The 52,046-nt window shown below is 71.7% G+C and carries 65 protein-coding genes (1 of these 65 running past the window's edge); 47 read left to right on the forward strand and 18 right to left on the reverse strand.

Going from position 1 to position 52,046, the window contains the following annotated elements:
• The 5 genes from AB0G56_RS30965 to AB0G56_RS30985 form a co-directional block, all read left to right on the forward strand.
• Positions 1–270, forward strand: the 3' portion of a protein-coding gene (locus AB0G56_RS30965) for a hypothetical protein (RefSeq protein ID WP_360975730.1). The gene continues 366 nt to the left of window position 1, outside the view; the window shows 270 of its 636 coding nt (coding positions 367–636); its start codon lies beyond the left edge, outside the window; the stop codon is at positions 268–270.
• Positions 270–890 (forward strand): hypothetical protein, encoded by a 621-nt coding sequence (locus AB0G56_RS30970; RefSeq protein WP_360975733.1) that lies wholly within the window; start codon positions 270–272, stop codon positions 888–890. The genes AB0G56_RS30965 and AB0G56_RS30970 overlap by 1 nt, the downstream gene beginning before the upstream one ends.
• 33 nt (positions 891–923) lie before the next feature.
• Positions 924–1,088 carry a hypothetical protein gene (locus AB0G56_RS30975; protein ID WP_266361575.1) on the forward strand — a complete coding sequence of 55 codons (165 nt, stop codon included), beginning with the start codon at positions 924–926 and terminating at the stop codon, positions 1,086–1,088.
• Between the two features lie 100 nt (positions 1,089–1,188).
• Positions 1,189–2,361: a YcaO-like family protein gene (locus AB0G56_RS30980; RefSeq protein WP_360975736.1), complete on the forward strand. Its 1,173-nt coding sequence runs from the start codon at positions 1,189–1,191 to the stop codon at positions 2,359–2,361.
• The gene (locus AB0G56_RS30985; protein WP_360975739.1) at positions 2,358–3,761 is read left to right on the forward strand and encodes a TfuA-like protein; all 1,404 of its coding nucleotides are present in this window, start codon (positions 2,358–2,360) and stop codon (positions 3,759–3,761) included. The genes AB0G56_RS30980 and AB0G56_RS30985 overlap by 4 nt, the downstream gene beginning before the upstream one ends.
• Here AB0G56_RS30985 and AB0G56_RS30990 read toward each other — a convergent pair.
• Positions 3,680–5,008 (reverse strand): MFS transporter, encoded by a 1,329-nt coding sequence (locus AB0G56_RS30990; RefSeq protein ID WP_360975742.1) that lies wholly within the window; start codon positions 5,006–5,008, stop codon positions 3,680–3,682. The genes AB0G56_RS30985 and AB0G56_RS30990 overlap by 82 nt on opposite strands.
• Before the next feature lie 182 nt (positions 5,009–5,190).
• Between AB0G56_RS30990 and AB0G56_RS30995 the strand changes: the two genes are divergently transcribed.
• From AB0G56_RS30995 to AB0G56_RS31015, 5 genes are all read left to right on the forward strand, one after another.
• Positions 5,191–5,514 carry a hypothetical protein gene (locus AB0G56_RS30995; RefSeq protein ID WP_360975745.1) on the forward strand — a complete coding sequence of 108 codons (324 nt, stop codon included), beginning with the start codon at positions 5,191–5,193 and terminating at the stop codon, positions 5,512–5,514.
• Positions 5,514–6,611, forward strand: a complete 1,098-nt coding sequence (locus AB0G56_RS31000) for a tyrosine-type recombinase/integrase (protein ID WP_360975748.1) — start codon at positions 5,514–5,516, stop codon at positions 6,609–6,611. Before AB0G56_RS30995 ends, AB0G56_RS31000 begins: the two co-directional genes overlap by 1 nt.
• Positions 6,612–6,747: 136 nt before the next feature.
• The gene (locus AB0G56_RS31005) at positions 6,748–7,473 is read left to right on the forward strand and encodes a SpoIIE family protein phosphatase (RefSeq protein ID WP_360975751.1); all 726 of its coding nucleotides are present in this window, start codon (positions 6,748–6,750) and stop codon (positions 7,471–7,473) included.
• A gap of 151 nt (positions 7,474–7,624) precedes the next feature.
• Positions 7,625–7,963 (forward strand): hypothetical protein, encoded by a 339-nt coding sequence (locus AB0G56_RS31010; protein ID WP_360410683.1) that lies wholly within the window; start codon positions 7,625–7,627, stop codon positions 7,961–7,963.
• A gap of 107 nt (positions 7,964–8,070) precedes the next feature.
• On the forward strand, positions 8,071–8,403 hold the full coding sequence (locus tag AB0G56_RS31015) for a hypothetical protein (RefSeq protein WP_360975754.1): 333 nt from the start codon (positions 8,071–8,073) through the stop codon (positions 8,401–8,403).
• A 30-nt stretch (positions 8,404–8,433) separates the two neighbouring features.
• On the opposite strand, the gene AB0G56_RS31020 is transcribed toward AB0G56_RS31015, so the two are convergent.
• Together AB0G56_RS31020 and AB0G56_RS31025 are read right to left on the reverse strand one after the other, a co-directional pair.
• Positions 8,434–9,033, reverse strand: a complete 600-nt coding sequence (locus AB0G56_RS31020; RefSeq protein ID WP_360975757.1) for a hypothetical protein — start codon at positions 9,031–9,033, stop codon at positions 8,434–8,436.
• A 101-nt stretch (positions 9,034–9,134) separates the two neighbouring features.
• Complete coding sequence (locus tag AB0G56_RS31025) at positions 9,135–9,554, reverse strand: hypothetical protein (RefSeq protein WP_360975760.1); 420 nt, start codon at positions 9,552–9,554, stop codon at positions 9,135–9,137.
• A 218-nt stretch (positions 9,555–9,772) separates the two neighbouring features.
• Between AB0G56_RS31025 and AB0G56_RS31030 the strand changes: the two genes are divergently transcribed.
• The 4 genes from AB0G56_RS31030 to AB0G56_RS31045 all read left to right on the forward strand — a co-directional run bounded on the left by AB0G56_RS31030 (position 9,773) and on the right by AB0G56_RS31045 (position 12,636).
• The gene (locus AB0G56_RS31030; protein WP_360975763.1) at positions 9,773–11,023 is read left to right on the forward strand and encodes a hypothetical protein; all 1,251 of its coding nucleotides are present in this window, start codon (positions 9,773–9,775) and stop codon (positions 11,021–11,023) included.
• Between the two features lie 134 nt (positions 11,024–11,157).
• Positions 11,158–11,448 (forward strand): hypothetical protein, encoded by a 291-nt coding sequence (locus AB0G56_RS31035; RefSeq protein WP_360975766.1) that lies wholly within the window; start codon positions 11,158–11,160, stop codon positions 11,446–11,448.
• A gap of 158 nt (positions 11,449–11,606) precedes the next feature.
• Positions 11,607–11,966 carry a hypothetical protein gene (locus tag AB0G56_RS31040; RefSeq protein WP_360975769.1) on the forward strand — a complete coding sequence of 120 codons (360 nt, stop codon included), beginning with the start codon at positions 11,607–11,609 and terminating at the stop codon, positions 11,964–11,966.
• A 121-nt stretch (positions 11,967–12,087) separates the two neighbouring features.
• Positions 12,088–12,636 (forward strand): hypothetical protein, encoded by a 549-nt coding sequence (locus AB0G56_RS31045; protein WP_360975772.1) that lies wholly within the window; start codon positions 12,088–12,090, stop codon positions 12,634–12,636.
• Between the two features lie 33 nt (positions 12,637–12,669).
• Here AB0G56_RS31045 and AB0G56_RS31050 read toward each other — a convergent pair whose 3' ends face one another.
• The 3 genes from AB0G56_RS31050 to AB0G56_RS31060 are packed head-to-tail and all read right to left on the reverse strand — an operon-like array spanning position 12,670 to position 16,030.
• On the reverse strand, positions 12,670–13,293 hold the full coding sequence (locus tag AB0G56_RS31050; protein WP_360975775.1) for a hypothetical protein: 624 nt from the start codon (positions 13,291–13,293) through the stop codon (positions 12,670–12,672).
• Positions 13,290–14,654, reverse strand: coding sequence for a hypothetical protein (locus AB0G56_RS31055; RefSeq protein WP_360975778.1), 1,365 nt, complete (start codon positions 14,652–14,654; stop codon positions 13,290–13,292). Before AB0G56_RS31055 ends, AB0G56_RS31050 begins: the two co-directional genes overlap by 4 nt.
• Positions 14,651–16,030 (reverse strand): hypothetical protein, encoded by a 1,380-nt coding sequence (locus tag AB0G56_RS31060; protein ID WP_360975781.1) that lies wholly within the window; start codon positions 16,028–16,030, stop codon positions 14,651–14,653. The genes AB0G56_RS31055 and AB0G56_RS31060 overlap by 4 nt, the downstream gene beginning before the upstream one ends.
• A 400-nt stretch (positions 16,031–16,430) precedes the next feature.
• Here AB0G56_RS31060 and AB0G56_RS31065 point away from each other — a divergent pair, with 400 nt between their 5' ends.
• The gene (locus AB0G56_RS31065; RefSeq protein WP_360975784.1) at positions 16,431–17,285 is read left to right on the forward strand and encodes a hypothetical protein; all 855 of its coding nucleotides are present in this window, start codon (positions 16,431–16,433) and stop codon (positions 17,283–17,285) included.
• A 10-nt stretch (positions 17,286–17,295) separates the two neighbouring features.
• On the opposite strand, the gene AB0G56_RS31070 is transcribed toward AB0G56_RS31065, so the two are convergent.
• The 12 genes from AB0G56_RS31070 to AB0G56_RS31125 form a co-directional block, all read right to left on the reverse strand.
• Positions 17,296–18,054: a hypothetical protein gene (locus AB0G56_RS31070; protein WP_360975787.1), complete on the reverse strand. Its 759-nt coding sequence runs from the start codon at positions 18,052–18,054 to the stop codon at positions 17,296–17,298.
• A 90-nt stretch (positions 18,055–18,144) separates the two neighbouring features.
• Positions 18,145–19,068 (reverse strand): Imm49 family immunity protein, encoded by a 924-nt coding sequence (locus AB0G56_RS31075; RefSeq protein WP_360975790.1) that lies wholly within the window; start codon positions 19,066–19,068, stop codon positions 18,145–18,147.
• 141 nt (positions 19,069–19,209) lie between these two features.
• On the reverse strand, positions 19,210–19,560 hold the full coding sequence (locus AB0G56_RS31080; RefSeq protein WP_360975793.1) for a hypothetical protein: 351 nt from the start codon (positions 19,558–19,560) through the stop codon (positions 19,210–19,212).
• A gap of 55 nt (positions 19,561–19,615) precedes the next feature.
• Positions 19,616–20,062 carry a hypothetical protein gene (locus AB0G56_RS31085; protein WP_360975796.1) on the reverse strand — a complete coding sequence of 149 codons (447 nt, stop codon included), beginning with the start codon at positions 20,060–20,062 and terminating at the stop codon, positions 19,616–19,618.
• A 38-nt stretch (positions 20,063–20,100) separates the two neighbouring features.
• On the reverse strand, positions 20,101–20,439 hold the full coding sequence (locus AB0G56_RS31090) for a hypothetical protein (protein WP_360975799.1): 339 nt from the start codon (positions 20,437–20,439) through the stop codon (positions 20,101–20,103).
• Positions 20,440–20,580: 141 nt separating this feature from the next.
• Positions 20,581–21,054 (reverse strand): hypothetical protein, encoded by a 474-nt coding sequence (locus AB0G56_RS31095; protein WP_360975802.1) that lies wholly within the window; start codon positions 21,052–21,054, stop codon positions 20,581–20,583.
• 1,124 nt (positions 21,055–22,178) lie between these two features.
• The gene (locus tag AB0G56_RS31100) at positions 22,179–22,424 is read right to left on the reverse strand and encodes a hypothetical protein (protein ID WP_360975805.1); all 246 of its coding nucleotides are present in this window, start codon (positions 22,422–22,424) and stop codon (positions 22,179–22,181) included.
• 131 nt (positions 22,425–22,555) lie between these two features.
• Complete coding sequence (locus AB0G56_RS31105) at positions 22,556–22,774, reverse strand: hypothetical protein (protein ID WP_360975808.1); 219 nt, start codon at positions 22,772–22,774, stop codon at positions 22,556–22,558.
• Between the two features lie 180 nt (positions 22,775–22,954).
• Positions 22,955–23,338, reverse strand: coding sequence for a hypothetical protein (locus tag AB0G56_RS31110; protein ID WP_360975810.1), 384 nt, complete (start codon positions 23,336–23,338; stop codon positions 22,955–22,957).
• On the reverse strand, positions 23,335–23,850 hold the full coding sequence (locus tag AB0G56_RS31115) for a transcriptional regulator (RefSeq protein WP_360975812.1): 516 nt from the start codon (positions 23,848–23,850) through the stop codon (positions 23,335–23,337). Before AB0G56_RS31115 ends, AB0G56_RS31110 begins: the two co-directional genes overlap by 4 nt.
• 1,131 nt (positions 23,851–24,981) lie before the next feature.
• Positions 24,982–26,652, reverse strand: a complete 1,671-nt coding sequence (locus AB0G56_RS31120; protein WP_360975815.1) for a helix-turn-helix domain-containing protein — start codon at positions 26,650–26,652, stop codon at positions 24,982–24,984.
• A gap of 596 nt (positions 26,653–27,248) precedes the next feature.
• Positions 27,249–28,580, reverse strand: coding sequence for a GNAT family N-acetyltransferase (locus AB0G56_RS31125; protein ID WP_360975818.1), 1,332 nt, complete (start codon positions 28,578–28,580; stop codon positions 27,249–27,251).
• 274 nt (positions 28,581–28,854) lie between these two features.
• On the opposite strand from AB0G56_RS31125, the gene AB0G56_RS31130 reads away from it, so the two are divergent.
• The 32 genes from AB0G56_RS31130 (at position 28,855) to AB0G56_RS31285 (ending at position 51,753) form a co-directional block, all read left to right on the forward strand.
• Positions 28,855–29,181, forward strand: a complete 327-nt coding sequence (locus AB0G56_RS31130) for a hypothetical protein (protein ID WP_360975821.1) — start codon at positions 28,855–28,857, stop codon at positions 29,179–29,181.
• Positions 29,178–29,441: a hypothetical protein gene (locus AB0G56_RS31135; protein ID WP_360975824.1), complete on the forward strand. Its 264-nt coding sequence runs from the start codon at positions 29,178–29,180 to the stop codon at positions 29,439–29,441. The genes AB0G56_RS31130 and AB0G56_RS31135 overlap by 4 nt, the downstream gene beginning before the upstream one ends.
• Entirely contained in the window at positions 29,438–29,614 is a 177-nt protein-coding gene (locus AB0G56_RS31140) for a hypothetical protein (protein ID WP_360975827.1), read from the forward strand. The genes AB0G56_RS31135 and AB0G56_RS31140 overlap by 4 nt, the downstream gene beginning before the upstream one ends.
• Positions 29,611–31,200: a DUF2637 domain-containing protein gene (locus AB0G56_RS31145; protein ID WP_360975830.1), complete on the forward strand. Its 1,590-nt coding sequence runs from the start codon at positions 29,611–29,613 to the stop codon at positions 31,198–31,200. Before AB0G56_RS31140 ends, AB0G56_RS31145 begins: the two co-directional genes overlap by 4 nt.
• A complete protein-coding gene (locus AB0G56_RS31150) occupies positions 31,197–31,442 on the forward strand; it encodes a hypothetical protein (RefSeq protein WP_360975833.1) in 246 nt (81 codons plus the stop codon). The genes AB0G56_RS31145 and AB0G56_RS31150 overlap by 4 nt, the downstream gene beginning before the upstream one ends.
• A gap of 103 nt (positions 31,443–31,545) precedes the next feature.
• A complete protein-coding gene (locus AB0G56_RS31155) occupies positions 31,546–33,822 on the forward strand; it encodes a hypothetical protein (RefSeq protein ID WP_360975836.1) in 2,277 nt (758 codons plus the stop codon).
• 218 nt (positions 33,823–34,040) lie between these two features.
• Positions 34,041–34,559, forward strand: coding sequence for a hypothetical protein (locus AB0G56_RS31160; RefSeq protein WP_360975839.1), 519 nt, complete (start codon positions 34,041–34,043; stop codon positions 34,557–34,559).
• Positions 34,560–34,572: 13 nt separating this feature from the next.
• Positions 34,573–35,232 (forward strand): hypothetical protein, encoded by a 660-nt coding sequence (locus AB0G56_RS31165; protein WP_360975842.1) that lies wholly within the window; start codon positions 34,573–34,575, stop codon positions 35,230–35,232.
• A 163-nt stretch (positions 35,233–35,395) separates the two neighbouring features.
• A complete protein-coding gene (locus tag AB0G56_RS31170; RefSeq protein WP_360975845.1) occupies positions 35,396–36,001 on the forward strand; it encodes a hypothetical protein in 606 nt (201 codons plus the stop codon).
• A gap of 99 nt (positions 36,002–36,100) precedes the next feature.
• Positions 36,101–36,274, forward strand: coding sequence for a hypothetical protein (locus AB0G56_RS31175; RefSeq protein WP_360975848.1), 174 nt, complete (start codon positions 36,101–36,103; stop codon positions 36,272–36,274).
• Between the two features lie 79 nt (positions 36,275–36,353).
• Positions 36,354–36,737: an RNase adapter RapZ gene (locus AB0G56_RS31180; RefSeq protein ID WP_360975851.1), complete on the forward strand. Its 384-nt coding sequence runs from the start codon at positions 36,354–36,356 to the stop codon at positions 36,735–36,737.
• 17 nt (positions 36,738–36,754) lie between these two features.
• On the forward strand, positions 36,755–37,237 hold the full coding sequence (locus AB0G56_RS31185) for a hypothetical protein (protein ID WP_360975854.1): 483 nt from the start codon (positions 36,755–36,757) through the stop codon (positions 37,235–37,237).
• A 67-nt stretch (positions 37,238–37,304) separates the two neighbouring features.
• Entirely contained in the window at positions 37,305–37,880 is a 576-nt protein-coding gene (locus AB0G56_RS31190) for a hypothetical protein (RefSeq protein WP_360975857.1), read from the forward strand.
• A gap of 128 nt (positions 37,881–38,008) precedes the next feature.
• Positions 38,009–38,170 carry a hypothetical protein gene (locus AB0G56_RS31195; protein WP_360975860.1) on the forward strand — a complete coding sequence of 54 codons (162 nt, stop codon included), beginning with the start codon at positions 38,009–38,011 and terminating at the stop codon, positions 38,168–38,170.
• Between the two features lie 77 nt (positions 38,171–38,247).
• Positions 38,248–38,844, forward strand: a complete 597-nt coding sequence (locus AB0G56_RS31200) for a hypothetical protein (RefSeq protein WP_360975863.1) — start codon at positions 38,248–38,250, stop codon at positions 38,842–38,844.
• Positions 38,845–38,933: 89 nt separating this feature from the next.
• Complete coding sequence (locus AB0G56_RS31205; protein ID WP_360975866.1) at positions 38,934–39,305, forward strand: hypothetical protein; 372 nt, start codon at positions 38,934–38,936, stop codon at positions 39,303–39,305.
• An 82-nt stretch (positions 39,306–39,387) separates the two neighbouring features.
• Positions 39,388–40,938: a diguanylate cyclase gene (locus AB0G56_RS31210; RefSeq protein ID WP_360975869.1), complete on the forward strand. Its 1,551-nt coding sequence runs from the start codon at positions 39,388–39,390 to the stop codon at positions 40,936–40,938.
• A gap of 120 nt (positions 40,939–41,058) precedes the next feature.
• A complete protein-coding gene (locus AB0G56_RS31215; RefSeq protein WP_360975872.1) occupies positions 41,059–41,532 on the forward strand; it encodes a hypothetical protein in 474 nt (157 codons plus the stop codon).
• Positions 41,533–41,589: 57 nt separating this feature from the next.
• Complete coding sequence (locus AB0G56_RS31220; protein WP_360975874.1) at positions 41,590–42,327, forward strand: NUDIX domain-containing protein; 738 nt, start codon at positions 41,590–41,592, stop codon at positions 42,325–42,327.
• 56 nt (positions 42,328–42,383) lie between these two features.
• Complete coding sequence (locus tag AB0G56_RS31225; RefSeq protein WP_360975877.1) at positions 42,384–42,776, forward strand: RNase adapter RapZ; 393 nt, start codon at positions 42,384–42,386, stop codon at positions 42,774–42,776.
• A gap of 125 nt (positions 42,777–42,901) precedes the next feature.
• Positions 42,902–43,498, forward strand: a complete 597-nt coding sequence (locus AB0G56_RS31230; RefSeq protein WP_360975880.1) for a hypothetical protein — start codon at positions 42,902–42,904, stop codon at positions 43,496–43,498.
• Positions 43,495–44,211, forward strand: coding sequence for a hypothetical protein (locus tag AB0G56_RS31235; RefSeq protein WP_360975883.1), 717 nt, complete (start codon positions 43,495–43,497; stop codon positions 44,209–44,211). The genes AB0G56_RS31230 and AB0G56_RS31235 overlap by 4 nt, the downstream gene beginning before the upstream one ends.
• A 10-nt stretch (positions 44,212–44,221) precedes the next feature.
• Complete coding sequence (locus AB0G56_RS31240; protein WP_360975886.1) at positions 44,222–44,710, forward strand: hypothetical protein; 489 nt, start codon at positions 44,222–44,224, stop codon at positions 44,708–44,710.
• Positions 44,707–45,375 carry a hypothetical protein gene (locus AB0G56_RS31245; RefSeq protein WP_360975889.1) on the forward strand — a complete coding sequence of 223 codons (669 nt, stop codon included), beginning with the start codon at positions 44,707–44,709 and terminating at the stop codon, positions 45,373–45,375. The genes AB0G56_RS31240 and AB0G56_RS31245 overlap by 4 nt, the downstream gene beginning before the upstream one ends.
• Positions 45,372–45,650, forward strand: coding sequence for a hypothetical protein (locus AB0G56_RS31250; RefSeq protein ID WP_360975892.1), 279 nt, complete (start codon positions 45,372–45,374; stop codon positions 45,648–45,650). The genes AB0G56_RS31245 and AB0G56_RS31250 overlap by 4 nt, the downstream gene beginning before the upstream one ends.
• A gap of 230 nt (positions 45,651–45,880) precedes the next feature.
• A complete protein-coding gene (locus AB0G56_RS31255; RefSeq protein ID WP_360975895.1) occupies positions 45,881–46,306 on the forward strand; it encodes a hypothetical protein in 426 nt (141 codons plus the stop codon).
• An 82-nt stretch (positions 46,307–46,388) separates the two neighbouring features.
• A complete protein-coding gene (locus AB0G56_RS31260; RefSeq protein WP_360975916.1) occupies positions 46,389–46,823 on the forward strand; it encodes a DUF2742 domain-containing protein in 435 nt (144 codons plus the stop codon).
• A gap of 296 nt (positions 46,824–47,119) precedes the next feature.
• Entirely contained in the window at positions 47,120–48,007 is an 888-nt protein-coding gene (locus AB0G56_RS31265) for a hypothetical protein (RefSeq protein WP_360975898.1), read from the forward strand.
• An 80-nt stretch (positions 48,008–48,087) separates the two neighbouring features.
• On the forward strand, positions 48,088–49,050 hold the full coding sequence (locus AB0G56_RS31270) for a hypothetical protein (RefSeq protein ID WP_360975901.1): 963 nt from the start codon (positions 48,088–48,090) through the stop codon (positions 49,048–49,050).
• Positions 49,051–49,834: 784 nt separating this feature from the next.
• Complete coding sequence (locus AB0G56_RS31275) at positions 49,835–50,305, forward strand: hypothetical protein (protein WP_360975904.1); 471 nt, start codon at positions 49,835–49,837, stop codon at positions 50,303–50,305.
• A 77-nt stretch (positions 50,306–50,382) separates the two neighbouring features.
• Complete coding sequence (locus AB0G56_RS31280; RefSeq protein ID WP_360975907.1) at positions 50,383–50,670, forward strand: hypothetical protein; 288 nt, start codon at positions 50,383–50,385, stop codon at positions 50,668–50,670.
• A gap of 183 nt (positions 50,671–50,853) precedes the next feature.
• Positions 50,854–51,753 (forward strand): methyltransferase, encoded by a 900-nt coding sequence (locus tag AB0G56_RS31285; RefSeq protein WP_360975910.1) that lies wholly within the window; start codon positions 50,854–50,856, stop codon positions 51,751–51,753.
• Positions 51,754–52,046 lie beyond the last annotated feature (293 nt).

Consider the following 52,046-nt stretch of genomic DNA (forward strand, 5'->3'; position numbering starts at 1 on the left):
GTGAAGTCCACCGTGACCGTCGCCGTCGCCCTGACCGAGGACCTGCCCCCGATGGGGTGGGCCCCGGAGCTGCTGGGTGCTTTCCCCGACCGCCTCGGCGAAGTCGTCACCGAACACGGCATGTTCCCCGAGGGGGAGGGCTTCACCAGCCTGAGCCACCCGTACGGCGACGGCAGTGTCCGGGCGTTCGCCGGATACCACGTGCCGCACTGGCGCCCGCCGATGAAGTCGATGGGCCTGCTGGTGACCATGTCGTTCATGGACCTGTGATGGAAATGACCCCGCGTCAGCTCTGGCTGACGGAAGGCCGGGCGGTCGTTCCCGAGGACGTGGTCGACGCCGGACTCTGGGAGGAGCTCGCCGAGGAGGCCGCCCGGTGCGAGCCCCATGCGGTCGTCCGCCACAACCAGCGGCCCGGACTGCTGGTGATGCGGGACGGATCGATCACCTCGCCCCAGCGGTGCCGAGTCCACACCGGCGGGGAAGCGCTCAACCAGCTGGCCATGTCCAAGGGCCTCGCCGAGGTGGCGGGGGAGGCGACCGGCCGCGCCCGTATGACCCCGATCCGCTTCGGCCTGAAGTTCTACGAGCCCGGCGACTACATGCACGTCCACCGGGACGACGGGAAGTGTGAGATCACCTTCTCGTGCGGCCTGACCCCCGGCCTCGTCTCGATGGGATGGCTGCCCCGCCTGCGGTGGCTGACCACTCAGCAGGTGGCCGACCGTCTCGGAGAGACCCCATACCCGGACGGCGGCGAGACCTTCCCGGTGCGTCACCGCGTCCTCACCGGATTCGACGGAAGCCGAATCCCCCACTGGCGTACCCCGCTCGACTCCCAGTCGCGCGAGGTGCTGATCACCATCTGCTTCACCGACCTCTCGGTGTAGCAGCGTCCTTCCCCAGACCTAGGAGGAACGACCATGTCCCAGCAGATCCCGTCCGCCACGACGCAGGCCGTGGACCCGGCCGACTTCGTGGCCGAGCTCCACGCCGAGGGCAACATGCCGCAGAACTCCGGCGGCGACCCGGCCGTGCCGGACTCCGCCTTCCCCGACACCCACACCTACCCGCTGCCGTCCGCCTGACGGCGCCGTAGGCGGTAGCTGAACCGGCCCGGCCGCCGGTCACCCTCCATGACCTGGGTGCCCGGCGGCCGGGCTTCGGCATCTGCGAAGGGAAGAGCCCATGCGCAAGGCGTATTTCGACGGCACCCACCGAACCCGCCATCCCGATGAGACCTGGGAGGCCATCCGGCCGCTGCTGATGGCGTACGGCATCACCCGCGTCGCCGACGTGACCGGGCTGGACGACCTCGGTATCCCGGTGACCATGGCCGTGCGCCCCCTGGCCCGCACCCTGTCCGTCGCCCAGGGCAAAGGCGCGACGCTGGCCGCCGCGCGGGTCTCTGGGGCGATGGAAGCGATCGAGGCGTGGCACGGCGAGCGAGCCGTCCCGACCGCCGACGTGCGAGCCCCGGCCGATGGCCTCGGCCTGGACCTGCCCTATCCCGTGACAGCCCTGGAGAGCCACCCCGGATCTCTGGTCACCAGCCGGACAGTCCTGGACTGGATCACCGCGCGTTCGGCGCTGGACGGTGAACCCGTGCTCGTGCCGGCGGCGTGCGTGCGGCTGGGCCGCGAAGTCCACGACCGGTGGCGGCTGCACTTGCCCAGCGCGTCCACGAACGGCCTCGCCTCCGGCAACACCCGCGCTGAGGCCGTCGTCCACGCCCTGGCTGAACTGGTCGAGCGCGACACGATCAGCGCTCTCGCCGACCAGCGGGACGGCGGCCAGCTCATCGACCCGGACAGCATCGACGACGAGCACTGTGCGGCGCTGATCGACCGGGTGCGAGAGGCCGGGGTCTGGCTGGAGCTGTGGCACGTGCCCAACCGGTTCGGGGTGCCCGTCATGTGCTGCTACCTGTGGCGTGAGGACCAGCCGGCCCTGCTGGTCTCCGGCTCCGGCGCCCACCTGGACCCCCACGTGGCACTCTCCCGGGCGATCACGGAGGCGGCTCAGTCCCGGCTTACCCAGATCACCGGCAGCCGCGAGGACGTCCACCCGGCCGCGTACGGGTCGGCCGTACACCGCGGTCCCCAGCCCGCCCCGGGCCCCGGCATTGCCTGGTCTGAGGTCGCCGCCCAGCACACCGCCGGGTTCACCACGGACGACGGCGAGGCCGAGCACCTGGCCGCCCGCGTCGCGGCCGTCACCGGCCACCACCCGCTCGTGGTGGACCTCACCCACGGACTCCACCAGCGCGGCGAGTTCGCCGTCGTCAAGGTGTTGGCCCCGGCCCTGCGGTACGACGCCCGGCACATCATCCCCCGACCGAACCAGGAGACGGCCGTATGACCGTTCACGTCTTCTCCGGCCCCACTGTGCCCGCAGCGCGGGTCCGCGAGGTCCTCCCCGACGCTGTGACGCACCCTCCGATCCGGCACGGCGACCTGATGCGGCTCGGTGCCGGCCCCGGTGACACCGTGCTGATCATCGATGGACTCTGGCACCAGAGCGCGCCGGTGCGGCACAAGGAGATCCTGGCGCTGCTGTCCGATGGGGCCGCCGTGGCCGGGGCCGCCAGCATGGGGGCCTTGCGGGCCGCCGAGCTCGCCCCGTACGGCATGGTCGGCATCGGGCGCATCTTCGAGGACTTCCGCAGCGGCGCCCTGGACGCGGACGACGAAGTCGCCGTGCTGCACACCGACGACGGCCGCCCGCTCTCCGAAGCCCTGGTGAACCTGCGGGCAGCCCTGACCCGGGCCGCCGCCGACGGACAGCTGGACCACGCCCACGCCCAGCGGCTCGCAGACCTGGCCCGCTCCCTCCCTTACACGTCCCGGTCGTGGACCGCGCTGGGCCGTCTCGCGGCAGGGGAGGGGCTGGCGACGGCGTTCAGCCGGGCCGACGCATGGCGCCGTACGCATCCCTGCAACGCCAAGCGGGAGGACGCTGAACAGGCCCTCGCCCTGGTGGCCGCCGGACTGCCCGCAGTCCCCGGCGCCGGGGCGTGGGCAGGCGAGCCGTGGCAGACCAGTTTCGTCCGGTACTGGCAAGCGGCCTTCCGGACGGGCGCGGTGGCGTGCGGGCAACCCGTGAGCTTCCTCGCCCTCCTGCACCATCAACAGCTGTACGACCCGGGGTTCCCGGATCGGTGGCGAAGGCGGGTCCTGGCCGCCATTGCGCATGAGGCAGACGATGAGGTGTGTCGGCCGGTGCGATCTCCGGCGGTGGAGCGGTCCGCACTGCGGTCCGCCGCGGCCGCAGGCGTGGAGGTAGCCAGCATGTCCGGCGTCCAGCTCGCCCACTGGCTCACCGATGAGGAGGTGGGCCTGCTCCCGCCCGAGGAAGCGCTGGTGCGGGTCATGGTCCGCTCCGCCCGTCTGGACGGGGCTTGGACGGTATGGCCCGCCGCGGTGGCCGAAGCGGGCGACCTGCTCGACTCCGTCCCCCTGGCGGCCGAGGCCGTGGCCGCCGCGTTCGCCTTCAACGCCCAGGTCGAGGCGGCCGACCCGCACCACACCACGGCCCACCTCAGCGTCGAGCGCGTCGCCGCTCATCTCACCCAGCGCTGGGGGCTCCCCGAGGGGTGCGGCCGGGCTGGGCTCGATGCGGCGGCCCGGGACCGGGCGTTCCGCGACTTCGCCGGCGCCGTCGAGGTGGCCCGAGCGTTCTACCTCTCCGCCCGCGCCGTGGCCGCGACCGCGTCGGCGTCCTTGGTCACTTCCGGTGCGAGGCAGAGCCCTCGGACCTGAGCGATGGCCAGCGGCACGAGGGCGGCGGCCGTGATGATCAGGGCACCCGCCGCCAGGGTCGTGCGGAGCCCGAACAGGTGGGAGGCAGGGCCGGCGAGGAGATAGCCGAAGGGCACGGGCAGGATCTGCCCGAGCGTCGAGTAGGACAGGGTCCGGCCCAGCCGGTCCGCCGGAATCCTCTCCTGCACCAGCGAGGCCCACACGGTCATGCTGACCGCCAGTCCCGTGCCCGCCACCCCCGTGGCGACCACGAGCACGGGAAGCGGCACGGCCGCGGCCATCGCCGCCAGCGGCACCGCCATGGAGCCGGTGCCCGCGCAGACGACGAGCCCGACGTGGCGCGGCTTCCACATCAGGGCGAGTGCCGCCCCCGCCACCAGTCCGGCGGTGAAGCCGGAGACCACCACACCCCACGGGGCAGCGCCGCCGAGTACCTGCTGCCCGTACACCGGGCCGAGGAGCTGGTAACCGACCAGCCACACGGGAACGATCACGGCGGCCTGTCCGACCATCACCCACAGCCAGCGGCGGGAGCGGAAGTCATCCCAGCCCTCACGCAGATCGGCGGTGAATCCGGTACGGACCTTCACGGTCTTGGCCTTGAGGCTGATGCGGGAGAAGAGGAGGGCCGAGGCGGCGAACGTCAACGCGTCCCACCCGAGAGCCCAGCCGGGGCCGACCACGGCGACCAGGACGCCACCCAAGGCGGGGCCCGCCACCTTCACGGTGTTCTGGCCGATCTTCAGCAGAGCGTTGGCCGCGTGCCGGAGTTCCGCCGGGACCACCTCCACGACGATGCCCCCGGCCGCCGGGGTGAAGAAGGCCCCCGCCGCTCCACAGACAGCCGACATCGCCACCAGGTGCCAGACCCGGGCCGTACCCGAGACCAGCAACAGCACCGCCGCCGCCTCCGCGACCGCACAGACGATGTTGGACCACACCATGACCCGAGCCCGGGACAGCCGGTCCGCGACGACCCCGCCGACGAGCAGCAGCAGGATCTGAGGCACGACGCTCGCCGCGAGGACGGCGCCCAGCGCACCGGGGCCGCCACCGATTTGAAGGACCGCGAAGGCCAGACCGATCGGCGCGACGGCCGATCCGGTCCAGGAGAGCAGACGGGCGGCGAAGTGCAGCCGGTACGGCCTGATGGCCAGCGGAGCGCCCGCCTCCCGGACCCGGGCCGCCCAGCTGATACGTGGAACGGGCCCCGCTGGACTCCGATCGTGCAGCCGCGCCTTACGCAAGATCCAACTCCGCCCAGAGAACACGAAATCCCGGCAGCGAGACGCCACCGGGAAGGTCCTCCCGACTCTAGAGCAACCCGAAGATCGTGTGTCGCAGACGCACCAACAGGCACCCGGCAGGGGCACCCCGGCGCTGTCCGTCCCCGCAGGTAGCTTTGGGGTTCGAGAGCAAGGAGGGGCACATGACCGACGGGGAAACCGCCCTGAAGTTCCAGCTGATCGTCCAGGACGAGGCCGCCCTGGACCGCGACCGCGCTCTGGTCGCCTTCCTCAAAGCCCGAATTGCTGAGCGGGCGAAGGTGGCGGAGGAGGAAGAGGAGCGTCTGCTGGCCGGGGTGAACCGGAGCCTGCTGGAGTTCGAGGAGAAGTTCGAGCACCCGCACCGCGACGACGACCGGCACAGCCACTTCGCCGGGCAGATGCAGGCCCTCGGCTGGTCGCTGCGCTGCACGGCCTTCGCCGCGTTCTCCGGGCACCCGGACTTCCGACAGGACTTCCGGCCGTGATGCCCCGCCCGGAGGTCGTCCAGCGTCCTGCCGGCGACGTCATGCGGGCGCCGACCCGGGCGGAGGACGCCTTTGCCAAGATCCGCGAGGATCTCGGGCAGGTGGCTCCGCGCGACCCGAAGGACCGCAAACTGGGGCCGCGCCGCTACCGCATGGACATCCTGCGCGACATCTGCACGGCCGAGGCATTCACCACCGTCATGAGCTGGCTCGCGTCCTCCACGATTCCCAGCATCAACACCAAGCGGAACTATGCCGACGACCTGCGGTTCTGGCATGGATTCGCCCAGGAGCTCGGGCACGATCGGTTTTACATCGGGTGCATCACCCGCGGGGACGTGACGACCTGGCGGCTCAGCGAGGAGAAGCGAGAGCGAGCGAACCGCAGCATCGCCCGCCGCCTGTCCGCACTGTCCTCGCTGACGGCGTTCGCCGCCGAGGAGTCGCAGACCTACATCCCCAACCCGGTCACCCGCCACAACCGGCCGAAGATCGACCGGCACGACGAGACCACCGCCACCCCGATGCTGGAGGTCGACGAGTTCGCATCTCTCTTCGACTGGGCGGAGTGCCTGCGCGACGTCGTCGTGACGTCGCTCGTCTACACCTTCGCCGGCCGCGTCAGCGAATGGTGCGAGGCCGACGTCGCCGACTTCCGCGACGGCCGCAAGCCCGTGATCGACCTGACCCGCAAGGGCAACAAGGGCAGGCGGTGGGACGTCCCCCACATGCTCGCCGAACTCCTGGTCCTCCTCATCGACGGCCGGACCAAGGGGCCGCTGCTCGTCGACTCCGAAGGCCGCCGCCTGGACCGCCACGACGTCGACCGCATCCTCACCCGGCTCGGGAAGCGGGCGGGAGTCCTCACCGGCCGCGACCTGACCCCGCACGTACTGCGGGTCAGCCGCCTGACCCACATGCATGACGATGCCACGCCGCTGGAGGAGATCCAGGAGTTCGCTGGACACGACGATCCAGCGACGACGCTTTCCTACATCCGCCGCCGTGGCGACCAGGAGCGCCGGGCCCGGCACGCGACCGCCGGTGTCGACAAGATCAGCAAGCAGCTGGGGCGCTGGCTCACCCTCGCGGCCTGATGCTCCCGGGTCGCCTCATGCGCCACACCAGCCTCAGTTTTGGTAAGTAGCGCTATGTAGCGCCGTCTTCTTTCGCCGCCGGCCTTATGGGGGAGCGGGCCGTCCGGCCCTCTCCCGCGAGGCAAGGGAGAAGACGATGGTGGAGAAGACCGAGAACGCCGTGGACGCCGGGGCGGTCGTGGTGGGGCGGGCCCAGCGGCCCGGGACAGAACCGCCCTGCGCGGACGGGGCGGACGTGCAGCGGCGCGGCACGAAGGTGTGCGCCGCGGTGGTCGACGGGGCGGGTCACCGCCCGGACGTGGTCAGGTATGCAGCGCTCGCCCCGGCTGTGATCACGCACATCGGGGCGGCGGCGGGCGGCCTGGCCGGGCTGATGACCGCCGGACAGATGGCCACGGCCTACGACCGGCCGCCGCACGCGTCCGCGGTCTACGCCTGCATGGAGCTGGGCGAGGCGGTCAGCGTCCACTGGATCGGGGACTGCCGGGCGTACGGCTGGGACGGGGCCGCGCTCACCCAGTGGTCGACCGACCAGACGATGGGCCAGTGGCTGCGGATCAACGGCGGTTCGGCGGTGGAGCTGGCCGCCGAGCTGCATGACAACTGGTCCCGGCTCGGGTTGGCGCAGGCGTCTGCGGCGACGTGCCGACAGGTGCAGATCCCCGAGGAGGTGCGCCTGGTCCTGCTGGTGTCGGACGGGGTCTCGGATCAGGTGGACGCGGAGACCTGGACGGCCCTGTGTCGCGCCCACCAGGACGCTCCGCAGGCCCTCGCGGACGCTCTGGTCGCCGCCGCGGAAGAGGACTGCGAGGGGTACCGCGACGACTGCACGGTGATCGTCCTGCTCCGTCCGGCCGCCTGATCGAGCCGCGCGGATCTTCGTCGTCGGCCCGGTACTCCCGAAGCTGCGGCGAAGTGGCAAGTAGCTGAGAGTGATGCTCTGGGGTTCACTCCCTTGGTGGTGCTCTCCCCGATAGCTTGCCGCTGGAAGACCTGACAGAAGAGGTGGAGCGGTGGCGAAGAGGTGGGTCCGGTACGTGGTGCCGGTGATGGTCGAGGTCGATGTCGACGACGACAAGGTGACCCGTGTGGTCACGCTGCCGGAAGAGGTTCGCGAGGACCGCGACGACATGGGCCACTTCCTCATCTACGACGAGAAGTTCGTCCGCCGAAGCGGTGATGACCAGCCCCAGGTACACGCCTTCTGCGTGGGAGAACCGCGATGGGCGGACGACCGATTTCGCGTCGGCGGCCCGGCGAACTGGCCGGAACGCTGGGAGGAAAGCTTCGGCCGGGATGAGTCCGACGACCGGTACGAGGAGATCAGCCCGTACGAGCTGCGCGAGCGGTAGAGCCTCACCTCGTCCGGCGGCCGGGCGGCGGGATGCCTCCGTACGGGGGCATCCCGTCTGCTCCCGGGGGTGCCCGCCCGCCGGGCGCCCTCGGGCATGGTGTTGCCATGAGTGAGACTTCCTTCTCCCGGGAGACGGCGGAAGCCGTCGCCGAGGCGGTACGCCCGTGGCTGGACAAGGACGCCGGAGAGCCGCCGCCGGCCGCCGCTCTCGTCGCCGCGCTGCGGGCGGCCGAGGCCGAACACGGCGGCCGCCAGCGGGATCTGTGGGGCCACGCGGCCGGGAACGCGGCCTGCGCGATGAGCTCCGAGGACGACCGAAGCGCCCGGTGGCTGTGGGCCACCGTCCTCGACTACGCCCGGCTGGCCGCAGCGCCGCAGGGGGCGGTTGTCCCTCGTTCGAGTGGAAGCCTTCACGCCGCTCAGGTCACCCTCGCGTGAGGGTGCCGAGCGGACGGGGCCGTCGAACGCTCAGCGGCAGCCGTAGGAGCGAAGCAGGTCCCGGGATGCGTCGTCGGCCGGTGCCAGTGGATGCGTACCCCCGTTGACGGCGTGCTTCAGCGTCAGCACCGGGTACTTGTATCCCTTCGGGGTGCCCTCCGGGACGGGCCCGCCCGGCCAGATTTCCATGCGGTCGTCACCCTTGGCCACCCGCGTGACGACGCTCGCCCTGTCCTTGCCGTACGGCGTCCCGGCCAGGCACTGACCCGGGCCGCCCAGCTCTGCGTCGAACCGGTCCCAGGCGTTCATGAAGATGTGTGACGCGATGCTGTTCACGCCCCACACCGCGGCGAAGGCCAGGACCAGCGAGATCACCACGAACTTGGGGGTCAGCGTGCGCCGCTGGAACTTGAGGAGGGGGGACAGGCCCCACCCGGCGGCGAAGCCGAGACCGGCCGCCCCGGCCCACACGGCGCCGGACAGCCACAGGTGATCGAACAGGAGCCGGGCGTGGGAGGTGACCGCGACGGCCGCCGCCGCGCAGCCGAACGCGCAGACCGACATGACGAAGGGCAGGCTGCTGTCCGGTGCCGGAGCGCCGAAGCGCGCCCTCACGGCCGGGTGTGTCACGGTCTACCTCCTGCGGCGGGTGTTCGTCCGGCAGCATCGCACGGGGCGCCGACACTCCAGCACCCGTGTCACCGAAAAGTTGACACTGCTAGCCGGTCGCTCTACGCCGCCCGCTTGATGCCCGCCAGGCGGGCCTTCATCTCCTCGCCGACGTCGGCCTCCTTCATCCAGGCCGTCAGGCGGTCGTGGTCTTCCGCCGGCAGCGAGCCCTGCTGAAGACCGGAGTAGAGCAGCCCGCTCATCAGGGTCGCCCGGACTGTCTCCGGTGAGCACATCGTCGTCAGGAGCCCCTGAAACATCAGGGCTGTTGCTTCGTCGCCGGCGCCGGAGGCATCGACATACGCACGGAACAGCATCGACGCGCGCAGCTGGTCGGCTAGGACTTCCCGGTCCTCGGGGCTCGTCGCCGCCTCGGCCAGTAGGTGGTCCTCGATCTTCTTGGCCTGCTCCAGGTCACCGGCCATGAGGGCATCGCGAAGCGCCTTCACCTGCCGGGTCTCGAAGATGTCCGGCAACTGCATCGTCACGTGCGATCCCCTCATCGGTCGTCTCCGACGAGGGTAGGGCTCAGCACCTCCGCCGGGCCGGGGGATTGCTGGAAGCGGCCTGATCTGGTGTACGGGCGGCGGGGACCACCCGTGAGTGAAGAACGGGCTGACGAGCTGACGCCCGATGGTGCAGAATGGCCAGCCGGCAGAGGGATAATTAACCTAGAACCGTAATCCCGGAGGAGGCCAGAGTGTCCACGAGCACTGACGAGGACCGCTATCCGGCGGTCGAAGAACTGCCCGCGCTGGTCCAGAAGGTGCTGGACGATCCGGACACCACCGACTCCGTCGCGGATCACGTCCGCTGGGTCCACCGCACGATCCGGAAGGCGCTGGAGCGGGAGGACTACAAGGAGCGGTACGGCACGTCACTGCGTGAGCTCCTCGGTCCCGGGGCCACCGCCTTGTGCGAGCTGACCGACGACGGCGAGCTGCGCCTGCGGGGATACAAGAACAACCCCAAGGGCGTGACCACCTCGCAGCGGCGCAGGTCGAGCATCCTGCGTCGGCTGGCCCGCGAGGCTGGTGTCCCCAGCGGCGCCAAGTCCTACCCCAAGCCGCCCCGGAAGCCGACGATGCCCACGTGGGCCCGCAGCCAGCTGCACAACGGGCTGAAGGCCCAGGTCGAAAAGCAGCCCTCCGACCCCGGCCTCGCGCGGATGCTCGTCGTCGTCGGCCTGGTCCTGGACGCCGCCCCCCGCACCGGCGAACTCTGCACCTGCGGCATCGTCGACCTCGCCCCCGATCTGTCCTGGGTGAAGATCATCCGCAACCCGCAGGGGGTCGCCTCGAACCTGCACCTCACCGAGGTCTGGCCGGTCTCGCCCATTACCCAGGCGGCGCTGGAGAACTGGCTGCCGATCAGGGCTCAGCTGATCGCGGGCCTGCAAGGCAGCAAGAACGCCCTGCTCGTCTCGCATGGCCACGGCGCCTACCGGCGCGGCACCCCGCTGGGCAGGAAGGGGCTCATCGAGAGCTACGTCGCCCAGGTCGGGGAGCTGAAGGGCGCGGTGACCGGCGGCGGCGGGAAGGGCTGGGAGCTCCCGGAGGGCCTGGAGCAGCTACGACTGGGGGTGCAGGAACAGCGCAGCGCCTACACCGCCGAGCAGGCGGCCGGGGCGAAGACCCCGCACTGGGGCGCGGCCGTGGTGCTCAACCCCCTGCTGCCGGAGGACGTCGAGAAGAAGAAGACGGCCGCCGCGATGGCCAAGGTGGTCCAGGCCGTCGACGCCTTCCACGCCGCTCGCGCGTCCGCCGGCGACGAGACCGACCCCAAGGTGCTGCGGGCCCGGCGCACCCTGCGGGAAGCGACGCGGGCAGCCTGGGCGCGGACCGACCACACTGCCACCCTCAAGCTCCTCCACCAGGCCAGGCTCGCCAACGACGACCTTGCCGCCGCCGGGTACAAGGAGCAGCTGCTGGACGCCCTGGAGCGGACGTGATCCTCTCCGCGCAAGCGGTACGGTGCCGCCACCGGTGCTCTGGTACGGAACGGCTCGACAGCCACGGAACGGGGCAGGAATACGAGATCGTGGTTGCAAGACGACTTACTCAGGGACGACCCGGGGGAGAAGCGATGTACGTACGACTGCGGCGCTGGTGGGCAAGCGGATCGCCGCTGTGGCAGCGGCTGGTGGTGTGCGGCACTGTCACCGTCACTGCTTATGGGGCCGGCCTGGCCGCGAAGCTCCTCAACGGCCATGTCCTGCTGGTCTTTGCCCTCATCGTGGTGGCGTTCGTGGCCATGTCCGTGGGCGCGGTCTCGCTGGGGATGGCGTGGGCCGGCGGGGAGCACATCTACTCCCCGCGGTGGTACCGAAAATTCCAGCAGGAGGCCCGTGCGCGCGCTGCGGGCAGCCCGCAGTAGGCGGAAGGCGCCGCCCGCGAAGCAGGGCAGGCCGCGCCGCCGTACAAGGAGCCGCTGCTGACGCCCTGGAGCGGTCGTAAAAGCGGTCGATCCTGGCGATACGTCTCGCGTAGGGTCCGAATCGATCAAGGTTCGTGATCAAGCACGGGGAGTTGTTGATGAAGATGAAGAGGCTGACCCCGGCGCTCACCGGCGCCGCCGCGGCAGGGCTGCTGATCCTCGCGAGCGGTACCGCATCCGCCACCACGGCGCAGACCAGCGCCACGACGGTGCAGGCGAAGGCCGGATGCGTCCTCAACCCGGCGGTGGCCCACGAGAGCGTCAAGATCCGCACGACCACCAAGGTCAACGCCACAGCCCTCGGCCTTCTCCCGAAGGGCGCGAAGGCAACGTATGTGACCTGCGGCGTGAAGCTCGCAGACAACTACTCGCTCTGCGGCTGGAAGAACGACAACCGTTGGTCGTACATCACCTACCGGGGCATCAAGGGCTACGTGCCGCTCGCCTGCGTCGTGTAGTCCGGCCTCTGCACAGCGAGGACTCCAGGGCCGCCACCCGTCAACAGGGGTGGCGGCCCTTCGGTGTGCTCAAGGGTGAACCGGCCCCACCCTGCGGGGCGAGGTCCGCGAGGATGTCCGCATGGCCAAGCCCGAGAATCCGTTCAACCTCGCCCTCACCTTCGTCGGCTCGTTCCAGATGGGGCCCGCCGAGCTGATCCAGTCCCTGCCGGTTCGGCAGCTCCTGCAATGGACGTTGACCACGGCGGCGCAGTCGCCGGACGAGGCCGGTGAACTCCTGGCGGCGGTGACCGCCGAGCTGGTGGCCCGTGACGAACTCCAGCTCGCCGCCGTCCTGCTGGCCCAGTTCTTCGCCCACGGCCAGCAGAGCGACGAGGACGGCGAGGCCGCCGCCGCGGCGTACCGCGAGCTCCAGCAGGGCAACCACATCCCCGCTCTGCGGGTGGCGCACCTGCTCATCGAGGGGCAGATGCGCGGGGGAGAGGCGGAGGCCCGGCGCGTCTGGGCGGCCGAGGCCGGGCTGACGCAGGTCGCGTTCGGCGAGTGGAACCCGGTCCCGGCCAACGTGGTCCGGTGGCTGCTCGTCCTGAGCGCCCCGGTCGCCGGATGCCCGCGCGACCGGATCGGCACCCTGATCCGGGCACTGGAACTCGTCCCGGCCGCCGCCTGACCGGAGCCCGCCGGCTGCGGCCGGGCAGCTCGGTCAGCGGCGGCCCGCCAGGATCAGGGCGCGGGCGTGGCTCTCCACGTACTCCTGCATCCGAGCCCCGTTGAAGCGGAAGGCGTGGGCCAGCGTCACCGCGGCGAACCAGCCGCCGCACAGCAGCAGTTCGACATGGTCCCGCATCGCTGCGCCCGGCCGCGCCCACGCGGCCACGAGTTCGGCGGCCCGCTGGTCCCTGGCATCCAGCGCCGCCGGGTCGGCTTCACCGCTGTGGTGCAGCTCCTCGGCGAACACCGCGGCGACGTCGACAACTACCGAGTCCGCCGGATGCTCGACCGTCAGGCTGACCGGCTGCTCGCGCACCGTACGGGCCTGGATGTCGAGCCAGTCGGCCACCGCCGCCGGATCTCCGTCCTGCGTGATGGACAGGCCAGCGACCGCCGTACGGCCCAGCGCGCACACGATGGGCACGATCTCGGTCCGCAGGTCCGCGCCCCGCGCCCACTTCGACACGTAGAGCAGGCCCTCGCGGACCCCGCCCCGGGCCTGGTCCACGGTCTGCTCCAGGCCCTTCCTCTCCAGCGCTCCGCCCATCAGTGACCGCACCATCGTCAGGGCGGCCACCTGCGGGCCCACGGCCGCGCGGACCGTGCTCCCGCTCATCGCTCGCCCCCGTCCTCGATGACGGCCGGGGTGCCGATCGGCAGACCCGAACGCTCCGGGTGCCGTTCGGCGGCCAGGTGCGCCCCGTGGTCGTACGCGTTCACGCCGGCGGCGTGCATCCAGTGCATGGCCCGCCGTAGCCAGTCCGCCGTGGTGTAGTCCGGCATCCGGGTCTTCGAGCGGTGCCGCTGCCAGTGCCGTTCACTGCCCAGCTCGCGGCGCACCTCCGGGAGCATCTTGCCGTCGAGAGCACCCAGGGCCCTCGCCTGCGCCAGGGCGTCGAAGGCGCGAGTGCCGCCCGTCGCCGCAGGCAGCGCCGCCCGCGCCCCGGTCATCGCCTGACGCACGCGCGACAGGGCATACGCGAGCTTGGGCACCCGCTCCGGCTCGATGCCCAGCTGCGCGCGCACGGCGGCCGCCGACTCGGTGAAGGCGTCTTCGTCGACGTCGACCAGAAGTCCCTCCTCCATGCGGCGCCTGATCTCGCCCAGGACGTAGGTGCAGGCGCTGGTGAAGGTGTCGGCGAGCTCGTCCAGGCCGTCGACGGCGGCCGCGAGATCGGCCGGAGTGTCGCCGGGCGTCTCCCAGTGCTGGCAGACGTAGCCGTACAGCGCCTGCTCTGCCGTCCACACGGCGGCCGCTGGGGTGTCCGCGACCGCGGGGAGCGCTCGCTGCACCGACCTGCCCGAGGCCCGCGCGCTGTAGCGCTTATCCGGCACCGGCCCGAGCAGCTGCGCCGCGATCGGGTCCGCCGCGCTCTCCGCCTCCCGCTCCTCGCCGGGCGGCGGCATCGTCCCACCCGGCAGCGCGCACCACCCGCCCGGCGGGTAGAGCACCGCTTCCGCCCGGCGCTGCTCCTCGGACGCCGCGATGATCTCCGGCAGGACCGAGACCGCGCCGGAGGCGTGGGCGGTGTGGCTGCTCCACTCCCGCAGCTCGTACAGCAGCCGCGACGCGGTGCTGAGGGTCTGGTGCACCGGGTTGTCCGGGGCCTGGCCGGGCTTCGGCCACTCGGGAACCAGGCCGTCCCCGTACGTCTGCACCAGGTTCCGGAACTGGGACAGGTGCAGATGCGCCGCGTTGATCTGGCGCGCCAGCATCACCGCGACCGTGGACGGCACTTCGGCGGGCCGGTGCTTCGAGGCCCTGGGCCCGTCGGGCCCGTCGTCCTTGGCGACGGTGCCGCGCGGGGCCGAGCCGGGGCGGGTGTCGACCTCCAGGTAGCTGCGGCTGCCGCTGTAGGGGTCGGGGTCCGTCACGGTGAAGTGCTCCGCGAGCGCGTCGAGCAGGGCCTGCGTCGCTGCACTGTCGCCGGTGATCCGTACACGAGCGACCCCGGGCAGGGTCTTGCGGCCGCTCATGCCAGCGTCCCGCGGACCGCGACCAGGCCGCCCAGCACGTGGCCGGCCTCGGCGGCCCGGCTCACCGCTGCCAGCCAGTCGTCGCCCTGCCGGTCGCCCACGGTGCCCGCGGGCACGACCAGAAACAGCGCCTTGCGCTGGCGGGCCGCCTGCCGCCAGTTGCCCGGGGTCGCGTACCCGCCCTCTTGCCGGTACCAGGCTCCGCCGCCCGCGCGCATCACCGAGACCATCCGGCCGCGCTCGCACCGAAGGTGCCATCCGTCCAGCACCGGGAAGGGCTGGCCCCCGCCCAGGTCGACGGGCTTGAACCCCTCGGACAGGCGGGCCGCCAGGTACCCCTCGATCCCGTACTCGTCGGGCTCGCCCGGCTCGACCAGGACCAGCGGCACCATCCCGCCGCCCGGCTGCCGGGCGACGCTGAAGTGCGTGTAGTCGGCGTTCCGCGGACCCGGCACGGTCGGCTTCTCCGGCTGGCGGTCCTCGGGGGCCACGTACAGGCCGCGGCGCTGGCGCTCCGCCATCAGCTCCGGCCAAGGCCAGATGCGGGTCCGGCCGCAGCCGGGATGCGTCCACACCGGGTGCACCGTGTCGAGCTCGCGGCCGTCGACGGCCAGGGTCCGGGTGCTCACCCCGACGTGGACCTCCGGCTCCGCCGTCACGTCGATCGGCTCGTCACACAGGAAGCACACCACCGGATCGCCCGAGACGGCGGACTTCTCCGCGTGCTCGACCAGGCCCTGCATCTCCTCCACGCTCAGCAGCTGGTCGATGCCCGCGCTCATCAGGTAGGCGGTCCCACTCGCCGCGGCGTAGCGGTGTGTGTCCCTCTCCTCCTCGCCCGCCTCCTGGTCGGGGGCACCGGCCCCGGAGGCCGGAGCGGTCCCGGCGGCCGCCGCCCACAGGTCGAGCGTGTCCTCCAGGAGCGCCTCCAGGTCCTCCTGGCTCAGCTCCTCGACCGCAGCGAGGACCGCCGGGCCGTAGCCGGGGCGCCCGGTGTCATGGGCCACGGCGTGGAACCGTCGGGTGGCCGGGGAGCACAGGGCGCCGGGGGAGGGGAGCAGCGAGTAGACGGTGCCGGCGAGGCTGGCGACGACGAGCCGGTCACCGGCGAGGACCTTGTCCGCGAGGCTGGCCTGGCACGGTCGGCACTTCTCCACGCAGGCCCCGATCAGCGCGGAAGCCGTCTGCATGTCGGCCTGCCGGTCGCTTCCGAAGCCGGAGCCGTCGACCGGGCCGATCTCGGGGCCCTGGTGACGGTGGGCGGTGCCCGACTGGGCGGAGGTGTACGAGGCGCCGCTGGCGGCCTTCTTGGCCTTGATCCGCTCCCGCTCCGCGTGGCTCTTGCGGCGGCGGTTCTTCTTCTCGCTCTTCGACACAGCTGACTCTTCTCGGCGCGGCACGGTCCCATGACCCGGCGCGCACGAGATCAGCGCACGACGGAGGAGGTCGTCGAAGACGACGGTGAGGAACTCGTGCGCTGGCGCGCTGCCACATTCGGCAGCTGACCAGGCCCGGAGGGCCCTGGCACCTTTGCCCGTGATGCCGTCTGGTCATGGGCCGGACGGCGGGCTTGGGCCTACGCGATGCCCGCACCCAGGATACTCGTCCGGCACAGCCGGAAGGGGTGAACCGGCAGTCCCGGACGGGTGAATCCAGGCCCGGCGAGCCGTGTCCATCCCGTGTCGACCGCCGTTGTACGCGGCGGCGCGGTCACCTGTCGCGCCACCGCGTGCGGCGCCGCGTCAGGTGACCGCATGGTCGAACCGGAAGGCCCCGATGACCGAGCAGGCCCCCTCAGCCGACGGCGTTCTCGCCATCAGCGCAGCCCTCATGACGGCGTGGCAGCATCTCGCGCCAGAACACCAGGCCCTGGCCAAGGAGGAGAAGGAGACCACCGCCCGGGAACGCCAGGGCACCCTGCGGCGCATGAGGGAGAACCTTCAGGACGCCAACAATCAGATGGTGTTCGTCCTGGACCACCTGGCCACGGTCCACGGAATGCGCGCCCTGGGGCTCCACGGCCAGCACAGCCAGGACCGCAGCGGTAACGACTACTCGCCTCTCCTCCCCGTCGGAGACCCCGACGAGAAGCTCTGTGAGGCGGCGATGATCCTTGGCGTCGCCATCGGCAACCTGGACAAGGCGTATGTGCCGACGCAGAAGTACCCCGCTCTCGCGAGGTGCCGGTGCCCGCAGTCGATGCGGCAGCTCTTCGCCGGCCTGCGCGACGCCGTCACCGCCATGTGCGCGGAACTCATGACCCGGGACCTGGCTGACGGCGCCCCCGAACTGGAGCCGTGGAAGGGCTTCCTGGACGAGCTGGAGGCCCGGGTGTGCCCCATCGTGATCCTGCCCGACCAAGCGGCTTGGCCCGTCTCCAAGCACGTGGCGGTGGACCCCGAGCTGCGCGGCAAGCTGCTGAGTTCCGGGTGCGGAAATGCCGAGCGCCAGGTCGTGCTGTGGCTCATGTTCCAGCCGGACGACCGGCAGCAGCCACCGGGCGAGATCGCCGCCCAGCTCGACCTTGAGCCCAGTCAGGTCGAGGAGGCGCTGGAGAAGCTGAAGGCGGTCGGTCTGCTGCGGGACGACGGGACGCTCCTCGGGGTCCACCGCGGCTCGGTCCCGGCCTGACGGCCACTTGTCACCGTTTCGTTGACAGCCGGGCGTCGTCCGCCGCGAGGCGGACCGCGGACAACTCGTCGAGCAGATCGCGCACGGCGTCACGCGCCAGGGCCGCCTCGTCGGCCCGCGGGCCGGACGGCTCCAGGCCCTGCCGACCGGACGGCGCGATCCGCCAATGCAGCATCTCCAGGCACTCGACCCTCTGCACACCGCCGGTGGCCTTGGACAGCTGGTCCAGGTAGACGGCCGCAGCGGAGTCCTCCGCCAGCTCCGGCCATGCGCCCGCGACGTCGACCAGGCGGCCGCCGACGGTCTTGATGCGGGCCTCGTGCTCGCGGCACCACACCTCCACCGTCCGCCGCCGTGCGCGGTCGCGCCGCTGGGCGCGGACATCGCGGTCGCCGCGGTGGGACTCGGCCGCCCGATCCAGCCGGGTCGCCCTGGCCTCGGCGGCCTGCCGGTTCACCATGCCGAGCGAGTCCGCGATCTTCTGCCACGAGGCCGAACGGCTGCGGGCCGCGCGGATCAGATCGCGCTCCAGGGCGTCCAGGCTGGCCCGCGCTTCTGCCATCTGGGTCAGGGCGGCCAGGACGTCCTCCGCCGGGACCTCCGGCGTCTCCTCGCCGTCGCCGGCCCCGTAGTAGCCGAGCGCCTGGGCCCGGACCTCCTGCATGAGCTTGAGCGGGTCGAGGTAGTTACGGTCCTTGCCGTAGCGCTCGCGCAGCAACTCCTCAGCCGCGTCCTGCATTCGTCGCTGCTTCGCGTGGTCGATCGCCATGGGCACCACCCTTCCACACGACGGGCGGTTGTCACCAAAAAGTTGACACTTCGTTCGGGGGGCGCGACGGCCCCCCGAACGACGGCTTCGTCAGTGCTGCGGGGGGCGCAGCAGGGAGTTGGGCAGGTAAGCCGACGCGATACCCAGCTGCCATCCGTGCGCGAGGGAGGCGAGCGCGGCCACTGCGGCGGCCCTGACCGGCAACAGGGTTCGCGGCACCGGGGCAGTGCCCACGCCCGCGCGGTGCCGCAAAAGCCTTTCGGCCAGGGCCTGCTCGAAGGCGGACTGATCGTCGTCGAGCAGGACACGCAGCAGCCGCTGGTCCGCGTCCAGGGCGCTGACCGCGTCGAGTCGTTCGGCGGCGCGGGCTCGCGCTTCGATGTCGGGCTTGGCCAGCGGGACGGGGCCGGGAAGGGCGCCGGGGTAACGCCCCTGCACGATGGTCAGGTACTCGCACAGCGCGTCCATCTCGGCGAGGTCGGCCGGGGTGGAGACCGACTCCCGCTTCGAGTAGGGCACTCCGTCGCGGATGGCGGGAGCGTAGTCCTCGCGCAGCAGCGGGCCGATGACCCGGCTGCGCTCCCACACGAGGCCGCTGATCACGCACAGGACGAAGGCCCTGACCCAGGTCTCGGCGGTGGTGGCCGGGGACGCCGGTTCCCAGGTCTCTTCGTAGTGCATCTCTTCGCTGGCGAGCGTCTCGTCGACGAGGGGCAGAGGGACGTCCCAGTCGCCATCGGGGAAGCAGCCCAGGCCAAGCTCTCCAAGGGCGCACTCCGCCGCGGTGAGCAGGACCTCGCGCGATCCCGGCGTGTCCAGCGCGGGATCTTCCAGGGTGCGGGCGCCGGCGAGGTCGAGGAGGTCGCCGCCCATCTCCCGCAACCCCTGGCGCAGAGGACGACTGCCGTGACGCATGTCGGACCAGTGGTCGATGGCCCGGCGGACTCCGCGCTGAAGGGTGTCCTCTATCTGCTCTTCGGCAACGTCGTGGCGTGCCACGTCCTTGATCGTCATGTCCGCCATCCTGCCAGCGGGCACCGACAGGGCCGTACGGGCCGGACCTGCCGTTCGGTGCAGCTCCCGGCGCGCGCTCCTCAGCCGGGCGGCCCTTCGGCGACCTCATGTCACCGAAAGGTTGACACCGGCTCCAGGTGCTCAGCTGCTCCTGGGAACGCGGATGCCCTGGTAGCCCGGCCCGAGCCCGCGCCGGGGTTTTCGCACAATGCGCGGCGCCGGAATTGCCACCGGCCCGCCGGCCGCAGGAAGGCCGCGAAAGTGGCGCAGCAGCTCGCCCGTCGCGGCAGGCACCCCGGCGAGAATCCGCGCGGCCTCCGGATCAATCGCGGCCAGCGCCTGCACGAGGACGTCGATCGCCTCCACCGCGTCCTCGGCGGCGGGCAGGTTCCACGCGCCGGGTCCTGCCGCGTCGGCGAGTTGACAGGCGCCGTCGGCAACGCCCTCGGCCTGCTCCTGGACCCCGGGGGCGGCGCGGTCGGGAAGGCTCATGCCCCGTTCAACCGGGCCGTTTCGACTGGAGACACGGCTTGATCCCGGCGCGGTCTCAGCGGGGGTTCTGGTGCAGCAGATCGTCCTCGCCGGCGGGACGGGCGGTATGGGTAAGAGGGAGCCCGCGCTGCATGTACGGCAGGGACTCCTCCCGCGTCATGTCGGACAGAAGCCGGGACGCCTCCGCGTAACCGCACCGATCCAGCTCCCACGCCACCCATCTCCTGCGGGACTCGATCCGCTCCGGTTTTCCTCCGAACAGCATGTGCACGAGGTGAGCGGTGCTGTCCTGCTCGCGGGTGCGGCTGAAGGTGAGCATGGAGGCAAGGCTGTACGCCGTGACGTCCTTGGTGTGCGGGTTCACGTCTTCTTCGCCGCGGCCGCCGTCCGGCTTCTCCAAGAGGTGGATCGCGCGCAGGGCTGCCGCCCGCAGATCGTTGATCACGGCACCCTCGGCCTGCCGCCGAGCGGCCTCGACCCTCCGGCCACGTCGTCCGAACATGCTCAGTCAGCCCCCTTCGGTCACCAGCGCCCAGGACACTACCCCGTGCCGGATGACGGGATGTCCAGGAATGCGGTGGCCGCCAGGAACTCCGACTCGCGGTCGGCGGCCGCGACGTCGAACCGGACCTTCCGCACGGCCGCCAGGAGTTGCAGGGCTGGCGTGTTCATCAGGTCGACGTCCTTGCTCGCGACGCCGCGCCGGGCGGCGACTTCGTCCAGGACCGCCTGCCGGTGGCCCCAGCAGATCGCGGCCCGCTGATACGCGGGGCTCGCCTCTCCGTGCAGCAACCGGGCGCGGCTGAGCGCCGTACGGGCCTCTCGGACGTCGGCGCGCACCCACTCGGCCAACCTGCCGGGCGACTCTTCCACGATCACCGGCGTCTCCCCCTCATTGCTGGCTCCGGACGGTCGGCAACACGCTAGACGGTGCCGACCGCGCCGGAACCCGACGACCAGGAATCGCCCCGGAGAAGCCCCGGCGGCGCCCGGAGACCGGGGCGAGGCGGCACCTTCAGGTCAGCGGCCGTACGTCGAGCGGCACAGGTCGACGATGTTCTGCCCGACCCCGTCGTGCGCCGCGGCCCGGCACAGCGTCCGCATGTCGTAGGCCGGGGTGATGTTGGGGCGGGTGCGCGGTGGCTTCTTGTGGGGCGGAGCAGCAGCAGGACGGCGGGGCGCGGCCGGAGCGGGCCGTACCGCCGCCCGGGGCCGCTGCGGCACCGACGCTTCAGAGCGTCCGTTCCGGCGGACCGGGCGGTGCACCGGCGCCTGCGTTGCCCGCTCGCGCGGCGGGACGACCGCGCGCGGCTTGCCGCCGTCCGTACGCACCAGCTCCTCGCGGGCCGGGGCCTGGCGCGGGGGCGGGGCGGAAGAGGGGGTGTACGCCGCGGCGGCGGGGGCCGGGGCCGCCGGGGGAGCGGCCGGGACGCTCACGCAGGCAGAGGCGGTGAGCAGGACGAGGGGGACGAGCAGGGCGGCGAGGCGGGGCATGTGATCACCGTGGCGCAGGCCGCAGCCGCCACGTCGTCCGGCGCGAGCAGAGCCACCAGGACGGGTGACCGCCACGGCGTCGGCCGCATGTCACCGGAAAGTTGACACGGGGCCGCAGCCCGCCGGAATCGCCCGACGCCCAAGATCGCAAAAACGTGCGTTAAGGAGCATCGCCGCAGCTCACCGGGCTGTCTCCGATTTCCGCAGCGGGCCGGATTCCGGTGACGCACTGTGGCCGCAGGCCGGGAACGTCGGGGTCGGCCCGGTTACGGAGAGTGCTAACGCACGGTTTGGCAATCTTGGTCGTCGGAGGGTCCGGGGGCCAGTGGCCGGCACCGGGAGGCCCCATCCGTCCCGCGAGGCCACACAAGCCCCTCAGAGCGTCCGGCAGGCCGTGCGGCGCGGAATCGGGCCCGGGGGCGCCATGCGCGCGGGAGAGGGCGAACCAGGCCCGTTCCTGGGGGGTTTGAGGCCCGATGGTGCGTCACCACCTGCACCGATACGGCGCCTTGCTCCTTTTGTCGCCGCGCGAAGCGCGTCCTTTCATCTGTTCATCCGCCCACGGTCCGCAGACTGCAACGGCGGGTCAGGGGAGCACGGACGAGAAGCAGCGCGGAGGGGTGGGGCGGGGCCTGCTCAGCCCGGGACGGGCCGCAGGGAAGGGTTGGACCCCGGCCACGGCCCCGCCCCACCCCTCCGCCCCTCTTTCGCGCGCCCTTGGGCGCGCACTCTCAAGACAGGGGGATAATTAACCTCTAGCGCCTTTAAGGCTGAGCGGTGGCCCGCTCCGCTCATGGGTGCGGCGCCGTGGGCATGGGCTGAGCCCAGTGCCCATCGGTGCCCTGCACTCCGCCCAGGCCGCAGACGCCGCTACTACGTCGGGGCGACGAGACCCGGGTCTCGTCGCGGCACGTCAGGCCGGGTGTCCCGAGGGGGAGTGGGCCCAGTAGGGCCCACGGACCCGAGGGAGGAGGATCGGGCGCAGAGGTCAATTATCCCCCGTCCGGCTATATGGGGCTCCGACGGCTTCCGCGAGGGCGCACGCTGAAGGCCCGCCTCCCGGAGGGGTGGGAGACGGGCCTTCAGGGAGCGGGCCGCAGCAAGAGCGGCGGCCGCGGGCGGGGCTAGTCGAAATCGCTCATGCGGTGCGCATCCCCGGACGCCATCCACCGCTCGTACGCAGTCGGCCCGCGCCGGCCTTGGCGGGCGAGTTCCGTCAGGAGCTCGGACCCGGTCAGGCCCCGCCGTGCCGCGTCGGCCTTCACGGCCTGGGCGGCCTGGACGAGGCCGGGGTCGCGCTGGAGCAGTTCCCACATCTCGTCACGGACGACGAACGGCTCCGGCTCTGCCGGAGAGGACGGGTGTTCCACGGGGTTCCCTTCGGTCGGGCTTCTACAGGGTAGGGGCGCGGCCGGCCCGGGTCCGTTGGCTTGAGCCAACACCTCCGGACCGACGGCTCGGGGCCCGTTGGCTACAACCAACGGGTCCCGGCGGGTCAAGCTCAGACGGTGACTGCAACCTGCTCGCCAGCCGCGTATTCGACGGTGTCGCCAGAGGAGTAGGTGACGCGAGCTCCGCCGTTCGGCAGGTCCGTGACCGCATCCACGAGATAGGGCAGCTCGTCGGCACTGATCACGACTTGGTCGTTGCGCGTCAGCGAATCTGCGGCGATCAGCTCGGTTCGAGGGCAAGGCGTCTGGGTGTTCACGTTCATCTGCATCGCATTTCTCCTGCGGTGGGTTCCGAGTGAATGCCGGTCGGGGCGCCAACCCCTTCCAACATTGAGAATATTACCAGCTTTACCGGAATTGCGGAAGGGGGCCCGCTCTCGGGCGGGCATACAGAAGGGCCCGCACCCCCAGGATCGGAAGTGCGGGCCCTCAGCGCTGCGAGCAGCAAGTCACTCGTCGCCGGAACCTCGCATCGGCAGATGGCTGACGGTGGCCAGCGGCTGCTCGACCTGGTCGTCACCGGCCGCCGCCAGCTCCAGCACCTTGTCGCCGGCGCGGTAGAAGGGGACGCCGCCGACACGGAAGGCCATGGCCAGCCAGCCATTAGCCACCAGTCGGCCGATGCTCTTCGAGACGCTCCCCTGGCTGATCTTCACGGTCCCGGCCACCGTCTTGGCGGTCTCTCGGACAGTCTCGCCGAGCGGGACGGCCGTCACGTAGTAGCTCAGCACGCGGTAGTCCGCGCCGGGGAGCTCGGCCGTCTCCTCCAGGAGCTTGCGCATCAGGTCGGCCGAGAACGGCAGCTCACGCGGCCGCATCGCGGGAGAGGTCACGATGCCTCCTTCTTCTTCTGGGCCGAAGTGGCCGGAGCAGGTACCACCGGGAGGCGCGCATCCTTGACGGCCTCCACCTGGTTCACCGCCGACCCATCGAAGCCAGCCCGCGGATTGACCCGGTAGAACGTCATGCGGCCGATCTTCTCCGCTTCGAGGAGAAGCCCACCCGCGTGCAACGTACCCAGGAGCGTCGAGATCGTAGCCGGACGTCCTCCCAGAATCTCACCGATCTCCTTGTAGGTCAGCCTCAGCGGCTGAGCACCGTCCGGCGAATGGGCGAGGTAGAAGAAGAACAGATCCCTGTGCTTCGCGGTATACCCGCTGTCCTTGGCGTAGAGCTTCGCCAGGAGCACCTTGGGGACATTGACGTGTCGCCCGGGGTGCGGAGTCCAGTCGTAGCGGACTCTCGCGCGCTGGATCGTCTCGTCCTCGAAGAACGACATCTGCACGAGCTCGCCGGTCTCGGTGTTCACGGCCTTGCCGCGCCGAACCGGACTGGTCCCTGCCATACCCCTCCTCACCTCGGACGATTGCCTATACGCAACCGAAGAAGCACACCGTACCTACTCGGCTTGCCTATAGGCAAGCACATTGGAACGGGCGAGTCGTGTCGGCGCAGCAGGGTCATGAACGGGGCCGGACGGGGCCTAGTTGCCTATAGGAAACCGGAAGCGCCAAAACTGTAACTTGAGTGGCAGTTCGGAGCTACTCGCCAAGGCTGTGACCAGGGGAAACGATCTTCGCCTCTAACTACGTAGTAGAGGCCGGTGGCAACCTGCGGCGGAGGAGGCGCCTGCGGCGCGTTCACCGCGCACCGGTCGACGGCCATCCTCCCGTGATCGGCGGTCGAGGTGGGGGAGGCGGCTCCGCCGCGCAACAACAGCATCCCCGGTCCCTCCTTGCCAGCCGCTTTTCCCTTCCCCGGCCCCGGGCCGGCCCGCACCTCCTCCACCGGCTCCAGCTCCTCCTGGCCCTCCTCGACCTCAGCCCCTCGCCCCGGCCACGACGCGCCGGCGGACGACGACGGCGCGGAGGAATCACCCCGGCCCACCACTCAGTCCAGCCACTGATTCCAGGGGCAACTGCCCAGGGAGGGCCCCCTGGGGCCCGAGTGGTGCGTGACGCGGAGCGCAGCGGAGTGTCGCGCAGGGCAGGCGGCAGTGGCTGGTCCAGCGCAGCCGAAAGGCGCTGGTGGGGGGTCTGGGGGGAGGCGCCCCCCAGGGGTGGGCGGTCCAGCGCGCCCTGGGCGCTGGCGAGGGGTCTGGGGGCGAGGAGCCCCCAGGTACCCGGCCGAAGGTCGGGTGCACCACAGGCCGGGGCGAGGCCGCTGGTGGTGGCAAGCCGTTCTGCGGCTGCGGATGTCGGTGGGGAAAAGCGGCTGGCTACGGAAGGGGGTGGCAGCGGCCGGACTTCGGCTTGCGGATCTTGGTGGGGTGTTTCCGGTGCTGATTCGACGAGGGGACTTCTTGAGGCGCTTGCGCCGTTGCTCGCGGCGGAGCCGCCTGCCGGCCCAGGCCCGCACGGCGGGGCGGGTGTCCGACGGGCCCGGCTGGGGAAACGCGCCGTAGGCGCCTTGATGCCCGCGGAACATGGATCGGCCCCCGGTAGGGACTCCCCCGGGGGCCGATCCATGCGTGCTGTCAGCCGATGTGCGCGGGCTGCCTCTTCACCGCCTCGATGCGGCAGCGGGCGCACAGGCCGTCGGTGCCGACCGCGGGCTTGTCCCACGGGCAGCCGGTGTTCTCGTGGCCGGGGCAGTGGTCGCCAGCCCACGGTTCCTGAGCCGGGATGGCGACGCCCAGGCCGGGGTCGGGGCGATCGGTTCCCGCAGCAAGAGCCACGTTCTCCTCGGCCGCAGCCTGTTGGCGAAGCCGGTTCTGCTCGCGGGCGTAGTCGTCGGCGGCGAGCCGCACGGCGAGGGCCTGCCCCAGGACGTCGGCGCCGCGCGCGGCCGCGGCCCGGCGGGCCTGCTCGATCCCCTCGACCACGTGCGTGCGGAACGCGGCGTCCGCCTGGTCGTCGCCGGTCCGTGCACGGTACGTCGAGACGGCCTGATCGACGAAGGCGGCGGCGTCCCGCTTCGAGGAGGAGATGGCTCCGGCGCAGTCTCCACACGGCTGGCCGGCGGTGCCCCGGTCCTCCTTGCAGTACGGGCAGGCTCGGCGGCGGAACTCGGCTTCCTTCTCCGCAGCCCGAGCTTTCCGCTCCCGCTCCTTGTCGGCACGGCGGTCCTTGTCTCGCTCGATGCAGCTGCGGCAGGGGTTGCCGTCGTCGAGTTCGCCGTCCTCGCAGCGCGGTTCGGGGCACGGCCCCGGCTGAAGCATGGCCACGGCCGCGCCGACCGGGCTGGTCAGGGTTCCCTCGGCGTAGTGCTTGGTGTAGCCGTGGGTCACCCAGCGCCGGGCGACCCGGTCCCCGAGCATCTTCGCCTGAGCGAGGCCGCCCCCGGCCAGCTGCTTCTCGATGGCCTGGACCACGGTCTTCGGTCGGTCGGAGCGGACCTTGCGGACCAGGGCCTCCCGGAGTGCGTCCGGGAAGGCTTCGAGGACGCGCTGCACCTCGGCGGTCACCAGCACTTCCCTGCCAGATCGAGCCGACGTCCGGTTCGGCGCTCCTGCGCCGTCAGCCGCGGCGGAGCCGCTCGACGTCCCGCGCGCGCTACTACCTGTAGGGGCCTGACGGCCGTTACCAGCGCTTCGCGCCGAAGGCGCCATGGGGAGGTTTGAGTGGGGAGGTTCAACAGGGGAGGTTTGGGGGTCTGTCAATCCCCCCTGCTGGGACTGAGAGTCCCCCCTGGCGGGACTCTCAGTCCCCCCTGGCGCGGGAGCGGCACTCTGGTTCTCCAGGGGGGACTCGTTGTCCCCCCTGGAGGGGGCAGAGCCCTGCTTGGCGCGGGGTTTTCCCTTGTCAGAGCGCTGTACGCGGGTGGGCGCGGGCACGATGTCGGGGCGGTTTTCCGGGGTGAGGAGTCCTCGGCCGCGCCGCCGGCGGGTCTCGTTGATGTCGTCGACGTCCGGGAACCAGCTGTACGGGATGAGCAGGTCGTAGACCTTCGGCCGGTAGCGCTTCTCGATGTACTGCGCGGCCCGCTGGTCGCCCAGGCCGATCAGCTTGCGGTCGGCCAGCTTCCCCAGCTTCCGCTGGACGGTCTTCTCGTCGCAGAGCGCATCTTTCGCGAGGGTGGCCTTGGACGGGAACGCGTCGCATCCGTCCTCGTCGGCGCGCTCGGCGAGGGAGATCAGGATCAGCTTCTCGGTCGTGTCGGCAACGGGGGCGGCCTTCATCGCCCAGAGCATCGGGGTGAGGCTCATCGGCGCTCACCGAGGACGGTGGAGATGGAAATGCTGTGGGGCGGGTAGATGGACGGGTGGTGCTGGAATGGCACGAGTGCTTCCCTTTAAGAACGATTCGGGGAGCCTCATTGGCCAGATCGAGGGCAAGCCGCGTGATCAATGTGCTGATGACGCGGTGTCGCCCTTATCCTGGCGCTGCTGTTCGTGTGGCAACACGGCAGCGAGGCCCCACCTATGGGTGTGGGTTGGCGCCCCTTCGGGGGCATTGACTCTGGGCGAGTCGAAACTTGGTGGCCGTTCCGCTTTGGCGGGGCGGCCATCAGACTTTCAGCGTGGTGGAGCTGGGGAACCCGAGCGGCGGGCGCCGACTGATCGTTTCCGGCCGTTCGGCGCGGCGCTGCCCAAAGGCTGCTGCGGCGATATCGCCTGAACCCGTACGCTCATCGAAAGCGCACCTCCCCCGTGACTAAGGTGCGGCCGCTCTCCGGGTCTCGACCCCCGGCGGCGGACCGACAGGCCCCCGAGGGGGCCTGTTGCGTTTGGGAGGATTTCCCCTCCCTGATCGTCTATCCGACCACACGCACCGTAACGGGTGGGTCGCCGGGGGGACGAAGTCATTTGTCCTCGGGCGCAGTTGCGGAACCAGCCGGTTCGTTGAGGGCAGGGCCCACCCCGCGGACGCGTCCCGCCTTCCGCTGGAAGAGGGCGCCGGACTGGCGGCCGTCCGCCGGGACCGTGCGGATCAGCTCGAAGTCGCGTGCGTGGTAGTAGTCGAGGAGCCCCTGGTTCGTTCGCCAGGCGTCGAGGCGCAGCCACTTCTTCCCGCCGGCCTCGGCCCGGGTGCTCGCCCAGTCGAGCAGGGCACTGCCCAGTTCCTCGCCGCTGGCGTCCCGCCGGACGACCATCCGGTGCACGTACAGCGCATCCTCGGCGGCCTCGTCCGCGTTCCAGAAATCTGGATCAGCGTGGGTGTCGAGAGTGATCGTGGCGACCGCTATGCCCTGGTCGCGGACCAGGAAGCACTCCCCGGCGGCGATGTTCTCGCGGATGCGGTCCGTGCGCGGCTCGTACTGCCACTGATCGATGCCCCGCTCCCGCAGCCAGTCGCCGGCCTGCTTCCACAGGGCCGTGACGGTCTCCAGGTCCTCCAGCGCGGCCGGGGCGATGGTCAGTTCGCTGCCCAGGCGCGGCCGTTCGTCCTCCAGCACCATCTTGATGCGGTCCCCGGGCAGGCAGTTGATGACGCACCTGACCGGCTGCCCGGCGGCGGTGTAACCGGTGACGACCTCTTCGGCGATCGGTGTGCCGGGCGGGATGCCCAGGCGGGCGGTCTGAGCCGGGTCCGGCATCCGCCATTCGTACTCGCGCACCGTGCGCACCTGCTGGTAGCCGAGCTCGGCCAAGACGACGTTCGCCCCCCGCGCGATGTCGGCCGGGTTCATGATCTCGTCGCTGTCCTTGACGAGCGCGCGGGGAAAGTAGCTGTCGTTCGAGAGGTAGGGCTCACCGTCCAGGAACCGGACGCGGCGGCGGACGGCGGTCAGCTCACCCTCCTCCAGGCGGAGCCGTTCACGCACGATGGGCGGCGCCGGCACCACCGAGACCTCGATCGTCTGGGACGCCTCGCGCCCCAGCTCCATCATCTCGGTGAGGAAGCTGTCCATCTCGGGGCTGAGGGGGCGCTTCCTGAACTCCTGTTGCGGCCTGTAGATCATTGGGCGCCTGATCCGCACGAAGTGCCCCCGCGGGCGGTCCGCGTAGATGAGGCCCTCCTGGATCAGCAGGTCCAGGCCCTTGCGGACGGTGACTCGCGTGGTCGCGTACTTCTCCGCGAGCGAGGTCTCTGTGGGGAGGGGGCCGGAGGCGAACTCGCCTGCGCTGATGCGTTGGCGCAGGTCATTCGCGATCCGCACATAAAGCGCGGGCGGCTTCTGACTAGGTGACATGGCCCTAGTTCTACCTGCGCTTTCGCTCATTGTCTACTCAATGTGCGGCGCGTCTACTTTGCTCTTGACTCCTGGCGATCAAAGGGGCAGGATTCATCTCGGCAACGCATTGTCTACACAATGTGCGTAGCCAACAAGGGGTATGCAATGAGCCCCTGAGCTGGACAAACGGAAGGCCCGCTGTGCCGGGGCGGACCTTCCGCAGCAGGACCCCGCGGGGATGGCTCCCCGCCCGGCACGACCTCTCGAAACCCGACAACGAAGGGCACCAACCGTGACCACCACCGAAACCGCCGCCAGGCCCCCGTTCGGGGCCGCGCTGCACGCGCTGTCCACCCTGACCGGACAGCCGGAACGCTTCTTCCTCGGCCGCCCGGCCGACTCCGCCCGCACCCGGGGCGCCCGCGTCGAGTTCGTCGCCATGCTGCTGCTGGACCTGGACGACCACGACGCCCTCACCGCCCGCCGCACCACCGCCCGCCGCCGCACCACCGCCCCCCGCCCGGCGCTGCTCGCCGTCGTCGACGAGCTGGAGCACGCCGAGAACACCGCCGCCGGCCTCGGCCTGGACGACGAGATCGCCGGGGGGTGGGCCGCGTGAAGTTCGACGCCCGCACCATCGAGGCGATCAACGCCTGCATCCGACTCTTCCTCGGACGTGTGGACCAGCTCCACACCGGCCTGTTCTTCCTGGTCATCCCGCTGTTCGTCATCGTGGTCGGCGCGGCCGCGCTCGCCGTCGCCGTCATCGCGGCCGCCGTCTTCCTGGTCGCCGGTGCGCTCGGCGTGATCCTCATGTGCCGCCGGGGGATCAACGCCGCCGCCGCCCACAGCGCGGCCGCTCGGGCGGTGACGACATGAGGAACCGCTGCACCCTCCCGCTGACCCGCGCGGCCCTGGACGCCCACCGCCTGGCCGACCGCGACGAGGCGCACGAGCTGGGCCGCTGCACCCAGGTCTACGCCAGCCAGAACCCGCCGAAGCCCCCCGTACGAGCCGCCGCCCCCCGCGCTCAGGAGATCACCGCCCGATGACCATCACCGAACCCCGCACCGAGACCGACACCAACCCCCTGATGACCCGCACCGACCGCCGCACGGTCGGCAAGGCCGCCGCCAAGGAGGCCGGAGCCCGCGCCAAGCAGGCCGAAGTCGAGGCCGACAAGACCGAGAAGCTCGCCGGGCTCGACGTCGAGGACAAGAGCCTGGACATCGAGGAGAAGCGGCAGAAGGTCGAGCGCCGCCGCCGCCAGGCCGCCCGCGAGGAGAAGGCCCGGGTCCGCAAGGAGGCCGTGCAGAAGTGGAAGGGCCGCGGTAAGGCCCTGGTGCACGCCCTCCCCGTGATCGTCGCGGTGTCGGCCGTCGCCGCGCTGATCGTGGCCTCCGTCTGGATCGCATGGCCGGCACAGGCCGAGGCGATGCGCAAGGACCTGGGCGCCCGGTCCTGGGTTGTCCCCGGCGTGGTCGAGGGACTGACCTGGACCTCCGCGTCCCTGACCATCCTGGCCGTCCGCCGCAAGGCACCGGCGGGCCGCTACCGGGCGATGACCGTCATCAGCGCGCTGATCGCGGCCAGCCTCAACCTCTTCCACTCGCCCAGCGCTTCGGCCGGACAGGTCAACGCGCTCGCCTCGCTCGCCGGTGTGCTCGCCTTCGAGCTGGTGGTCGGTCTGCTCCAGCACACCCAGAGCGGCCGGACGGCCGCCGAGGTGCGCGAGCAGCTCGCCCGGTGGATCGCGCACCCGCTGGTGTCGCTGACCGCCTGGCGCATCCGGGCCCCGTACCGCAAGACGATCACGGTCCAGAAGGCATGGGATCAGGCGTGGGAGTCGCACCACGGCGGCCAGCCGGGCACGACGGCCGGAAGGGTGCGGCGCCAGCGCCGGGCCGAGGCACGCATGGAGCGGGCGCGTTCCAAGGCGGGCCGCCGCCGGGTGCGCGAGCTGAAGCGTTCCCTGGAGGCGACCGCCGCCGAGGCCGCCATCGCGGAGAGTTCCGCCGAAGCAGCCCAGGCCCGCGCGGACGAGATGCGGGCCCGTGCCGAGGAGTTCCGGAGCCGGGCCGAGAAGGAGGAGTTCAAGGCCCAGGCACGGCTCAGTTCCCAGAAGTACCGGGGGCTGCCGTGGATCGGGGGCCAGTGGGTTCCCGTGCTCTCCCCGCAGGCCCGTTCCGAGGGGGGCGAAGAGCGTTCCGAGGACCCGAAAATCCAGTTCCCGTCTGGGGAGTCGGCCCCTCGGACCCCCGCACGGAACGGTGCGGAACAGGGTGAGCGGAACACCCCCGCCGCGACCCGGAACGCGCCGAAGTCGGCCGGCGGGAACGACTCGAAGCCCGGAACGGAACGCGACCTGAGCGAGCACCTGGACAAGGCGTTCCCGGTCGCCCGGGAACTGGCGTACGAGGCTGCGGCCGACCGGCGCAAGAGGACCGGGAACGGCTTCTTCTCCCCCTACACCCTCGCCAGCCGGATCGGTGTCCGCCGCCAGGACGGGCCCGCGCTGCTGGCCCTGCTGGAGGCGCAGCCCGGGTTCGCCGAGGCGATGGCCGAGGAGATCGAGAAGGCCCGCGCGGCCCAGCAGGACACCGACCGGAACGAGAAGGAACTGGAGCACACCGCATGAGCGGAACGACCCCGCGCAACCTGCCGCCGCTGCTGATCATCGCCGCCCCCGCCGGGATCACGACGTTGTGGGTCCTGCCCGTGACCTACGGGCGGACCTGGCAGGAGTCCGGCATCGCGGCCGCCGTCGTCTTCGTCGTGGTCCTGCTGCTGTCCAAGCTGCCGGGCTGGTTCGCCAGCGGCGCCAAGAAGGCGGCGAGCAAGGCGAAGAAGAAGGTCAGCAAGAAGAAGGACACCGAGTAATAGCCCCGCCCCATCACCCCCGAGCACGCCGCGGGGCCCGGCCGGAGAAGTTGACGCGACCCGGCCGGGCCCCCGTCCCCCACAGAGAGGAACACCGCCCATCATGACCCAGACCACCGACCACTCCGCACCGAGCGGACAGGTCCTTGACCTCACGAAGCGGCTGCCGCCCGAGGCCCGCGACCACCTGGAGCAGGCCGCCCGCAGCCAGGCCCGCACGAGCGCCGCCGGCCTGGCCGACGCCAGCACCGGCACCGTCAAGCTCTCCTCCGAGGTCGACGGCGAGCCCTTCGTCATCGAGCAGCTGGACGACGAGCGCCGCGGGGGCCTGAAGGCGCTGATCCCCGCCTCGCTCACCAACCCCGACGTGTGGCGCCACCGCGGCGAGGTCCTCGCGCACGCCGCCGGATACCACGCCGCGCACAGCCCGGTGTACGTGTGGCGGATCGTCAAGCTCTCGTCCATCGGCGTGTGGGCCGAGGCCAGCGCCGCGTGGGGCTACCTGCTGGCCACCGAGTACGGCGCCGACATCGACGAGGCCAAGCGCGAGGCGAAGCGGAAGGGCTTCGCCGACAACGGCGACGTCGCCCAGCTCCGCGCGGAGCGCAAGCAGGTCGGCAAGGCCCGCCGCCGCGAGAACCTAACCATCCTGTCCGCCACCGGCTTCACCTCCTACACCGCCGCCGTCGTCGGCATCGCCCAGGTGTGGGGCCTGGCCATGGCCTTCCCGGCCCTGATCCCGGTCATCGGCGTCATGTACGCGTGCGGCGCACGCGAACTCCGCCGCCGTGGCGACGACTACGTGGTCTTCGAGCCGGCCGCGCTCGACGAGGACGCCCCGCTGACCGATGCGCAGATCAACCGAGCGCTGCGGATCGCGGTCCCGGCGTTCAAGGAGGACGACGAGATCCAGCTGGTCGGCCTCATCCAGAAGGCCGACATCAACGCCTCGCAGTGCGTGTTCAAGCTGCCCGCACACGTGACCGTCTCCAAGCTCATCGAGAAGCGCGAGGAGATCGCTGGCGCGCTCCAGGTCGATGAGAACTGGCTCGACATCAAGCAGGACGGCCACCCGACCCGGTGCTCCTTCTGGATCGCCACCTCCGACCCGTTCGACAAGGTGCGCCGCTCCCCGCTGCTGGGCCAGACCACCCCGCTCGACCTGTGGAACGACGGCGCGCCGATCGCCTACAACAAGCGCGGGGAGACCCGGCGCCTGACGATCCGCGACATCATGCTGCTGATCGGCGGGGCGACCCGGACCGGTAAGGGCATGGCGCTGCGGAACCTGATCTGCGCGCTGGCCCTGGACCCCCGGATCAACGTGCGCATCGTCGACGGCAAGCCCACCGGCGAGCACCTCGTCTACGCGCCGATCGCCGCCACGATGTTCGGCCGCGAGCGCAACCGGCTCGATTTCCTCCTGGACGCCTACGAGGCGGAAATCGAAAGGCGCGAGGACCTGCTGGCCTCGCTCGGCGAATCGAAGATGACGGCGAAGCTGCTCAAGCAGCTGAGCATCGAAATCCTCATCATCGACGAATTGGCGACGTACACCCGCAAGAACGTGCCGGGCGCGGCAGCGCGGCTTTCCCGGCTGGAATTCCTTTCCAGCGTCGGCGCGGGCCTGGGCGTCCTCCTGGTGGTGGCCACCCAGCACCCGGAGGTCGACGTCATCCCCGCCGGCCTGCGCGGCAACATGACCGGCCGGTGGGCCCAGCGGACCGCCGACGCCGACGGCACCAACGCGATCCTGGGCAAGGGCGCCACCGGCCGCGGAATGCGGGCCCACGACATCCCCCGCGACAAGCGGGGCCTGGGCTGGCTGGACATGGACGGCATCGCCGAGGAACTCGCCCGCTCCTTCCTCATCGACGAGGAGAACGCGGGGGAGGCGTCGGAGATCATCGCCGTCGGCGTCGAGCTGCGGCGGGCCGCCGGACGGCTGCCGGGCCAGTGGGACGACCCGATCGAGGCGTACCTGGTCCAGACGACCGGGCTGTCCTCCGCAGCCGGCGGCCCCGGCGGACGGGGCAAGCCCGGACGTCCCGGGCAGACCGCCGCCAACGCGACCGTGCTCGACGTCCTGCTCGACACGTTCAAGGACAACGCCGACCGTCTGCCGCTCGCGGACGTGCGGGCCGCGTTCGCCGCCTGGAACCCCCGCGAGTGGGCCCAGAAGACGGACGAGGACGACGCCACGTACGAGGGCCGGTTCGGCAAGGCGCTCGGCGCGCTGATCGACGAGCAGCTGGAGGGCACCGGCATCGAGCTGGAGCCCAAGCGGTGGCGCGTCGGCGAGGGACAGCCCAGGGTCCGGGGCTACCTCCTGGCGGACGTCGATGCAGCCGTGGAGGCTGCCCGGAAGATCCGCAATTGACCCCTAGGTCAGGCCCTAGGCCGCCGGACATCCGTGCAGGTCAGAGCCTGGCCCGGCCGTAGGACACCCGGCCCCGGTCCTGGGACGCGTCCCAGGACCGCCGGGCCGGTGTCCCGGGGGTGGCCACCCTCCTGACCTGCGAAGACGCCCCGCGTCCCAGGTCGTGGCCACCCCCCAAACCCTCATAAAACGATCTTCCCCAAGGAGCTTCCCCGATCATGAACCACCCCGCCCGCACCGACCCGGAGACCGTCTACACGATCACCCAGGCCCCGCAGGGCCCCGCACCCGTCGCGCGGTACGTTCCGGCCCGTCCCGTCCCGGTGGAGGCCCCGCTTCCGGGGGTCGAGCTGGTCACGCTCCCCGGTGGCGTCCAGCAGTGGGCCTACGTCCACCACGAGACGGCGCCGGTCCCCGTCCGGGGCGGCTCCCAGCCGATTCCCGCCTGGGCCAAGACCGCAGCCCTGCTGATGTGGTCCGCCGCCGGAAGCGCCGCGCTCGCCGCGTACGGCCTGTCGCTGGCCGGCCCCTGGCTGGAGGCCCTGGCCTACGCGCTCATGGCGTTCGCCGTGGCGGTCACCGTCGTCGCGTTCGTCGTCCGCGGCCTCTTCTCCGGCCTCCGCCGTCGCGGGGGCGGCGGAAGCACCACCGCCGAGGCCACCGCGACCGCGACCGGCCGCACGGTCCTCGGAGGCAAGGTCACCGCCACCGCAACCGCCATCGCCCAGAGCAAGTAAGGAGTCCATCCGTATGACCGCACCCTCACTGACCGTCCGCGGGCCGCTCAGCCTCAACGGAGCCCCCATCCGCTGCCCCGGCCGGGAGAACGCCCCGGCCCCGCGCCGCCTGAATCTGCTGGTATCCGGCACCACCGTCATGGCGTCCTGCGGGGAAAAGCACCGGGGAAAGGACGGGGGCGGCGGAAAGGCGAAATGCTTCTTCGCCGTCGAGGTGATGACCCCGGCCATGGTGAAGTCCATCGTCGAGAACTTCGATCCCAACAGGCGCTTCCGGGTGACCCTGCCCGGCGGCAAGATCCTGGAAGGCAGGCGCGGACCGGCGGTCAAGGCCGCGCCCGCAGGCAGCGGCACCGCCTCCTCCGCCTTCGCGGCGAAGAAGGCCGCAGCCCGGGGCGGCAAGCAGCCCGTGGCCCGCCGTGGCGGCGGGGGCCTGGCCGCCGCACTCAACACCGTCACGGCGGTGGCCGGCACCGCCACGGCGGCCGTCAACGCGGTCGGCGCCGCCGCCAACGCGGTGGGCGCGACCGCGGGCGCCGCAGGCAAGGGCTTCGACATGGGGCGCGAGGGCCTGAAGACCGGGCAGGCCGCCATCAAGGCCGCCGACAACGCGTCGGCCCGCAGCTTCGCCCGCGAGAACCGCAAGTCGGACAGCGGCGACGACACCGAGTAGTTGCGTGGGGCCCGGCAGGGCCCCACGGACGGCACCCCCGAAGTTCCCCCCGGCGGGGTGCCACCCCTTGCCAATCCGGATTAGAGCTAGTATTGTTCTAATTGTTGGAAGGGGATGGCACCCCGACCGGCACCACCACTCGAAACCCGCCCCGGAGGCACCCGTGCGTATCCGACGCATCCTGAAGAACCGCCAGTGCAAGCAGTGCGACACCTTCAACAACCCGTTCCGCCTGACCTGCATGGTCTGCCTGACCCCGATGGGTGGCGTCTCCCGTCACCAGGCCCGTACCGCCGCCACCGTGCGCCGGGTGGCCGGCCTGGTCGAGGCCGTCGGCCGCTGGGCGCTCCTGATCCTCGCGCTCATCGCCTTCGTCTGGCGGGGCACCGCGCTGGACCTGTACGACCTGATGCCCGCTCTGGCCGCCTACGGGGCCGCGCAGTTCGTCGCGCTCCTCCTGGAGGACCTCGCCGAATCGGTCGCCCCCGGCCCCACCTGGAAGGAGGCCGCCGAGGACCTGCGCGAGGTCGAGAAGAAGCTGGCGAACAGCCCGAGCCGGGTCCTCGCCGTGGGCGAGCTCAACCGCCACGGCGGCGTCGCCCCGGTCACCGGCATCCTGCGCGCCCTCGCGGCCTACGCCATGTACGAGAAGGAGGCGTGCGCGGAGGCCGGTGACGACCAGGAAGCCGACGCCCAGGAGCGGCTGGAGCAGGCCCTGAAGGCGGCCGCCCGCGAGATGGACGCGGACATGGAACGCGCCTGGTACTGACGGCTGCCCGCGGTCCCGGCGCGCACCTGCCGCGCCGGGGCCAAGGGGAGCCGGGCAGTCCCGCCCGCTTCCGCGCCCCTCACCAAGGAGCCCCGCCCCATGGCGAAGTACGTCGTCACCGCCACCTCCCGCACCGGCCAGAAGGTCAACGCCGTCACCGGCGGACCGAGCGATCAGAAGGCCATCTACAGCGACAAGGAGCTGCGCGAGTTCAAGGCGGCCGCCGCCTCCGACCCGCGCGACCTGGACGTCACGGTCCGCCCCCTGGACTGAACACCCCGCCCTGGGGCGGCGGTCGGCACCGCCGCCCCGGCCCCACTCGAAACCACGACCGCACCACGAGAGGCACCCCGTGATCCGCATCGTCTCCTTCGGCTACGGCCACGCCGCACCCCCCGTCGCCGAGGCCACCTACGACCTCCGGCGCCTGTTCAGGAACCCGTTCCACGACCCCGAGCTGAAGAACCTCACCGGCCTGGACGCGGCTGTGTACGAGCACGTCCTGGCGACGCCCGGTGTCGAATCCCTCGCCCAGGTCGTCACCTTCCTCGCGGTCGGCCTCCACGACACCGCCCGCGGCGGGGACATCACCATCGCCTACGGCTGCGTCGGCGGCCGGCACCGCTCGGTCGGACTTGCCCGCCGCACCCAGGAGCTCATCCAGCTCACCCATCGCGAGACGGTCATCGAGCATCGCGACATCGACAAGCCGCTGCTGCCCCCGTCCGCCCACTGACTTAGGAGACCGTCCGCATGTTCTTCCGCCGAACGAACCGCGCCCAGCGTCCCGCTCAGCAGCGGCACGACTTCCCGAGGGTCGAGTACATCCCCATGAGCCTCACCGAGCTGCAAGCGTTCGAGCGGGTCATGGTGCACGGTGACGCCTGCCTTCGCCGTGGCCGGCCGGACCTCCTCAGCCTCCACGACCGCAGCACGGAGCTGATCGGCAACCTGTACCGGAGCGCCGGTGCCGCCTCGGTCCACCAGGCCGACCCGGCCCGGGTCCGCATCCCGATCCAGAAGGGTGACCTCTTCTGGCTGGAGTCCGCGATCCGCGACATCGAGCAGTACCGGGGCGACCCGGCCCGCGCCCACGAGGGGCGGCAGCTGCTCAACCGCTTCAACGCGCTGCTGGGCCAGCAGCGCGCCGTCATCCACGCGGGCGGCACCCCGATGTTCGACCCGGACGCCCCGGCGCCCGTGATCGTCGACGCCCCCCAACTGCCCGCGCACTGACCACCCCGGGCGGCCGCCGCACGGCGGCCGCCCCAGCCCCGGCACGACGGCCGGAGAGGAACCCGCCATGCCCCGCTCAGCAGCTCGCGCCTGGTCCTCCGCGCGCACCCTGACCGACCTCGGTGAACTCACCGCCCAGTGGCTAGAGGGGAGTCTCGCGACTCTGGCCGGCGGTGCCTACCGCGGCGGGCCCGACGAGGAGACCGGCCCCCTGGTGCCTGTCCTTGCCGCCCTGAACCGGGCCGGGTGCGTGACCACCCAGTCCCAGCCCGGCCTGGACGGGCCCGCCTTCGACGGCCGCCGGTGGCGGCAGCGCGCCGCCGTCATGTGCCTCACCGACACCGCGGGCCTTCAGCAGCTCACCCGCACCGCTCACGACGCGGGTCTGCTGCTCGCCGTGCACCGCACCTGTAGCCGCGGGCCGGTGCGCGACATCCTCGCCACCACCTGGGGCGGCCGTGAACACACCTCGTTCGGCGGCCGGGTGCCCAAGGGGTACATCCGGCTGGAGTACCGCGGATGCCACCGCGAGGCCGTACGGGCTGCCATCGACGCCCACCAGGTCACCCTCGTCGATCCGGTGTGGGGCCGGGACACCGTGCTGTGGCCCGCACTGACCGAGGCGCTCGCCCTCGCCCGCTGACTCTCCCGAACCGGAAGGCGCACAGCACCTCTTGTGAATCCGGTTCAAAGCTGGTAATGTTCTTCTTGTTGGGAGGGGATGGCACCCCGACCGGCACCACCACTCGAAACCCGATACCGGAGGCATCCGTGTCCCAGTCCGAGACCGTCAAGCAGCTCCAGGCCCAGGCCGCCGCCGACTACAAGAAGCACAACAGCCCGGAGACGGCCGCGGCCTTCCGCCTCGCACGCGGCCAGGCGCAGACCAACGGCAACGCCGCCGCCGGTACGCCGCGCGGCCCGCGCCGCTGAATCAGCCGCCCCGCCCCGGGGCGGACCGCCGAGACCGGCGGCCGCCCCGGGGCCGACCCCCGTACGGAGCTGAAGAGATGACGACCTGTCCCACCCACCAGAGCAGCGCCCCGCCGCCGCCCTCGATGCCGCACAGCACCACGGCCGACGGCTTCGTGTGCAAGGGCTGCGCCGCCCCCGCAGGCAGCGAGGCCCTACGCCGAAACCACCACTGCCCGTGCTGCGGCGAGCGGTTCGTGAGCGGCTGCACCGGCCAGCCGCGCCGCCGCACCTGCCACCGCTGCGGCACCATCGACACCCACCTCAACCGGTGGCTCCCGCCGACGGACCCGATCCTGGAGCTGCTCGGCGAGAACTACACCCCGAGCCCCTGGTTCCGGGTGTGGCAGGAGGCGGCCCGGCGCTTCGGCCCCGACATCGCCCACCACCTGGCCCAGGTGACCACCGAGATCGACCAGACGCACCTGTACGGGCACATCGCCTTCCGCGGGTCCGTACTCGCGATCCGGCACGGCGCGCGGGGGTTCGCGGCCGCGAGCGACTGCCCGCGCACCGAGTGCCGCCGGGGTCGGGTGTGGACCCCGGTCCAGATCCGCGAGGACCTGCTGAACGTCCGCCTCAACGGCCCCGGCCCCGGCGCCTCCGAGTGCGACCGCGCTTCCCGGCACAGCTGACTGCGCCCGTGCTGCCCGGCCCTGACCGGTCCGGACAGCGCGGGCGGAGCCGGACCGCCCGGACCGCGAGACCGCAGAACGGAGACACCTTGTCCAGCCACACCCTGACCCCGCTCGGCGGAGCTCCCGCCGGCCGCACCGTCCGCGTCGGATGGGACGCCCCGCTCGCCAGCTACTTCGCCAGCGCCTGGGACGAGCCCGCCGACGAGGACGCCGAGATCGACCACCTGGTCTTCGCGGGCGCGGCACCGTACGACATCAGCGACCCCGCCACCGTGCTGGAGCTCGTGACCCCGTACGCCGTGATCCCCGAGGGCCTGCGCGAGCAGCTGCTGGCCGACCGCGACAGCGAGGGCGACCGCTTCCGGGGCCGCCCCGCCACCGACCTGGTCGGCACCGCCGCTCTCCCGTACGCCCACAGCACCCGGCAGGCCGACGCGATCCGCGCCGCTCTGCGCTGACTTCGCCCACCGGGGCGGCGGATGGCACCGCCGCCCCGGGCCCCCTCGAAACCCGAACCGACCGAAAGGGACCCCCTCCACCATGCAGCCCGCCATACGCACCGGCGCCCTGCTCGACCGTGTCCGCGCCGACCTCGGCCGCCCCGACGCCAGCCCCCAGCAGTTGCGGACCGCCCTCGCCGAGGTCGTGCCCGCCGCCGAGGAGCTGCTGGCCCAGGTGGCCGACCTCCAGGGCCAGCTCGCCCAGGCCCGCACGTGCCCGGTCACCGGCCTGCCCACCCGGTCCGCATGGACCACGCAGGCCCAGGAGGTCCTGGCGGCGGGCCCCGCGGCGGTCCTCCTCGCAGACCTCGACGCGTTCAAGCCGGTCAATGACCGCTTCGGCCACGCGGCGGGCGACGCCGTCCTCGCCGCCGTCGGCGCCCGACTGGCGCAGTGGGCCGCCGCCGAGGGGGCCGTGGCCGGACGGCTCGGCGGCGACGAGTTCGCCGTGGCCCTCCCCGACGGCCCCGGCCTGTCCGCCCGCATCACCCGGCTGCACACCCTGCTTACCGCCCCCATCGCCTACCGCGACCTGACCCTGACTGTTGGCGCCTCCATCGGCACCGCCCGCACCGCCCGGCCTCACCGACGCCACCGTGTCCGCCGCGCTCAAGCAGGCCGACACCGCGATGTACCAGGTCAAGGGCCGGGGCCGCCGCGGCCGCCGTCTCGCGGGGATCGTGCCGCTGCGCACCCCTGCTCTTCTCGCCCGTGTCCTTCCCTTCCGAAAGGCAGCCTGATGACCCAGTCCCCCCTCCTTCCCGAGGAAGCGCTCAACCTCCCCAACGCCCTGATCCTGCTGCTCGGGGCGAGTGGTTCCGGCAAGACCCGCACGAGCAAGATGTTCGAGCCGCACATGGTCCTGCGCGCCGATGACCTGCGGGCCATGTGCGCGGACGACCCCGGTAGCCAACAGGTCAACGGCCCGGTGTGGCAGGCCCTGCACACGATGCTGGACGCCCGCCTGGGCCTGGGCCTGCGAACCGCCGTGGACGCCACGAATGCCAACGCGGGTGACCGGCAGGAGCTCATCCGCGCCGGCCGCAGCCACGGGGCCCCCGTCGTCGCCCTGCTGATGGGCACCGCACCCTCGGTCGCGCAGGCCCGCAACGCCGTACGCGCCGCGAACCGTTGCGTTCCGGCGGACATCGTCGCCACCCAGCACGCGCAGATCGTCGCGGCCCATCCGCGCCTGGCCAAGGAGGGGTTCGACCACATCGTCTTCGCCGAGGAGCTGCCCGTCCTGGGCACCGCCCTGGAGCGGCTGGCCCGCGAGGAGCGCGCCGCCGAGCCGATCGCGGATGTCCGCCGCGCCTTCGGGGACGCGGCCGCGGACCTCTTCGACTGGGACACCCCCAGCCGCGACATGCAGTACCGCACCGGCACCTTCGGCGCCGGAGGCGAGTCCCTGCGCGTGCGCTGGATGGACGACGGCGACCCCTACGACCTCCGGTTCGAGGCGCTCGTCTCCTGCCCCACCGACTGGTGCGCGGGCCCGGCCTGGACGCCTGTGCGGTCGGTTGCCGAACTCGCCGCCGCCCACCGGAACAACCCGCTCGACGACACCCAGTGCGTCCGCTGCGACTCCTGACCGGCAGAGCGCACCCCCTATCCAGAAACCGTGAAAGATGGTATTGTTCTCAATGTTGGAAGGGGGTGGCACCCCGACCGGCATCACGACTCGAAACCCGCTCCGCGGAAGGGGACCACCATGCTCGGCATCCTCACCACCGTCATCGCCGTACTCGGCACACTGGCCGGCGCCATCGTCTCCGGCTGGTACCAGCGCCGATCCGCCGAGCACGCCGAGCGCGTCGCCCGCGGCGAAACGCTGCGCCGCGACCGCCTGGCGGCCGTCACCGATCTGGCCGCCGCCATCTCCGACCACCGCACCGCGATGTGGGTACGGGGCGACGCCAAGCTCAAGGGCGACACCCCCGACCGCCTGGCCGACCTGCGTTCGCGCTCCCACCAAACCCGTTCTGCCATCACCCGGCCGCTGGTCGCCCTGCGGGTCCTCATCACCGACCCGGCCGTCCGCCAGGCCGCCGACGCCATGGTCACCGCCACCCACGCCCTGCGCGGGGCGGACACCGACACCGATGCCCTCACCCTCGCCCGCCAGGAGGCACTGGCCAGCCACGACCACTTCGTGAGCGTCGCCGCCGCCTACCTCGGCAACTGACCACCCCCTGATCCCGGGGCCGCCGCATCGAGGCGGCCCCACCCAGAGAGGAACTTCATGACCGAGACCATCCCCGCCGAACGACGCTGCTGGTCGGTGAGCTGGCCGCAGTACACCCCGGCGGACATCACGCCGCCCGAGCTGCTGCCTGCGGCTCTGGCTCACCACGTGCCCGACTGGGCCGAGGGCGCCGCGACCCCGGCCGACGTGCACGACTGGCCCCTGCGCCAGGCCGACGCGCTCGTGCCGTTCCAGCTGGACGCGAGGGGCTGGCCCCTTCACCCGCAGGGCCGCACCGGGCGCACGGGCCGGAATTTGGGCAAGTGGGGCGAGAACGCGGCCGCCGACCCGATCGTGGTCGCAGGCCACGGTGACGACCGCCGGGTGCTGCTGATCACCCGTGACGACATCGGCGTCGAAGCGATCCCGGGTGGGATGTGCGACCCGGGCGAGACGGCCCCGACCACGCTGGCCCGCGAGTTGCGTGAGGAGACCGGCGTCGATCTGAGCGACCACCAGCCCGTCATCCTCGGCCGCGACCTGGTCGACGACTGGCGGAACTCGGACCACGCATGGGTCGCCTCCACCAGTGCCCTGTTCGTCCTGCCCGCCACGGTGCGCGCCGTCGCCGCCGACGACGCGGTGGACGCCGGATGGTGGCCCTTCGGCTCCCTCACCAAGCTCGACGCCGCGATCAGCGCGGCCGGACGTGTCCTCTACGGCGCCCACCGGCCGCTTCTCCAGCGCGCCCTCGACCACCTCGACCGGCCGCAACCGGCCGCCCGGCCCCGCTGATCCGCTCGGCCTGCCGGGAGCTCCCGGCAGGCCCCACCACTGAGGAGCATCACCACATGGTCCGCGTCACCATCAACACCTTCGGCTACGGCCACGGCACCCCGGAGGAACCGAGCGACATCACGCTGGACATCCGCCGGCACGTGCTGGCAACCCACCAGATCCCGGACGCGGAACAGCGCACCGGTCTGGACCCCGACATCGCGAACACGGTCCTGTCGGCCGCGGGCGTCGCCCGGCTCGTCGACAACACCGCGCTGCTCGCCATCGGCCTCCTGGAGGACGTCGCCGACGCCCGCGCCCGCCTGGTGAAGATCGCCGTGGGCGACGCTCGGGGAGTCCACTGGTCGGTGGGCATCGCGGAGGAGATCGCCCGGGTGCTGCGCCAGAACCACGTCGAAACCGAAGTCGTCCACCGCGAGATCCAGGTCCCCAGCACCGGGGCGTGACTCCTGCGGGCCGTCCTCGTCTGATCCGGCCCGGAATGTCTGAGCAGCACGACACAGTAGGGGTCCGGGGCCGCGGTAATCGGCCCCGGACCCCCGTCCGTACAACCTAGGAGAGAAAGCCGCCGATGAGCGACACCACCGCTCTGGATGCCGCGAAGATCGACATCCGCCGATGGACCCGCGAGGAACAGAGCGCCCGCGCTCCGTACGGCTCCGGGGTCATCTACACCCCCAGCGTCCTCGCCGAAGCCGCCGAGTTGCTCGGCAAGCTCTACACGGCAGGCCAGGAACACCACATCGACCGCGAGGACTGGGCCGCCGTCACGAGCCTCCCCTTGGGCGTCCTGGAGGCCCTGGCCGCCCGCTACTGCTCGCGCGTCGAGCTGACCGGCACCGAACGGCACGCCGCGCGGGACACCCTGGTCAGCGAACTCAGCGCCAAGGGGCTGACGGTCCAGCCCGGCGAGCGGGTCGTCGTCGAGCCGCTGCCCGACGGGCCGCGCTTCGGCTACCGAGGCCAGGCCCCCGTCTCCCTCGCGCTCACCAGCGATGGCTGGGACATCCGAGTCGATGAGTACGCCAGCGCCGACGGCCCCCGCCCGATCGCCGCCCCCGCCACCGAGGACGGCGCCCGCGAGGTCGCCGAACTCGTCCACAAGATCCTCTCCGGCGAGGCCCCCAACCCCTTCGCCGCCCCGGCCGCGAAGGAGGCCAGCGCATGACCGCCGCACCCGAGACGACCCGCGTCCTGCTGCCCGATGACGAGGACTGGCTGTCCCTGTTCATGGGCATGGAGGAGCCGCTGCTCATGCAGCTCGCCCTGAACGCCCGCGCCGTCCAGGAGGGCGACGAGGAGGCGTGGGAGCTGCCGCCGGACCTGGACGGAATCGGCGCCCACGAGGCGTGGGGCCGCCTCTTCGGCGCACTGCCCGAACCCCTGCGGCACACCGGAACGAACATCGGGCGCTCCGAACCGAACCGGGACCGGCCCGCCGGGCGTTACACCCTCTACGCCCCCAACGGCCGATGGGAGCACACCCCGCTCTACCCGGCCGACGTCGACCCGCGCGACGTCGCCGCCGTGGCCGCCGTCCTCGCCCACTTCCGTACGGCGCTCGACGGCACGGACCACACGCAGCTCGGGGACTTCCTCCAGCAGATGGCCGACGACTGGGCCGACCCCGGCCGCGAGGGCAACGACAGGCAGATGGTCGAGGACTTCCTCCGCGGCCTGTCCGTCTGGCAACTGCCGCACCAGCCCGACGTCGACGTGCTGCTCGCCGCCGTGGCCGACCCCGGCGACGAGACGCCCGAGCGGATCGTTCTCACCCCGCCGCAGGAGGACGCCTACCAGAGCTTCATGCGCCGGGTCTCCGCGGCCGTCACCGGGAACAGCCCGCACGACTACGCCCTGCACCGCTACGCCAACAGCTGAGAAGGACCACATGCGACACGACGTCACCCCCAGCCCGGCATCGCTCTCCGAAGAAGAGATGACCGAGGCTCTCGAAGCCGCCGCCAAGCTCAGCCGAAGCGAGCTGCGGCGGGCCGCCACCCACCTGCTCACCTTCACCGGCCTGCCCGGCCGGGCCGACTTCGCCCGCCACACCGCCCTCGTGTGGGAGGAGGACCCGGAGGCCGGCCGCGTCCTGATCGCGGAAGTCGACTGGACCGCCCTGCGCGACGACGAGTCGATGATCCTGAGCGGGTCCACCGACAAGCTGCTGCACCTGGCCCTCAGTTACGCCAAGGGCCGTCCCGTCCACCTGGACGCCTATCTCAACACCTTCGGCACCGCGACGGCGAAGCGCGTCCTGGAGGCCCACATGATCGGCATGGGGCTGGAGGACTTCTACACCCTGGAGGACGGCCCCAAGCTCGAAGAGCTCAAGGCCCTCCACGCCGACCTCGGCATTCCTGCGGGGCAGGAGTGACCGGCCTGTCCGCGCTCGCCGCGCACCTGAGCTACACCGCCCCCGAACACCGCGACGGCTGCACGGTGACCGGGTGGGAGGTCGACTACCGGATGGACACCACCGTCCGCGAGAGCTCCTACAGCGGCCACTCCTGCCCGATCGGCACCGAGGACAAGACCGCGTGCGGCCACGGCGACGAGTACGAGGCGCTCACGGTCCGGATCTACTGCCCGAAGTGCGGCGCCGCGACCAAGCTGGATGCCGAACTCCCCGGACGGCCCATGGTCTACGACACCACCCGGCTCGGCATGGGGGTCAAGCCCCGCCGGGTCGGCCAGGTCTGGATCTACCAGGGCCCCCCGCCCCGGCTCGGCATCCTGTGCGACCCGCCCGGCGATCCCCAGTGGTACCTCGTCGCGCGCCGCAACGCGTTGCGCCTGGCCCCCGAGGACATCGTCGGCGTCGTCGAACCCGCCATCGGACCCAGAGGCGGAGCGACCTACACGGTCAGCTACGACCTCACCGAGCTGTCCCCGCCGGCCCCGGGGGAGCAGGGGACCCCGATCTTCAGAAAGCACGGCAGACTCGACGGCCAGTTCTTCCCGAACCTGACCGCGGCCGCCCGCTGGCTCGACGAGCACGCTCCCGCGCCTGTACCGGCCGGCAGCGGACCGGCGGCATGAGCCTCACCCTGGCGGTGTCCGGGCCGCTCTACGCGGCGTTGCAGATGTGCCACCCCGGCGGCCTGCCCGACTGGCTGAACGCTGCCACTCCGCGATGCGCAACAGCGGGCGTGCCGCTCCGGCTCGACCAGCAGCAGGCCGAGGAGCTCGCCGACCTCACGGCGGCCGCCTGGTGGGAGTGCCAGCAGGCGGACGACGACGGTCACCCGCTGGTCATCACCTTCGGAACGGCCTGCCAGGAGACCCTCGCGACGCTGGAGACCGCCGTCGGCTGACCGTTTCGGATGCGGCCCGTACCTCCCCCGGGGACGTACGGGCCGTTTCCATGTCCGGCCCTCGGGGGGTGCCGGCAGCGGAGCTCCACCTACTGCCGGCGCCATGAAAACGCCTGGTCAGATGCCCTTTTCACGCTTCCGAATCAGGCTCGAAAGTGGTAATGTTCTTCTTGTTGGAAGGGGGTGGCACCCCGACCGGCACCACCACTCGAAACCCCTTGGAGGACCCCGTGACCCACGCTCGCCGTGCCCGTACCGCCATCGCCGCCATGCTCGACCACCCGGAAGCAACCCGCGGGCCCGTCCCGTCCGCGAAGGCCGCCCGCGCGGCCCTGCGCCCCCTGGGTGCGCTCTCCCGCGAGGCCCGCGACCGCGAGGGCGCAACCACCGCGCGGGAGCTGGTGGCCATCGCCGTCCGCGATGCGCTCGCCGACGCGTTCCACCTCGGGCGCACCTACGCGCTTAGCCCCCAGGACCTGGAGCAGCTCCACATCGTCCGCCTCTCGGGGCGCCCCTTTCCCGCCGGGACCACGGACCGCGCCGTGGCGCTCGCCTGCTACGTCGGCAATCTCCGACGCCTCGCCGACGCGTACGGCCTGAGCGAGGACCACCTGTTCGACGGCGCGGAGGAGGTCTACAAGCACGAGATCGCGTGACCGCCCGGCCGGGGCGGCGGATGGCACCGCCGCCCCGGCCTCCCGCTCGAAACCCACGCCGGAGGAGAAGCCCGTGAACACCATGACCGCCGACGCCCCGCAGCTGTGGGCCGAGCACCAAGTCACCACGCTCGCCGAAGGCGCGCGGGACTGGATCGTCCCCCCGTACGGATCGCTCGCGTGGAGCCAGCTCCCGCCCAACGATCCCCGCCGGTACGCCGCCGTCATCGAGGCCGCCGAGCAATGGCGGCGCCGGGTTGCCGAGGAGGAGCGCCTGGACCAACTGGCCGACGACGACCCCGCCGCCTGGTACGCGGAGGTGACCGCCGGGGCGAACGACGAAGCCCGACGCCTGGCCGGCCGCCTCGCCCGGATGCGCACCCTCGCCGAACTGAACGCCGCCCGCGCTCACCGCCCGCCGCATGAGCTGCGGGCCACCCCCGGCTGGCCCCCCGTCGCCATTCCTGGCAAGCCCGGCCGGTACCTGCACCCCGCCCCGTGCGCGATGGCTGCGTGAACGAGCGCGCGGCCGCCGCGCAGCCGCGTCGTACGGCAGCCCGGAGCGGTCTACCGGTCCGGCGGCCGCCAGGTGCGGCCCGTCGTGGCCGACGTCGAAAAGCGGCTGGCAAGGAAGAGGGGCGGACCGGCCCGGAGGGACGTGCGGACCGTCCTCGGTTTCTGGGAAAAACCCTGGTCGGACCCCCTTTTCGGCTATGCGATCCGGTCCAATACTGGTAATATTGAGCTTGTTGGAAGGGGGTGGCACCCCGGACAACGAGAACCACTCGAAACCCAGACCGGAGGACGCAGGACATGACCGACATCAAGACGCGATACCGCTACGGCAAGCCGGACGGCAAGGGGCGCACCCCCGTCTACGTCGACGGCGCGGCCGAACCGGCCGGACACGTACGGAAGATGGGCCGGGGCTCTTCCCCCTGGTGGGCGGAGGGCGCCGGAGACGGTACGGCCGGAACCAACCACAGCCACAAGTACGAGGCCGCTGAACGGCTGGTGCGCATGATCGACGCCCGCACCTCGACGGCCGCCGAGATCGAGCGCCGCCGCGCCCGCCGCACCCAGGCCCCGACCGGATGGCGGTTCGCCAGCTGGACCGAGATCGAGCGCGAGGGATACCGCCAGGTCCGCCCCGTACACCGCGCCCCGTACGTCTACGGCGGCGAGGGGGAGCGCTACCCCGACACCTTCGCCGCCCAGCCCGTCACCCTGACCCGGGTCACGACCCTGCACAACGGCTGTGTCGTGGTGTCCGGCACCGAGCCCGGCGACCGCCCCCCGTACGTCCTGCTGATGAACCCCGCACACGTAGCGCTCGGCGCCCTGGTGCGCGAGCGGGAGCCGCGCTACGTCTCCCCGGGTGAGTGCATGGGGTGCGAGCAGGACGGCCCGCTGTACCAGGCCGGAACCCGGCTCGGCTGCGCCACCTGCACAGCGGCCGACCTCGGTGTCTCCCCGGCAGACCTGCCCGCCGCCGTCGACGATGACGGCGCCGTGTGGTGGTCGGTGGGCGACACCGTGCGGCGCAAGGGCGAGCTCCCCGACGAGGACGCCGAGCCCGAGACCGGCCGCGTGACCGAGATCGAGACCTTCATCGCGGAGCGGTCCCGCCGGATCGCCGTCGACTTCGGTGACCGCTGGCCCGTCCGCTGGCAGCCGGCCGGACTCGCCCCCGTCTCGTAGCACCCATCGCACCGGCCGGGGCGGCGCATGGCCGCGCCGCCCCGGCCCCTCGAAACCCGACACCGACCCGAAAGAGGACCATGAACACGCACGTGCCGCCCCCCTCCGTCGCGAGCATCACCGCCCTGCTGGCCGCCGCCGGACACCACCCCATCGCCCCCGGCCGCGACGGATTCACCCTCCGGCCGACCGCCGACGACGCCGCCCTGGTCCTCACCTACTGGTGCGAACCCCGCGACGCCCACGAGCACCTGACGGGCGGGCACATCCACCGCAGGCGCAGGATGCTCCTGGAGTGCGCGAGCCTGATCCGCGAGGCCGGACACCAGGCTGCGCGAACCCCCACCGTCCAGAACCCCGGCCGGGCGGCCGTGGAGTCCGTTGTCATCTTCCCGGCCCCGGAGCCCGAGCCCGAGCCCGCTGACCCCGCGCGCTGCTCCTGCACCCCGGCCGAGGTCTGCACACGCGCCGAGCTCCGCGCCGTCGCGGCCGCCGGCCTCGACAGGTCCACGGCGGCCGCCCGCAACGCGCTCCTTGACGCGCTGCACGAGAGCTCCGTCGAACCGGTCAACCACGCTGCGGGCGGCCCGGAAGGCGTCGCGGCCCTGCTCGACCACTCCCGCGGCATCCTCGCGACGTTGCCGCCCGCACCCGACGAGTTCGCCGTGCGGGCCGACCCCGAATGCCGGGGATGCGACTCCGCCGCGTGCCTCGCTGCCAACCGGCTTGCCCGCGCTGCCCTGGACCGGGCTGGCGCCCTGGCCGCCGTCAGCACCGTTACCCTGGCCGCCGCGCGGACCATCCTGGACCGGGCCCACCTCGCGCTCACCCCCGGCGACCGGTGGAACGGCGCACGGATGACCGCCGCCGACCACCTTTCCCGGGTCCACTTCACCGCCGCGGCCGCCCTTGCGGTCCCTGCCGACGAGGTGCACGGCCGCTACCGGGGAGCGCGCCGCCGCCGCAGGGGCCTTGCCGTCAACCTCCGGAAGGGGCGCACCCGGTACTGGTTCGTCCGATGGGGCAGAGCTGTCTGGCACTGAGTCACACAGAGGGGCGGAAGCGACCAGCTTCCGCCCCTCCGCGTTGCCCGGACAGGGCAGGACGTCGACAGGCCGACGAAGCGCGGCGAACCGCGCACGCAGCGGCGCGTCCTCTGCGTGAGCGACGACCACGCACCGTCAGGCCGGAGCCAGGCGCGCAGCGCGAGGGTGGGGCACCCGGCCTCCGGCCGGGTTGCGAGGGGCGCTCTCGCGCCGCCCCCTCGCGCACCCCAGGCGCCGGGGGCGGGGGCCGGTGGTGCGGCCGCGGGTTGCCGGGTGGGCATCGCACCTTCGGTGCGATCCGGCCGTGCGCCGCAGTCGTCGGGCCCGGGGGGCCCTCCTTATTGCGGCCCGCGCTGCGCGCGGGCTGCGTCGCTTCGCTCCTTGCGCGAAGCCCCGGGGGGCTCCTCCGGACGCCCGCCCCCCGGGGACCGGGGGACGGGCTGGACTGAGTGGTGGGCCGGGGTGATTCCTCCGCGCCGTCGTCGTCCGCCGGCGCGTCGTGGCCGGGGCGAGGGGCTGAGGTCGAGGAGGGCCAGGAGGAGCTGGAGCCGGTGGAGGAGGTGCGGGCCGGCCCGGGGCCGGGGAAGGGAAAAGCGGCTGGCAAGGAGGGGGGCGGCGGGGCCCGGACGCTCCCTAAAAGATCATGGAACTTCCGCAAAAACCCTGGTCAGACCCCCTTTTCGGCTATGCGATCCGGTCCAACACTGGTAATATTGAGTTTGTTGGAAGGGGGTGGCACCCCGGACAACGAGAACCCCTCGAAACCACGGAGGCAGACGACATGACCGCGACGCTCACCACCGCCCAGATCGCAACGCAGCTCCGCGAGAAGGCCGCGCAGACGCCCGGCTACTGGACCGGTGGGTGCGCCAACTGGGACTGCGCGAACAAGGTGTGCGAATACGTCGTAGCCGACGAGTATTACGCCACGTACGAGGACGCGCGCGCCGCTGGCGTGGAATGGGGAATGCGCATCTGCCGCTCGTGCAAGCGCAACGTCTGGACTGACGCCCTCGTGCTCTTGAGGCGTGAGCGCGTTTCGCTGGTTCGCCGCCCGCGCTGCGAATTCAGCACCACGACGGGATGCCGCCTTTCCGGGAAGTATTTCGTACAGGTCTCCGGTGAGCGCAAATGGTACTGCGCCCACGATGTCGCCCTCTACGTCCGTGCCGAATTCGACGTCTACCGAATCGACAAGCAGGGGCGAATCATCCACTCGACCAAGAAGCTGAGCGAGATTTTCAACGGCTGACAGACCCCCCTACCCCGCCGGGGCGGCGGATGGCACCGCCGCCCCGGACACTCGAAACCAATGAGGAGAGCCGCACCATGGCGTCAGACATCTACCCGCAGGACACATTCCACCCCGACCGCTCCCGCGTTGAGGGGTACGCGTGGGGAATCCTGCGGCCGGAGAGTGAATGGCTCTCCATTCTCGGCTCCCACTGGGAGCGCATCCCGCTCCCGGAATCCCCGGAGGACGCCGCCAGGCCCGGCGTGACCATGCTGCGCGACGGCGAGCCCGAGCCCTACACGCTGGCCAAGGTCCGCCGAGACGGGCAGGACATTTTCCGGGTGTTGGAAGTCGTCCGGACGTACACCCCCGAGCGCCGTTAGGCCCGCACCGGGCCGGGCCATGCTGGCCCGGCCCGGAACCCCGATAGATCCCAGGAATTCCCTGGTCAGGAGCCCTTTACGGCTTCCGAATCAGGCTCAATGCTGGTAATATTGAGCTTGTTGGAAGGGGGTGGCACCCCGACCGACATCACCACTCGAAACCCGAACGGAACGGCGGACCCCATGGCGAAGATGACCACCGAGCAGGCGACCCAGCACCGCAAGGCGCAGGACCTGATCGAGCTGGACCGCGAACTCACCCCCGAAGAGCGGGAATTCGTGCTCGACAACCTGATGGAGGAGGGGACCGCCCGGCTCGACGGTGCGTTCTTCACTCCCGGCGGTCTCGCCGTAGACATGGTGATCGAGGCGTTCGGCAAAGACCGGGTGATCGACCTGTGCGCCGGAATCGGCCGCCTGGCCTGGACCGCGTGGCATTACCTCGGTTCCCACGGTGCAGCGCGCGAGATCGTGTGCATCGAGAAGAACCCGGAGTACGTCCGCGTAGGCCGCAAGATCCTGCCCGAGGCGACGTGGATCTGTGCCGACGTCTTTGACGTGCCGACCATGGACCTAGGGGGCCCGTTCGACGTGGCCATTTCGAACCCGCCGTACGGGGCGGTAGCGCGCGGCGGGCGCACCGCTCCCCGCTACACCGGCAGCCGGTTCGAGTACCACGTCATCGACATCGCCGCCGAAGTGGCCCGGCACGGCGTGTTCCTCATCCCCCAGGAATCGGCCCCCTTCCGCCACAGCGGATGTCGGACGCGGGAGGAAGCCCGGGGAGTCCAGTACGAGCGGTTCGAGCGCCAGACGGGAATCACCCTGGAGCAGGGGTGCAGCGGCGACACCTCCCAGTACATCGACGAGTGGCGCGACGCGGCCCCGCGCACCGAAATCGTCGTTGCCGACCTCACCGAGCGGAAGGCCGCCGCCACGGCAGCCCCCAAGGCCGCCCCTGCGAAGGACTGGCGCACCATGTCCGCCGTCGAGTTCACCACCCGGCCGAAGGTCACCCAGGCCGCCATGTTCGACGCGGGCGACCACCCGACCACCGGCACCATCGGCCTGTTCGACATCTGACAGCGCCGCCCGTACGGCGGAACCCCCGCCGTACGGGCCGCCGGACCGTGGCCGCGTGCGCGGTGGGCGGCGGCTGGCCGGGGGTGGCCGGGCCGGGCGCCGAGCGCCGCCGGGGCGCAGCGCCGTGGGCGCCGGCCCCGCCGCCGGGGTACGGCCGGTGCGCAGCGCCGTGGTGCGGCACCCGTCCTTCGGCCGGGTACTGGGGGCTCCTCGCCCCCAGACCCCTCGCCAGCGCCAAGGGCGCGCTGGACCGCCCAGGTGGACAAGCAACAGGCCCCGGGCATCGCGGGGTT

The organism is Streptomyces sp. NPDC021356, assembly GCF_040641015.1.
Taxonomy (GTDB): Bacteria; Actinomycetota; Actinomycetes; order Streptomycetales; family Streptomycetaceae; genus Streptomyces.

Coding starts and splice junctions, on each gene's coding strand:
- AB0G56_RS31250 (WP_360975892.1), top strand. CDS start 45,372: ATGAGCCTCACCCTGGCGGTGTCCGGGCCGCTCTACGCGGCGTTGCAG.
- AB0G56_RS31275 (WP_360975904.1), top strand. CDS start 49,835: ATGACCGCGACGCTCACCACCGCCCAGATCGCAACGCAGCTCCGCGAG.
- AB0G56_RS31125 (WP_360975818.1), bottom strand. CDS start 28,580: ATGTCACCTAGTCAGAAGCCGCCCGCGCTTTATGTGCGGATCGCGAAT.
- AB0G56_RS31185 (WP_360975854.1), top strand. CDS start 36,755: ATGTTCTTCCGCCGAACGAACCGCGCCCAGCGTCCCGCTCAGCAGCGG.
- AB0G56_RS30975 (WP_266361575.1), top strand. CDS start 924: ATGTCCCAGCAGATCCCGTCCGCCACGACGCAGGCCGTGGACCCGGCC.
- AB0G56_RS31215 (WP_360975872.1), top strand. CDS start 41,059: ATGCTCGGCATCCTCACCACCGTCATCGCCGTACTCGGCACACTGGCC.
- AB0G56_RS30980 (WP_360975736.1), top strand. CDS start 1,189: ATGCGCAAGGCGTATTTCGACGGCACCCACCGAACCCGCCATCCCGAT.
- AB0G56_RS31165 (WP_360975842.1), top strand. CDS start 34,573: ATGACCGCACCCTCACTGACCGTCCGCGGGCCGCTCAGCCTCAACGGA.
- AB0G56_RS31115 (WP_360975812.1), bottom strand. CDS start 23,850: ATGGCAGGGACCAGTCCGGTTCGGCGCGGCAAGGCCGTGAACACCGAG.
- AB0G56_RS31160 (WP_360975839.1), top strand. CDS start 34,041: ATGAACCACCCCGCCCGCACCGACCCGGAGACCGTCTACACGATCACC.
- AB0G56_RS31045 (WP_360975772.1), top strand. CDS start 12,088: ATGGCCAAGCCCGAGAATCCGTTCAACCTCGCCCTCACCTTCGTCGGC.
- AB0G56_RS31140 (WP_360975827.1), top strand. CDS start 29,438: ATGAGGAACCGCTGCACCCTCCCGCTGACCCGCGCGGCCCTGGACGCC.
- AB0G56_RS31260 (WP_360975916.1), top strand. CDS start 46,389: ATGACCGCCGACGCCCCGCAGCTGTGGGCCGAGCACCAAGTCACCACG.
- AB0G56_RS31085 (WP_360975796.1), bottom strand. CDS start 20,062: ATGTTCGGACGACGTGGCCGGAGGGTCGAGGCCGCTCGGCGGCAGGCC.
- AB0G56_RS31120 (WP_360975815.1), bottom strand. CDS start 26,652: ATGAGCCTCACCCCGATGCTCTGGGCGATGAAGGCCGCCCCCGTTGCC.
- AB0G56_RS31040 (WP_360975769.1), top strand. CDS start 11,607: ATGAAGATGAAGAGGCTGACCCCGGCGCTCACCGGCGCCGCCGCGGCA.
- AB0G56_RS30995 (WP_360975745.1), top strand. CDS start 5,191: ATGACCGACGGGGAAACCGCCCTGAAGTTCCAGCTGATCGTCCAGGAC.
- AB0G56_RS31035 (WP_360975766.1), top strand. CDS start 11,158: ATGTACGTACGACTGCGGCGCTGGTGGGCAAGCGGATCGCCGCTGTGG.
- AB0G56_RS31075 (WP_360975790.1), bottom strand. CDS start 19,068: ATGACGATCAAGGACGTGGCACGCCACGACGTTGCCGAAGAGCAGATA.
- AB0G56_RS31055 (WP_360975778.1), bottom strand. CDS start 14,654: ATGAGCGGCCGCAAGACCCTGCCCGGGGTCGCTCGTGTACGGATCACC.
- AB0G56_RS31070 (WP_360975787.1), bottom strand. CDS start 18,054: ATGGCGATCGACCACGCGAAGCAGCGACGAATGCAGGACGCGGCTGAG.
- AB0G56_RS31095 (WP_360975802.1), bottom strand. CDS start 21,054: ATGCCCCGCCTCGCCGCCCTGCTCGTCCCCCTCGTCCTGCTCACCGCC.
- AB0G56_RS31150 (WP_360975833.1), top strand. CDS start 31,197: ATGAGCGGAACGACCCCGCGCAACCTGCCGCCGCTGCTGATCATCGCC.
- AB0G56_RS31175 (WP_360975848.1), top strand. CDS start 36,101: ATGGCGAAGTACGTCGTCACCGCCACCTCCCGCACCGGCCAGAAGGTC.
- AB0G56_RS31155 (WP_360975836.1), top strand. CDS start 31,546: ATGACCCAGACCACCGACCACTCCGCACCGAGCGGACAGGTCCTTGAC.
- AB0G56_RS31220 (WP_360975874.1), top strand. CDS start 41,590: ATGACCGAGACCATCCCCGCCGAACGACGCTGCTGGTCGGTGAGCTGG.
- AB0G56_RS31265 (WP_360975898.1), top strand. CDS start 47,120: ATGACCGACATCAAGACGCGATACCGCTACGGCAAGCCGGACGGCAAG.
- AB0G56_RS31210 (WP_360975869.1), top strand. CDS start 39,388: ATGCAGCCCGCCATACGCACCGGCGCCCTGCTCGACCGTGTCCGCGCC.
- AB0G56_RS31005 (WP_360975751.1), top strand. CDS start 6,748: ATGGTGGAGAAGACCGAGAACGCCGTGGACGCCGGGGCGGTCGTGGTG.
- AB0G56_RS31025 (WP_360975760.1), bottom strand. CDS start 9,554: ATGCAGTTGCCGGACATCTTCGAGACCCGGCAGGTGAAGGCGCTTCGC.
- AB0G56_RS31080 (WP_360975793.1), bottom strand. CDS start 19,560: ATGAGCCTTCCCGACCGCGCCGCCCCCGGGGTCCAGGAGCAGGCCGAG.
- AB0G56_RS31000 (WP_360975748.1), top strand. CDS start 5,514: ATGCCCCGCCCGGAGGTCGTCCAGCGTCCTGCCGGCGACGTCATGCGG.
- AB0G56_RS31145 (WP_360975830.1), top strand. CDS start 29,611: ATGACCATCACCGAACCCCGCACCGAGACCGACACCAACCCCCTGATG.
- AB0G56_RS31225 (WP_360975877.1), top strand. CDS start 42,384: ATGGTCCGCGTCACCATCAACACCTTCGGCTACGGCCACGGCACCCCG.
- AB0G56_RS31235 (WP_360975883.1), top strand. CDS start 43,495: ATGACCGCCGCACCCGAGACGACCCGCGTCCTGCTGCCCGATGACGAG.
- AB0G56_RS31050 (WP_360975775.1), bottom strand. CDS start 13,293: ATGAGCGGGAGCACGGTCCGCGCGGCCGTGGGCCCGCAGGTGGCCGCC.
- AB0G56_RS31240 (WP_360975886.1), top strand. CDS start 44,222: ATGCGACACGACGTCACCCCCAGCCCGGCATCGCTCTCCGAAGAAGAG.
- AB0G56_RS31065 (WP_360975784.1), top strand. CDS start 16,431: ATGACCGAGCAGGCCCCCTCAGCCGACGGCGTTCTCGCCATCAGCGCA.
- AB0G56_RS31285 (WP_360975910.1), top strand. CDS start 50,854: ATGGCGAAGATGACCACCGAGCAGGCGACCCAGCACCGCAAGGCGCAG.
- AB0G56_RS31230 (WP_360975880.1), top strand. CDS start 42,902: ATGAGCGACACCACCGCTCTGGATGCCGCGAAGATCGACATCCGCCGA.
- AB0G56_RS31280 (WP_360975907.1), top strand. CDS start 50,383: ATGGCGTCAGACATCTACCCGCAGGACACATTCCACCCCGACCGCTCC.
- AB0G56_RS31190 (WP_360975857.1), top strand. CDS start 37,305: ATGCCCCGCTCAGCAGCTCGCGCCTGGTCCTCCGCGCGCACCCTGACC.
- AB0G56_RS31200 (WP_360975863.1), top strand. CDS start 38,248: ATGACGACCTGTCCCACCCACCAGAGCAGCGCCCCGCCGCCGCCCTCG.
- AB0G56_RS31270 (WP_360975901.1), top strand. CDS start 48,088: ATGAACACGCACGTGCCGCCCCCCTCCGTCGCGAGCATCACCGCCCTG.
- AB0G56_RS31015 (WP_360975754.1), top strand. CDS start 8,071: ATGAGTGAGACTTCCTTCTCCCGGGAGACGGCGGAAGCCGTCGCCGAG.
- AB0G56_RS31105 (WP_360975808.1), bottom strand. CDS start 22,774: ATGCAGATGAACGTGAACACCCAGACGCCTTGCCCTCGAACCGAGCTG.
- AB0G56_RS30985 (WP_360975739.1), top strand. CDS start 2,358: ATGACCGTTCACGTCTTCTCCGGCCCCACTGTGCCCGCAGCGCGGGTC.
- AB0G56_RS30970 (WP_360975733.1), top strand. CDS start 270: ATGGAAATGACCCCGCGTCAGCTCTGGCTGACGGAAGGCCGGGCGGTC.